Raw genomic sequence first — 54,819 nt, 5'->3', positions numbered from 1 at the left:
CGGCGGCCTGCTGCCGCGCGCCGCGCTCGACATCCCGCGGCACGGCTGGGTCAACCTGCACTTCTCGCTGCTGCCGGCCTGGCGCGGCGCGGCCCCCGTCCAGCACGCCATCCTGCACGGCGACGAGATCACCGGCGCGGCCACCTTCGAGATCGAGGAGGGCCTCGACACCGGCCCGGTGTACGGCCTGCTCACCGAGCCGATCCGGCCCACCGACACCACCGGCGACCTCCTCGGGCGGCTCTCGCACGCGGGCGCCAAGCTGCTCGTCGACACGATGGACGGCATCGCCGACGGCGTGCTGCGCCCCCGCCCGCAGTCCGCCGAGGGCGTGTCGCACGCTCCCAAGCTGACCCCCGAGATCGCCCAGGTCGACTGGACCGCCCCGGCGCTGCGCGTCGACCGGCTGATCCGGGCCTGCACCCCCGCGCCCGGCTCCTGGACGACGTTCCGCGGCGAGCGGCTCAAGCTCGGCCCGGTCCGGCTCGCCAACGGCGCGGAGCCGCTGGCGCCCGGCGAACTGCGCACCGGCAAACGCGAGGTCCACGTGGGCACCGGCACCCATCCCGTCGCCCTCGGCGAGGTCCAGCCCCAGGGCAAGAAGGCCATGTCCGCGCTGGACTGGGCCCGCGGCATCCGCCTCACCACCGAGGACAGGCTCCTCTGATGGCGGCAGCCCGCTCCCGAACCCGCTCCGGCTCCGGCGACAACCGCAGGCCCGGTGGCCCGCGGCAGACCGGCCGGCCCCAGGACCTCGTCCGCCGCACCGCCTTCGACGTGCTGCGCGCCGTGGACACCCGCGACGCCTACGCCAACCTGCTGCTGCCCAACCGGCTGCGCGAGCGCGGCCTCACCGGCCGGGACGCCGCCCTCGCCACCGAGCTGACCTACGGCACACTGCGCGGCCGCGGCACCTACGACGCGATCCTGGCGATGTGCAGCGACCGGCCGCCGCACCGCATCGACGCGCCGCTGCTGGACGTGCTGCGGCTCGGCACCCACCAGCTGCTGAACACCCGGATCCCGCCGCACGCGGCGGTGGCCACCGCGGTCGACCTGGCCCGCTCGGTGTCGGGCCCGGGGCAGGCCAAGTTCGCCAACGCCGTGCTGCGCAAGGTGGCCGGCCGAGACCTGGCGGCCTGGATCGCCATCGTCGCGCCGGCCGACGAGCTCGGCCGGCTCTCGGTGACCTACAGCCATCCGCGCTGGATCGTCTCCGCGCTGCGCGACGCGGTCGGCCCGGCCCAGGTCGAGGACCTGCTGGCCGCCGACAACGACCGCCCGCGGGTCACCCTGGTCGCCCGGCCGGGCCGCGCCACGGTCGACGAACTGCTGGCGGGCGGGGCCGAGCCCGCGCTGTACGGCCCGTACGCCGCGTATCTGCCCGAGGGCGACCCGGCGGCGCTGGAGGCCGTACGGGACGGGCGCGCGGCCGTGCAGGACGAGGCCAGCCAGCTGGTCGCCCAGGCCCTGACCGCCACGCCGGTCGAGGGCCGGCACGACGGGCGCTGGCTGGACCTGTGCGCGGGCCCCGGCGGCAAGGCCGGGCTGCTCTCTGCGCTGGCGGCCGGCCGGGACGCCCGGCTGCTCGCCTGCGACGTGCAGCCGCACCGCGCCCAGCTCATCGAGCGCATGGTGGACGCCCGGACCGCGATCGTCGTCGCCGACGGCACCGCCCCCGCCTGGCGGCCGGGCACCTTCGATCGGGTCCTGGTGGACGTGCCCTGCACCGGCCTGGGCGCGCTGCGCCGCCGCCCGGAGGCCCGCTGGCGGCGGACCCCGGAGACGGTGGCCGAGCTGGGGCCGCTGCAGCGCCGCCTGCTGTCCATCGCCCTGCAGTCCGTGCGCCCCGGCGGCGTGGTGGCCTACGTCACCTGCTCGCCGCACCTGGCCGAGACCCGGGTCGTGGTCGACGACGTGCTGAAGGGCCGCACGGACGTGCGGCGGCTGGACGCGCCCGCGACGCTGGCCGGCATCGCACCGGGCCTGGCGGGGCTCGGCGACGGGCCGTACGCCCAGTTCTGGCCGCACGTGCACGGCACCGACGCGATGTTCCTCGCACTGCTCCAGCGCACCTGACCGGCAGCCGCCCCACTTCCGGCGTTCACTGAGTGAATATGATGAATTACTATTAGTTGCATGCATGCCGTCGATGGATCATGAGGCGCCGCTGGAGTTCTTCCGCAACCAGCCGCAACTCGCCCCCGCACTCCTGCACGCGGTGTTCGGGATCAAAGTGCCCGACCACGACCAGGTCAGCCTGGGGTCTGAGACCTAGGGAGGAGATCATGAAACTCGACACCTATGAGTGGAAGAGCGATTTCGCCCTTGAGCACATCGCCATGGGCAAGGCCGAGGGTGAGGCCCGATCGGTGCTGCTCTTCCTGGCTGCCCGGGGCATCGAGGTCTCCGACGAAGCCCGCGACCGGATCACCTCCTGCACCGACCTCGACCAGCTCGATCGGTGGGTGCAGAGCGCGGCCACCATCGACACAGCCGAAGAGCTCTTCGCCTGACGCGACTGCCGGTGGTGCTCACCCCGTGAGCGGTGGTGGCGGGGACACCCGCCCGTCGGCCGCCGGGCCCGCGCCGAAGGCGTCCGCGCACAGCTGGGCGAAGCGGCCGAGGCCCGGGAGCAGCAGCGTCCAGCCGAGCAAGGCCCAGCCGAGGTGCAGATGCCCGGCCGCGTGCGCCCAGGCGGCGACGCCGTCGGCGCCGACCCCGTCGGCCCGCTCGTAGGTCATCCGGCGCAGGCCCGCCGGGTGCTCCTCGGCGGCGCGGACGGTCAGGGCGACCGGGGCCCTCCTGACGATCCAGCCGGCGACCGGGCTGCACCGATCGCAGCCGCCCGCGATCCAGACGACGGCCGCCGGCATCCCCGCGTACGGGCGCGCCCGGGGCAGCCAGGGCCGGACCGCCGACCGGTAGCCCGTCCACGCCGGGCCGTACAGGTCCCGTAGCTGCACGTCCTCGTGCCAGGCCGCGAGGCCCGCGCCGTAGGCCACGGCCACGACGGCACCGAGAAGGAAGCGCGGATCGAGCAGGCCCAGCAGCAGGTACGTGGCCGTCATCCCGGTCTGCATCGGGTTGCGGATGAAGGCGTACGGACCGGTCGTCACCAGGCGGACCGGCGGATCGTACGGCAGCGGGGTGCCCCGGCCGGCCCGCGCGAACTCCCCGACCGCGGCGGCGACCAGCGCCATGGGCACGATCATGAGCTGGGCCACCAGGCCGAGCGCCCAGCCGGGGCGTGCGGGCACCCGGCTCAAGGCGACCGGCAGGGCGACCATGAGGCCCACCGACAGCACGCCCTGCAGCGTCACCCGCGCCGTGAGACGGCGGCCGTTGATCGTCCACCGGGCCAGCAGCAGCCCGGGCACCAGGGCGGCGACGGCCGCGACCGCCTCCCCGGTCAGCCAGGAGTCGCCCAGCCGCAGGACCGGCTCGCCCTGCGGCATCACCGCGAGGTCGAGCCAGACGGCGAGGCCCGCGACCAGGGGCGGCGGCAGCCGGCGCAGTGCCAGCACCCCGAGGCCGCCCCACAGGACCGCCCAGCCGAGCAGCAGGTCGACCGGCACCCCCGCTACCACACCGCCCTCTGCTGCGAAGGACCACCACCCGGCGCGGAGGGCGAGAGCGTTGACCCCGGCCAGCGCCGTCACGTTCCAGCCGACGCCGAGGATCAGGGCGGCGATCTCCCGCTGCCCGGGCGGCCGGTGCCGGAGAATCGCCGCGGCGACGAGGACGGGACCGAACAGCCCGACACCGCGGACCACCGCCGGATCGATCACGGCCCGGTGCTTCCGGTGAACGTCTCGGCCAGGTAGGCCGCGGCCTCCCGCATGCCGTACCGCTGGACCGGGCCGAAGTACCAGGCGGGGTCGAAGGTCCGGCGGTACCGGAGGGTCACGGCCAGCCGCGTCCCCTGCCAGCGGAACTCGGCCTCGGTGAGCTCGAGCCAGCGCGCCAGCGTGGTGTCCCTCGTGATCGCGAAGACCAGGCGGCCGGGGGTGTGGCGGACGACCGTGAGGTCCATCGAGCGGGCCGTCGGGCGGGCCCCGAGGCCGAGTGACCTGCGCGGGGTGAAGTCGATGTGCCGGGTGGCGCCGGGGTCAAGGCCGGCGCCACCGGCCCGCACCGGCCGCGGGAACTTCAGCCGCAGCAGCCGGGACCGGACCGGCCCGAACACCGGCGGAGATGCCAGCGCCCGGTCCAGATCGGTCCCGGTCGGTGCGACCCGGGTGACCGTCACCTCGCCCCCGCGAGGAAGTGAGGTCACCGTGCCCTCGGCGCTGAACAGCAACGGGACGATCAGCAACGCCTGCATGCCCCTGCTCCGGCGGCCCCAGTCGGCGATCACGCCCACGATCGCGCCGCACAGGTAGAACAGCGGGGCCGCGACGACCAGGCAGACGACGCCCTCGTCGAGCAGTGGCCCGGCCAGCGCGAGCCCCACCGTGATGGTGGCCATGATCGTGCCGAGAGTGCTGCGCGGCCGGGCGGTCGCCACGACGGTGAGGGCGATGAGCGCGGGGATCCCGACGTAGAACAGTGCGGTCTGCTCGAGATGCCCGGCTTTGAGGATCTTGCAGGTGAGCATCGCGGCGAACAGCGCCGCGACGACGCCGAGGAGAGTGCGCCTGGCGGCCCGCTGCCGCCGGGGGTCGGGAACGACCATGGGGGGTCACCTCGTTCATCACATGCTTTAACCGATCGGTTTAATCAACCGATTAAACCGTATGATGAACCAGGGTAGGGCTGTCAACCCGGGACAGAGGATCGTGAGCAAGCAGAACAGCGCCGAGACCAAGGACCGCATCATCGAGGCGGCCGCGCACACCCTGCGCACCGAGGGATACGTGGGCACCAGCGCGCGCACCATCGCCAAGGCGGCGGGGTGCAACTCAGCGCTGATCTTCTATCACTTCGGCGGCGTCGATCCCCTGCTGCTGGCCGCGCTCGACCGCTCCGCCGAGCAGCGGATGGCCGCCCACCGGAAGGTCGTCGCCGGGGCGAGGACCCTGGAGGATCTGGTCGAGGTGGCGACCACGATCTACCGGACGGACGTCGAGGGCGGCCACATCACGCTGTTCACGGAGCTGGTGGGCGCCAGCATCGCCCGCCCCGAGCTGAGGGAGGAGATCGTGGTCCGGGCCGAGCCCTGGATCGACTTCGTCGAGCAGACCCTGGACCGCGTCATCGGAGGGTCGCCGCTGGCCAAGCTCATGCCGCCGCGCGACCTCGCGTACGCGGCGATCACCTTCTACCTGGGCGTCAACATGTTCACCCATCTGGACGCCGACCGCACCCGGACCGAGGCGCTGTTCGGCATGGCCGCCCGGGTCGCCCCGCGCGCCAAGCTCCTCACCATGCGGCTGCCCCGCCGCAGGCCCAAGGAGCCGTGAAACGCGGGTCGCCGCCACGGTGAACTCGGCACTGAGATCCGGGCCCGGCTCGGTAGGCTCGGAACATGTCGACTCAGTCGTTCGATCATCTTCCACATGAGATGACGGAGGAGCAGTATCGCCGGCTGCCCGAGGAGTCCGCCCGCGCCATCGAGGTCGTGCACGGTCATGTGATCGTCTGCGAGTCACCGGTTCCCGAGCACAACAGGGTCGCCCGCCGGCTTGCCGGGGCGCTGGAGGCGGCACCGTCCACGGAGCCGTGCATCCGGGTGGAGACGGACGTCGATGTCGTGCTCTGGCGCATCCCCAAATTCACTTTCCGGCGTCCCGATGTGGTCGTCTATCGGTGTCTCGACGAGAGGGGCGCGAAGCCCGAGGCGGCGGACGCGCTGATCGTGGTCGAGGTGTCGTCGCCCTCCACGGCCAAGGAAGACCTGCTGGACAAGAAGTCGCAGTACGCCCTGGCCGGTATCCCGCTCTACCTGGTGGTCGTCATGGACACCAAGTACGAGGTCGAGGAGGTCCGCGAGTTCCGCCTGGACGCGCATGCCGGTGAGTACCGGCTGCACCGGTTGCACCGCGACGGGTTCCTGCGCCTGGAGCACGTGGTGCTGGCCGACATCCTCGTGGAGGAGCTCACCCGGTAGGCCCCGGCGCCGGTGAAGGCGCTCAGGCAGGCCCGGCGGTGGGCTTCGGCTCGGGGCGGCCGGTCGAAGTCGAAACCCGGTCCGTCTGGTTCATGGCGCGGTGGGGGCGGGGAACTCGGCCCAGACGATCGTCCGGTCGCCGTCCTCGTGGAAGCCCCAGCGCAGCGACAGTGCCCGTACGATCCGCAGGCCGCGCCCGCTCTCGGCCCCGTCTTCGGGCCAGGTCTCGGGCCGGCCGCCGGAAGCGGTTCCGGGCCTTGCCCCGTCCTCGGGGCCGCCTCCGGGCCGGGGGAGGGGCCGGGCCCCGCCCGATCCCTCGTCGGCCACCTCCAGCCGGTACACCCCGCAGCCCCCGGCCAGGCCGACCGTCACCGTGCCGCCCGGCTGCCCCGAGGCGGTGTGCGTGATGGCGTTACAGACGGTCTCGCTGCCGACCAGGACCACGTCGTCGAGCGCCGGGTCGCCGGGTGGCAGCAGGTCCCGCAGGAAGGACCGCGCGTACGCGACCGAACGCAGCGTGCCCGGCAGCGTGACCGTGCCGAGGACGACCAGCCCATCCGGCGTCACGCGGACACCGCCGCGACGATGGCCTGCGCCATCCGGGGCAGGTGGTCGGCGTCCAGTTCCGTTCCCCGCCACAGCAGCACCCACCGGTTCAGGTACTGCGTCGCCACGACGGCATCCCTGCGGTCGGGGCCCTCGACCACCCACAGCATGGGCTCTCCGGAGGCGGGGAGAGTCAGGTGCGTGGTCGTACCGGCGGCCCGCAGTTCCCAGGCCAGCCGGGCCAGCAGCGCGTATCGGGTCTCGGTGATCGTCACCGGCGGCTCCCCCTTCTTCTCGGCGTCGGCCACCACGTTCGCCTGGCGATCCGCTCGCCGCATCCCGGCTCCGGCCCGGCCGAACGTTCACGGGGAGAACGTTCTCCCGATGACGTTTTCGATACGAGCCGGTACGGAGCGTGACAGCGTGGGGTCATGCCTTCCGGGACCAAGCCCTCCGTCCGCCTCCGCCGGATCGGGTCGGCGCTGCGCAAGGCCCGCGAGGCGACCGGCATGACCGTCGGCACCGCCGCCCGGCGGTACGGCCGGTCCAAGAGCTGGCTCAGCACCCTGGAGAACGGCCTGCACCCGGTCGATCCGCAGGAGCTGGCCGACCTGCTCGACTTCTACGGCGCCACCGATCCGACCCTCCGAGAATCCCTGCTCCACCTGGCCCATCACACCCCGGGCGGGAACTGGGGCCGGTCCTATGAGGGCCGGATCTCCGCCGCAGCCCTCGACCTGGCCAGCCTGGAAGGGGATGCGGCCCTGATCCGCACCTTCCAGCCGAGCATCGTGCCGGGCCTGCTCCAGTTGCCCGCCTATGCCCGGACTCTGTTCGAGACGGTCGGATCGGCCAGCGCGGTACGGAACACCAGGGCACTGGTCGACTTTCGGCTGGCCCGGCAACGGGTGCTGGCCCGCCCTGACCCGCCGCGCTACCAGCCGATCATCGGGGAGGCGGCGCTGAGCAACCAGGTCGGTGACCCGCCGCTGATGCGAGCCCAGCTCCGGAAGTTAGCGGAGGCGGCCCGATTGGACCATGTGGAGCTGCGCGTGCTCCCGGCCAGTGCAGGCTCCTACCTCTGCCTGGCCGGGCCATACGACCTGTTCGTTCTCCGCCCGCCGGGGCGGCTCACCGTCTCTGTGGTCGAGCAGTTCTCCAGCAGCCTGTTCGTGGAGGACGAGGACGAGGTCGCCTCCCATGAGGAGATCTTCGAGCTGCTGCTCGCCGCTTCGCTGGATCCAACCCATTCACGAGAACTGATCGAGGAGTTAGCGTCGAAGGCATGAACACCCCCGAGCTGACCGGTGCCGTATGGCGCAAGAGCACCCGCAGCGGCGCCAATGAGGGAAGCTGCGTCGAGGTCGCCGCCGTATGGCGCAAGAGCACCCGCAGTGGCGGCAACGAAGGGAACTGCGTGGAGGTCGCCGAGGCCTGGCGGAAGAGCAGCCACAGCGGCGCCGACGAAGGCAGTTGTGTCGAGGTGGCCAGGGCGGAGCGGCTGGTGGCCGTGCGCGACTCCAAGCACCCGGACAGAGCCGTACTGGCCTTCGACCGTGACGGCTGGCGCGCCCTTCTCACCGCCATCAAGACCGGAGCCCACGACCGCGCCTGATCGCGTGTGCACGGCGGGGGGCCGCGTCGCGATCGTCATTGCGCATCACCCCGCCCAGCGACGATCCGGGCCAACTCCTCCCGGGTGATCAGGGTGTGCGGGTGTTCGCTGCCCAGTACCCGTTCTTCTACGGGGAGGATTTCTCGGTAGAGCCGTTCCGCCTCGACCGAGTCACCCTGCGCGGCCACACCATCGTGAACACACGACCCGAAACCATTCGACGCGTCGATTCCCGTCCGGGTTCAACTCACCCGCACGACGACTCGACGCCCACGGCTTGAGCCGAGGCGGCCAGGTCAGCGGGCGGGGTGGGCCGGTGGGGGAGCGGGCTTGGCCTGCGGGCCGAAGGCGGTGAGGAACCGGTCGCGGAAGGCGTTCATCCGCCAGACCGGGGCGTTGGGGCCGGGCTTGAGGCCGTCCTGCCAGCCCCAGCCGGAGATCCGGTCCAGGACGGCCTGGTCGTGGGCGACGATCGTGATCGGCACGTCGCGGCCGGCGCCCGTCCCGGTGACGAGCGGGATGGGCTGGTGGTCGCCGAGGAAGACGAGCACCAGATCCTTGCCACCGTAGGTCTCCACGTAGGAGATCAGGCTGTTCAGCGAGTACTCGATGGAGCCCCGGTACGCGGCGCGTACCCGGCCGGGGTCGCGCCACACGGCCTCCGGCCGCTCGCCCGCCGCGGCGATGGGGTTGAAGGCCGTGCCGTCACCGACGTCGTTCCAGCCGATGAGCCGGGGGGTGGGCGCCCAGGGGGAGTGGCTGGAGACCAGGGGGATCTCCGCCATGACCGGGGCGTGGCCGGGCGCCGCGCGCTCGGCCCGGTGGAAGGCCGAGAGGGTGTACTGGTCGGGCGGGGTGCCCCAGTTGAAGGGCGCTCCGCGGTATCCGAGGTTGCGGGCGTCGTAGATCTTGTCCTGGCCGTAGAACTTCGCCTCGGGCCAGTCGCGGGTGTTGCCCGGCATGACGGCGACCGTCCGCCAGCTCGCGCGCTGGAAGGCGCCGTCGAGGGTCAGGCGGTCGCTCTTGATGAGTTTGCCGTAACGCTGCTGGTTGTTGATCCACAGGCCGGAGAGCAGGGTGCCGTGGGCCAGCCAGCTCCCGCCGCCCGACGTCGGCGAGGTGAGGAAGGCGCTGCGGGAGGCGAATCCCGCGGCGCGCAGCCGCCGGGTCCCGTCGTCGAGCACCGCACCGACCTGCGAGGCGAACTGCGGATCCTCGACGGCGTCGCGGCCGTAGCTCTCGACGAAGGCGAGGAGGACGTCCTTGCCGCGCAGGCCGGTCAGCAGATCCTTGCCGGGGGTGTCACGGAAGGCGTCGACGGCGGCCTCCGCGGCGAACGCCTTCTGATCGTGCAGGTCCGCGCGCACCTGATTGGCATGGTCGTAGGCGAGGGCGGCCGCACTGTCGGCGGCGACCGGCAGGCCCGGGACGATCTCCGCGCCGAGGACGGCGCAGGCGACCCAGGCGACCCCGAGCACCGCGACGGCGCGGGTCGCGGCGGTGTCGTGCCGGACCACGAGGCGGCTCAGGCGCAGGACCGAGCGCGTCATGAGGACGAGCACGGCGACGACGAGGAGCACCACCGCGACCACGGTGCCGATCGCGCCGGCCCGGCCGACCGACGTGGAGAGATACTCCTCGCCGGCCGCGAAGAAGGTCCAGTCGAGCATCGGGTCGAACGGCCGGGCGAGCGTCGCGAAGAACCCCATGTCGATGATCTTCACGATGGTGAGCAGGCCGAGGGCCACTCCGGCGACCACCGCCACCACCCGCCTCGGCCTGGCCGGCAGGACGAGCACGAGGGCGACGCCGACGAGCCCCTCCACCGGGATGCGCACGATCGTCCCCGGCGCGAAACGGGAGATGTCGTTCGGGGCGATGAGGGCGAACAGCACGAACAGGAAGGCCAGCGTGGTCGCCGCCCGCGCCGCGACGGGGCGCTTCTTCCGGCCGCCGGCGGCGGGGCCGCCCGCCCCGGAGCCACTCTCGTCGGCCGGGGCTTCGCCGCCCGTCCCGGGGCCGCGGCCGTCCGTCGTCAGATCGTCCTCCACGGCCGTCCGTCCCTGATCCGGTAGCCGCCGAGAGCGCGTGAAGAACGACACTGCGAAGGACCTTCCCCTGCGAAGCCTGGTGATGTTGTCAATGCCGCGAATGCCGGCCGATGTCAGGCAGGCAGATCGGCGGCGTCGACCCCGTACCCGAATGTACGGTCGGCCGACTGCGGCGGTTCAGGCGTGATGGACCGGCCCGGCCGTCCGTGGCCGTCGCGGTCTGTCCCCGCCCGCAGCTGAAGATCAGAAATCCTCCGGGCGGCAACGATAGCAATCCTGACCGTGAGCCGCGGCTTTCATTGCGATTCGACCACTGTGCCCTTCTCTGTGGCCGGGAATTGTTGCCCGGCGCGTTCAGCCCCGCTGGTAGACACGGAATCCAGTGGTGTCCAGAGCCAGATCGCATGAACTGTTCATCAGGTTGCTCGTGGCCGGTCTGCTCCGGCGCGCCATAGGTGGGTCACAGGCCGGCGGAGCGGCCGATGATCTCCTTCATGATTTCGTTGGAGCCCGCCCAGATACGGGTGACCCGGGCGTCCATCCAGGCCCGGGCGACACGGTACTCGCGCATGTAGCCGTAGCCGCCGAACAGCTGGACACAGCCGTCGATCACGCGGTTCTGGACGTCGGCGCTCCACCACTTGGCCTTGGCCGCGTCGACCGCGTCGAGTTCGCGGTCGAGGTGGGCGGCGAGGCAGGCGTCGACGTGGGCCTGCGCCACGTCCAGCTCGGTGATCAGCTCGGCGACCAGGAACTTGTTGTGCTGGAAGGCGCCGATAGGCTGCCCGAACGCCTTGCGCTCCTTGACGTAGGCGATCGTCTCCTCCAGCACGGCCCGGGCGTGCGCCAGGTTGCAGATCGCCACGCTGAGCCGCTCCTGGGGGAGCCGTTCCATCATGTGCACGAAGCCCCGGCCGAGCTCGCCGATGACGTTCTCGGCGGGGACCCGGACGCCGGTGAAGAACAGCTCGGAGGTGTCGGCCTCGGGCTGGCCGACCTTGTCCAGCTTGGTGCCCCGGGCGAAGCCCGGCATGCCGGCCTCGACGCCGAACAGGGTGATGCCCTTCGCGCCCTTCTCCGGGTCGGTCTTGGCGGCGACGATGACCAGGTCCGCGGAGCCCCCGTTGGTGATGAAGGTCTTGGAACCGTCGAGCACCCAGGCGTCGCCGTCCCGTACGGCGGTGGTCTTGAGCGCCGCCAGGTCGGAGCCGCCCGACGGCTCGGTCATCGCGATGGCGGTGAGGATCTCGCCGGTGCAGAAGCCGGGCAGCCAGCGCTTCTTCGCCTCCTCGGTGGCCAGCTCCAGCAGGTACGGCGCGCACACGTCGATGTGGATGGCGAACATCGAGTTGTAGGCCGCGGCGACCGCGGCGAGCTCCTCACCGATCACGGCGTTGAAGCGGAAGTCGCCGGCGTCCTGGCCGCCGTACTCCTCGGGAACCTGCATGCCCAGGAGACCCTGGCGGCCGGCCTCCAGCCAGACCTCCCGGCTGAGCGATCGCTCATCACGGGTCCGCTCGTCGACGGGCAGGAGGGTCCGCTCCACGAACTGCCGGACGGACTCGCGGAACAGGTGATGGTCGCTGTCGAAGACTCTCCGGCGCATGCTCTTGTCTCCCAAATCGAGGTTCCTGGCGCGCAGTTTACTGAGCGGCCGCTTAGGATGCCGACGTGGACCGTACCGAACCGGCCGCCGGGATGTGGGACACCGTGCCCGCCGGGGCGCCGCGGCGGCTGCTGATCGCCGCCGTCGACTCCTTCGCGGAGCTGGGCTACCACGGCACCTCGACCCGGCACATCGCGGCGGGCGCGGGCATGAGCCCCGCGGCCCTGTACGTCCACTACAGGACCAAGGCGGAGCTGCTCTTCCAGATCACCATGATCGTCCACGAGTCGGTCCTGGCGGCCCTCCTGGACGCCGTCGACGGCGTACGGGCGCGTCCGCGGCGGATGCGGGCGCTGGCGTACGCCTTCGCCCGCTGGCACGCCCGGCACCACAAGGCGGCCCGGGTCATCCAGCACGAGCTCGCCGAGCTGCCGCCGGAGCACTTCGAGCAGGCGGCGGCGCTCCGGCGCCGCACGGCCCGCCTGTTCCTGGACGAGGTGCGCGACGGCGTGGCGGCCGGCGAGTTCGACGTCGCCGACGTGCCGGGGACCGCCCGCGCGGTGATGTCGCTGGGCATCGACGTCGCCCGGTGGTACCGCCCCGAGGGGCCGCGCACCCCCGAGGAGATCGGTGCCCTCTGCGCCCACCTGACCCTCCGCATGCTCGGCGCCGCCGCGGAGTGAGCCGCGCGGCCCGCCCCGGCCCCGGCCCGCCGGCCGGGGCCGGCCCGCTCAGTCCGGCAGCCGCGAGGCCTGGATCAGCCCGGCTCCGGCGGGCAGATCGGTGACGAGGTCGGCGCGCAGCCCGGCACGGTCCAGCAGCGCCAGGTACTCCGAGCGGGTCCGTTCCCGGCCGCCGCCGAACAGCGCGAGCATCCGCATGTCCAGGAACTTGCCGAAGTGCGGCCGGTCGTCGTCGGGCAGCAGGTAGTCCAGGAACAGGGCCCGGCTCCGGCCGGTCATGGCGGCCCGGACGGCGCGCAGGATCCGCAGGGCGTCCTCGTCGTCCCAGTTGTGGACCACGTTGGCCAGCAGGTAGGCGTCGGCGCCCGCGGGCACCGCGGTGAAGAAGTCACCGGCGACCAGGTCGCAGCGCTCCACCACCCCCCGCGCGGTCAGGTACTCCTTCGCGCCGGGCAGCACGTGGTCCAGCTCGAACAGGAGCCCGGTCGTCTCCGGATGGGCCTCCAGCACGGCCGCCAGGACGGTGCCGTTGCCCCCGCCGATGTCGGCGACGGTGCGGACCCCGGTGAAGTCGTGCACGGCGGCCAGGCCGTCGGCGAACGCCCGCGACCTGGTGGTCATCCACTCCTCGAAGGCGCGCAGGAGCGCGGGGCGGTGCCGGTAGTACTCGTACAGGGAGCCGTGCGCGGCGGCGATCGGTGACCGGCCGGTCCGGACGGTGCCGGCCAGCGCGCCCATCGCCTCCCACGAGACCGGCTCGCCCATCACGACGACGCCCGGGCGCATGGAGTCCACGCCGTTCGCGCGGAGCAGCGTCCCGGCCTCGGCGAGGGCGTACGTCGCGGGCGCTACCGTCGTCACCAGCCGGAGGGCGGCGGCGGTGCGCATCAGCCGGGCGAGCGCGCCCGGGTCGGCCTGGCAGCGGACGGCCAGCTCCCCGACGGTCAGCGGCCCGTCCTCCAGATGATCGGCGCACCTCAGGTCGACGAAGGCGTGCAGGGCGCTGAACTTCCACGCGCCGCTGAGCAGGTCCCCGATGTGCGCGCGCGGGTCGTCGCCGGCGGCGGTCTCGGGCGGTCGGGAGCCGGTCTGGTCCTGGTCGGGCATCGGCAGGGTCCTCCTCGGTGGGCCCCCGGCGGGGGCTCGGACGGATGTGGGGCGGGTGGTCCCCGATCGGTAATCTCGGAGACCGGGGTACATGATCGCTCGGGGGAGAGAACCACATCGTGACGGGGTTCTGGCACGCCATGTCGTTCATCGGCAGCGCGGCCTTCTACGTGCCGCTGCTGGTGGCCGTGTACTGGTGCGCCGATCCGCGGCTCGGGGCCCGCGCGATGATCCTGCTCACCCTCAGCGGGGTCATCAACGGCCTGCTCAAGGTGGTCTTCCACGATCCCCGGCCGTACTGGACCTCCGGGCTCACCGAGCACGAGAACCAGGCCTCGTTCGGGATGCCCTCGGGGCACGCGCAGAACGCCGTCGTGGCCTGGGGCTTCGTCGGGGTGTGGCTGTACGGCCGGACCCGGGCGGCGATCGGGCGCCGGGCGATCTCGGTGGTCGTCGTGACGGCCGTCGCGCTGATCGGGCTGTCGCGCGTCCCGCTGCACGTGCACTCCCTGGGGCAGGTCGCGGCGGGCTGGGCGGTCGGCGCCGTGCTGCTGATGGCCGCGCTGCGGATCGAGCCGGTCGTGGTGCCCTGGTGGGAGCGCCGCCCGCTGTGGCTGCAGGCCGCGGTGGCGCTGCTGGTCGCGCTGCTCTTCCTGGCCGCGACGGAGCTGGCCGTCGGGGAGCTGCGCGGCTGGCGGATCCCGGACGCCTGGACCCGGGCGATCGGCGCCACCGGCGGGGCGGTCAAGCTCCTGTCCCTGCGGGAGGGGGCGGCCGCGGCGGGCGTGCTGTTCGGCGGGCTGTCGGGCGTCTCCTGGCTGGCGCACCGCGGATGGTTCGACGCCGGGGGAGCGCTCCGGCTCCGGCTGGCCCGGCTGCCGGTCGGCCTGGCGGGGGCCGCGGTGCTCTGGTGGGCCGGGCTGCTCGCGGGCCGGGCCGTGCCGGTGATCTTCGTGGCGAACGCGGTGCTCGGCCTGTGGGTGGCGGCGGGCGCGCCGGAGCTGTTCGTGCGGACGGGACTGGCCGGGCGGAGGGCCGCCGATCACCCCCGGCCGATCACCCGGTCGGGTGAGACGCGGGGCCCGTACCCCTCCTAAACTCGGAGCACCATGGCCCTTCAGATCTCACCCAGCATCCTGTCCGCCGACTTCGCCCGGCTCGCCGACGACGTCGCGCTCATCTCCGGCACCGCCGACTGGGTGCACGTCGACGTGATGGACAACCACTTCGTGCCCAACCTGACCATCGGGCTGCCGGTGGTGGAGGCGCTGCTCAAGCACAGCGCGCTGCCGCTCGACTGCCATCTGATGATCGAGGACCCGGACCGCTGGGCCCCGCAGTACGCGGAGGCCGGGGCGGGCAGCGTCACCATCCACGCCGAGGCCGCCAAGGCCCCGATCCGTACGCTGCGCGCGATCCGGGCGGCCGGTGCGCGCGCCGGGCTCGGCGTCAACCCGGCCACCGAGGTGGAGCACGTCGACGACCTGCTCGGCGAGATCGACATGCTGCTGCTGATGACGGTCGAGCCGGGCTTCGGCGGGCAGCGGTTCCTGGACGTCGTGCTGCCCAAGATCCGGCGGGCCCGGCGGCTGATCGACGGCCGGGACCTGGCGGTCTGGCTGCAGGTCGACGGCGGGGTCGGCACCGAGACCATCGAGCGGTGCGTCGAGGCGGGGGCGGACGTCTTCGTGGCCGGCAACGCCGTGTTCGGCGCGGACGACCCGGCCGAGGCCGTCCGCAACCTGCGCGCCCAGGCCGAACGGGCCGCCGCGCCCCGGTGATCGCGCCACCGGCCTCCGGAGCGGCCGGGACAGAGTAAACCGAGCGAGCGCTTGGTTGGCCAAATGTGGTCGTGGGCATCCTCACATGTGGAGAGGAATGCCGGACATGGCACACTGGTTACTCAATGAGTCAACGCGTGCTCCGGGGTCGGTGAAAATCCGAACCGGCGGTGATAGTCCGCGACCCGGCCGAAGCCATCGGCCGGTTGACCCGGTGGAACTCCGGGACCGACGGTCAAAGTCCGGATGGGAGGCAGCGCGCGGTACGCCCCTGCGCAGGGGGCGTGGTTTGCCGCACCCCGGAGCCTTCATGTCATAGGAGGCCCGGGTGTTCACCGGCATCATCGAAGAACTCGGCGAGATCGTGGCGATCGAGCCCGCCACGGACTCGGCCAGGCTGACCATCCGCGGCCCGCTGGTCACCCAGGACGCCGCCCACGGCGCGTCCATCGCGGTCAACGGCGTCTGCCTGACCGTCATGGATCTGAAGGCCGACGCCTTCACCGCCGACGTCATGCGCGAGACCCTCGAGCGCTCCAGCCTCGGCGCCCTGGAGCCCGGCTCGCCGGTGAACCTCGAACGTCCCGTACGACTGAGCGACCGTCTCGGCGGCCATCTCGTCCAGGGCCATGTCGACGGCGTCGGCACGATCATCGCCCGCGAGCCCGGCGAGAACTGGGAGATCGTGCGGATCTCGCTGCCCGGGGGACTGGGCCGCTACCTCGTCGAGAAGGGCTCGATCACCGTCGACGGGATCAGCCTGACCGTCGTGGACGCCGGCGACGACAGCTTCTCGGTCAGCCTGATCCCCACCACGCTGGAGCTCACCACGCTGGGCCGCAAGGCCGTCGGGGAGCCGGTCAACCTCGAGGCCGACGTCATCGCCAAGTACGTCGAGCGCATGATCGGCGCCACGTCATGAGCGGAGCGGCGGCATGAGCTGGACCCAGGCCGGCGTAGAGGTCTTCGGCGAGAAGCTGCTGTGGACCGATCTCGCGGGCAACGCGTGCGCGCTGAGCACGGTCTGGCTCGCGATCCGCAAGACGATCTGGACCTGGCCGGTCCAGCTGGCCGGCTCGGTGCTGCTGTTCACCGCCTCGGTCAGCGCGCACTTCACCGGCAACGCGCTCAAGCAGGTGATGTTCGGGGTGCTCGCGGTGTACGGCTGGGCGAAGTGGTCGCAGGGCCTGCGCGACGGCCACGACCTGCCGATCCGGCCGGCGACCGGGGCGGAGCGCGCCGTGCTCGTCGCGGTCCTGGCGGCGGGCACCGGGGCCGTCGCGCTGCTCTTCGCCCGCCTGCCGTTCCTGCACGCCGGCTGGATGCCGCTGGCCAACGCGTACATCTTCGTGGGCAGCGCGGTCGCGACCTACGCGCAGAGCCGCGCGCTGATGGACTTCTGGTGGATCTGGGTCGCCGTCGACCTGGTCGGAGTGCCGCTGGCCGTCCACTCCGAGCTGTGGGTGACCGGCGGCGTGTACGTCTTCTTCTTCGTATTGGTGATGATCGGGTTCCGCGACTGGCTCCGGGAGTACCGGGCACAGATCGTGCGCAACCCACCTTCTGAGGCGGTGGCCACATGAACAAAGATGAGACCAATGGCGGGTTCGACAGCGTCGAGGACGCGATCGCCGACATCGCGGCCGGCCGGCCGGTGATCGTCGTAGACGACGAGAACCGGGAGAACGAGGGAGATCTCATCTTCGCCGCCGCCAAGGCGACCCCGGAGCTGGTGGCCTTCACCGTGCGGCACACCAGCGGCGTCATCTGCGTCGCCGTGCCCGGCGCCCACCTCGACCGGCTGCAGATCCCCCTCATGACCTCGCAGAACAGCGAGCACATGCGGACGGCGTTCACGGTCACCGTGGACGCCCGGCACGGCGTCACCACCGGCATCTCCGCGGCCGACCGGGCCAAGACGATCCGTACGCTGGCCGACTCGGCGACGGAACCGTACGAGCTGGTGCGCCCCGGCCACATCTTCCCGCTGCGCTACCACCCGGGCGGGGTGCTGCGCCGGCGCGGGCACACCGAGGCGGCGGTGGACTTGGCGCGGCTGGCCGGCCTGTCCGAGGCGGGGGCGCTGTGCGAGATCGCCAACGACGACGGCACCATGGCGCGGCTGCCCGAGCTGCAGGTGTTCGCCAAGGAGCACGGGATCAGGCTGATCTCCATCGAGCAGCTCGTCGAGTACCGCAAGCGCTCGGAGAAGCTGGTGGAACGGGTCACCGAGACCCGGCTGCCCAACCGGTTCGGCATGTGGCGGGCGGTCGGCTACTCCAGCTCCATCGACGGCGGCGAGCACCTCGCCCTGGTCTACGGCGACCTGGGCGACGGGGACGACGTGCTCGTGCGGGCGCACTCGGAGTGCCTGACCGGGGACGTGCTGCACTCCGAGCGCTGCGACTGCGGCACCCAGCTGGACGGGGCCATGGCGGCGATCGCGCAGCGCGGCCGCGGGGTGGTGCTCTACCTGCGCGGACACGAGGGCCGGGGCATCGGGCTGCTGGCCAAGCTGCGCGCCTACGCGCTGCAGGACAACGGCTCCGACACCGTGGACGCCAACCTGGAGCTGGGCCTCCCGGCCGACGCCCGCGAGTACACCAACGCCGCCCAGATGCTGGCCGATCTGGGCGTGCGCTCCATCCGGGTGCTGACCAACAACCCCGACAAGCTCAAGGGGCTGCGCGGGTTCGGCCTGGAGGTGCTTGGCCGGGTGGCGCTGCCGGTCGTCGTCACCGAGCACAACCGGCGTTACCTGACGGTCAAGCGGGACCGTCTCGGACATGAGATCGAGGGACTGTGAACGGCACGGGCGGGGCGAGGGGAGAACGGGCATGAGCGGCACGGGCCGGCCAGAGGACACCACCGTCGACGCGAGCGGGCTGACGATCGGCATCGTCGCCACCCGCTGGCACGGCGAGATCACCGACCGCCTGCTGGAGCGGGCCGTGCTGGCCGCCAAGGCCTGCGGGATCCCCGCGCCCGTGGTGGCCCGGGTGGCGGGCGCGCTGGAACTGTCCGTCGTCGCCCAGCAGCTCGCCCGGGAGAACGACGCCGTCGTCTGCCTGGGAGCCGTCATCCGGGGAGAGACCGCCCATTTCGACTACGTCTGCGATTCGGTCACCGCAGGCTTGACCAGAGTCTCACTCGATGAGAGCACGCCCGTGGGCAACGGAGTACTGACGTGTGACACCATTGAGCAGGCATTGGATCGCAGCGGGCTGCCGGACAGCCGCGAAGACAAGGGATGGGAGGCGACTGTGGCCGCTCTAGACACGGCACTGACCTTGCGAGGACTGCGGCATCACGGTCACGCCGGTCACGTGACGGAGCATCTGAGCTCCTGAGCCACCCGGTTTCCCGCCGTCCCCATCACGAAAGGTTTTCATTGTGCTGTCCCTTGTCCTGCCCAAGGGCTCTCTCGAGCGCGCCACCGTCGAGCTGTTCGACGCCGCCGACCTGACCGTCCGCCGTGCCTCCGACCGCGACTACCGCGCGTCCATCGAGGATCCGCGGATCGACCGGGTCCGGGTGCTGCGCCCGCAGGAGATCCCGACCTACCTCGAACAGGGCCTGTTCGACCTGGGCATCACCGGCCGCGACTGGATCACCGAGACCGACGCCGACGTGGTCAGCCTCGGTGAGCTGAAGTACTCCAAGGCGACCTCCAACCCGGTCCGGGTCATCATGGCCGTGCCCAACGACGCGCCCTGGCAGTCGGTGACCGACCTCCCCGAGGGGGTGCGGATCTCCACCGAGTTCCCGGCGATGACCGAGCGGTACCTCGCCAAGCACGGGGTCAAGGCCCGGGTCGTCCCGTCCTACGGCGCGACCGAGGCCAAGGTCCCCGACATCGTCGACGTCATCGTCGACCTGACCGAGACCGGCTCCTCGCTGCGCAAGAACGGGCTGCGCATCCTCGACACGCTGCTCACCAGCTACACCGAGCTCGTCGCCAACCGCGAGGCGTACGAGGACCCGCAGAAGCGGGCGGCCATGGAGGACATCGCGCTGCTGCTGCAGGGCGCCATCCGGGCCCGCGGCAAGGTGCTGCTCAAGCTGAACGTCTCCAACTCGATGCTGCAGGCGGTGCTCGACATCATGCCGTCGATGTCCTCGCCGACCATCACCTCGCTGGCCGGCGGGGACATGCACGCGGTGGAGAGCGTCGTGGCCAAGCACGGCGTCAACACGCTGATCCCCGCGCTCAAGGCGGCCGGGGGCCGTGACATCCTCGAGATCCCGATCACCAAGATCGTTGACTGACACTCCTGATACCGGGGCGCCCGCCGGTGGCGCCGCGGTGACGCTGCCGGTGGTGTGGCGTCCGCGCACCACCCGGATCCTGGCGTACTCGCTGGCGGGCACGATCATGCTCGGCATGATCGTGCTCGCCTTCGTGGTGCCCGCCAACTGGGGCGCCGTCGACCGGATCGGCCTGGTGGTGTTCGGGCTGCTGGTCGCCTGGATCCTGCACGTGCTGGCCCGCTGCCGGATCCGGGCCGACCGGCACGGCCTGACCATCGTCAACCCGCTCTACACCAGGCGGTACGAGTGGGCCGAGGTGATCCGGGTGAACATGTCGGTCGGAGATCCCTGGCCCACGCTCGACCTGGCCAGCGGGGACTCGATCAGCGCCATGGGCATCAACGGCGCCGAGCACCGGCTCGCCGCGCGCCAGATGACCGAGCTGCGCGCCCTGCTCAAGGCCTACGGCGAGGCCCCCGACCCGCAGGGCTAGGCCCGTGGCCCGCCCGGCGGGCCTGATGCGCGCCCGGCGGCCTGATGCGCGCCCGGCGGGCTGATGGGCGCCGGCGAGGCTGATGCGCGCCCGGTGGGCCGGGTGCGCGCCCGGTCAGGTGTGCCCGAGGGCCTTGGTCACCAGCCGGGTGACCTGCTCGACCCTGGCGATCCCGCCGGCCATCGTCACGTTGTGGTCCGACAGCACCGCGATCAGGAAGTCGCGCCCGCCGCCCCGGATCCGCCCGATGCTGTTGATCACCCAGGTGCCGCCGTCGGGGACCCGGGGCAGCCAGCCGTTCTTGAGCGCCACGGCGTCGCCGCCGGCGGCTCCCGCGCTGATCCCCCAGCGCTGGGCGGGCGTCACCGAGCCCATCAGCTCGAGCGCATAGCGCCGGCTGCGGGCGTTGAGCGGGCTCCCGCGCGAGACCAGCGCCCACAGCAGCCGCACCTGGTCGGCCGTGCCGGTCATGGTCACGCCCCAGTAGCCGCCGGGCCCCGCGGTCGTGGCGCGCAGGCCGAGCCTGCGGTTGACGGCGGTCAGGCCGGCGGTCCCCCCGATCTGGTCCCACAGGGCGTTGGCCGCGAGGTTGTCGCTGTACTGGATCATCCGGGCCGCGGTGGCCCGCTCGTCCGCCGTGAGCGGCCGCCCGGCCCGCTGTGCCTTCAGCAGCAGGGCGGCGAGGATGTCGACCTTGACGATGCTCGCCGTCGGGAACGCCTGCGCCGTCCCGTAGCGGAAGACGGCGCCGGTGGGCAGGTCCCGGACCGCGATGGCCAGCCGTCCCCCGGTGCCGCCGAGATAGCCGGCCAGCGTCCTGGTCAGCCGCTTGCGGGCGGACGTGGACAACGCCTTCGGGCGGCGTGCGCGCGGGGTGGCCCGCGCGGACCGGCGCGGGGGGTCGGGGGCCGCCGTGGCGGTCGCCGTCGCCGCCGGCGTGGCCGGAGTGGGTGCGGCGGGCGCGGCGGCCGGCTGCGGTGCCGGGTGCACCGACCGGGCGGCCACCACGCCCGCCACGACCGCGGCGGAGACCAGTACGATCACCAAGCGGCAGAACGCGGCGAACCCGCCTCGCCGCCGGGGCCGGCCTGCCGGTGCAGCCGTCATCCGCCGCCCCCCGTGGTGTCTCGGGACCTTTGGGGCAGGACCCTAGGACGCCTGACTGAACCGCGGCTCGGAGAAAGCTGAGAAAACGGTGACCGGCGGGTCCTTTGGCCGGGATCGGTCCTTGCGGTGACATTTCACGGCTTCCCTGCGCTGTGTACAGGAAGGGACGGCCCGGGATCGAGGGAATTGCGTGGCTCCGCCTCTGGTCAAAGCACCTTCGCAAGTGCTTTTTCATAACATCGCCACGACGAATCCCTTCAGCCTCGTATTATCTCCCCGAAAAGGGGGCCAACTTCTCAGTCATGCAGCATCCGAGAGGCGAGACGATGGCGAGGCGAGATGATGACTCCAGGACGTCGATGCTCCGCCTGGTGAACCGGATCTCCGGGCTGGGCCGCGCGACCGCGGTGCTCGTCCTCCTCGCGCTCGGCGCGATCATCGGGCAGACGATCATGCCGGTGGCCACGAAGTCCGCCCCGGCCGCCGCCGGTCTCCCCGAGCCGAAGGCCACCTCCCGGAAGCCGAGCCGCCCCCCGGCGCCGCGCCCGCCCGGCCGGACGACTCCGCTGGAGTCACAGGTCCAGACGCTCGTGCTCGCCCTGCGCGGCACGACGGCCCGCCGCACGTACGGAGTGCCGAGCCTGGCGCGCCCGCTCGTCCGGCTCAGCAGGGTCGACGAACAGCGGGGCTGGGCCCTCGGCACCTCCGCCATACCGCTGCCCGCCGGGGTCGCGGCCATGCCCGAGGCGTCGGTGTTCGTCGCCCGCCGCACCGGTGCCAAGTGGTCGATCCAGCTGGCGGGCACGAAGGGGTTCCTGCGGCTGGTCAAGCAGGCTCCCGTCTCGCTGATCCCCCAGGACGAGCGGCCGGTGCTGACCGGCTACGGCGGCGGCGCCAAGACCGCGGCGCCACAGTCGGGGGACACCGGGCTGACGCTGCCCTGGGCGGCCGGCCAGTCCTGGTCGATCCAGGCGCCGGTCGAGGGCCAGCAGGACCTCGGATTCAACGGCGGTGACGGCCGGGTGCGGGCCCCGGGGGACGGCCGCATCTTCCGGCTCTGCTCGACGGCGCCCGGCCGCGGCCTCCTCCTGCTGATCCACGCCAACGGGCTGGCCACCGAGTACTACCAGCTCACCGGCGTGCCGAACCTCAAGGACGGCAGCCTGGTCAAACGCGGCGACCTCCTGGGACGGGTCGGGACCGACCAGCCCTGCGGAGCGGGGTCGTCCAGGCCCCGGACCATGGTGCGGTTCGGGCTCCGGGGCGCCGATCGCCCGCTGACCCTGGACGGCAGGTCGTTCGGCGGCTGGACGCTCCGTACGGCCGCCGGGCCGGTCTCGGCCGAGCGCGAGGGAATACGGGTCGTCGCGGGCAATCCGCTGCTCAACTTCGGGCCGGGGGCCGGCGGCCCGGCCGTCTCCCCGTCGCCCTCGCCCGCCGTCAGCTCCTCACCCGGCGCCAAGCCCAAGCCAACCCCTGCGGCCAAGCCAACGTGATCTCTTGGACGGTCGATGAAACAACACGGTGAACTGGCCGGTGAGATCGGGAGACTGGCGCCCCGGCGGCGCCGGATCCTGTCGGCCCCCGTGGTCGGGATACTCCTCGTGGCGGTGCTGGCGGGAGGCCGTACCTCCCGCGGCGTCGTCGTGGTGGCGCAGGTCCGTGAGTTCCTCGAGTACTACGCGGGTGTCTTCGTGCTCGTGTCGCTGACGGCCACCGTCGTGGCCGGTCTGCTCGCCTCGGGACAGGTCGCCCCGGTCCGGCTGCGCATCCTGGCCCAGTCCGCTCATCGCGCGACCGCGGTCATGGCGGTGAGCTTCCTGGCGGCGCACGTGCTGCTTCAGGTGCTCGCGCGGCACGCCACCGCCCTCGACATCGTCGTGCCGTTCTCCCAGGGCCGGGAGGGGCACGCCCTCTACCTGGGCCTGGGCACCATCGCGTGCGATCTGATGATCCTGATCCTGGTCACCGGAGTGGCGCGAGGGCGGTTCATCGGCAGTGCCCGGCCGTGGACGTGGCGGCTCCTGCACAGCGTCGCCTACCTCTGCTGGCCCGTCGCGATCGCGCACGGGCTGAAGGCCGGCCGCGAACCCAAGCCGTGGGTGACCTCGAGTTACGCCATCTGTCTCGGCGTGGTGGCGGTGGGCGGGATCATCCGGCTGCTGGCGGGCGCGGTCCGCCGGCGGCGGATCGCCAGACGGGGCGGCCCGCCCGCAGGCCGCCGCCCGGTGGCCCCGCTGGACCGGCCGACCGTGCACGCCATCCCGGACGAGGAGTTCTGGGCCGGGCTGAAGGCGGAGACCACCCAGTGGATCGGAGGCCGGCGATGAGCGGTGTCCCCGAGGTCCGCACCATCGGCCCGGGCCGGCTGTTCCACGGCTTCGACCGTCTGCAGCGGCTCGACCTCATCGGCCACCAGCAGTACCACCGGGTGCTGCGCCAGCATTCGCTGCTCGAACTGCTGACGCTGGCCGAGGACGTCGATCTGCGTGGCCGCGGCGGTGCGGCGTTCCCCTTCGCCCGCAAGGTCAAGGCCGTCGCCTCCGCCGCCCGCAGCCGGGGCGCGGAGACCGTGGTGCTGGTCAACGCCACCGAGGGCGAGCCCGCCAGCGCCAAGGACAAGGTCCTCCTCGCCCGCGCCCCCCACCTGGTCCTCACCGGCGCCATGCTCGCGGCCGCGGCCCTCGACGCCCGCGAGATCGTCATCGGAGCGACCGACGGCGGCCAGCCCGAGCGGTCGATCCGCACGGCCATCAAGGAGGCGGACGTCGCCGGCTTCGTGCGGGTGGTGCATCTGCCGGAGCGGTTCATCACCGGCGAGGGCGGGGCGCTGGTGCGGGGGGTCAACGGCCTGGAGCCCATCCCGCCGGGCCGTAAGGTCCGCGCGGCCGAGAGCGGGGTCGACGGCCTGCCGACGCTGCTGTCCAACGCCGAGACCTACGCCCAGCTCGCGATGCTCGCCGAGCTGGGCGCCAAGGGCTACCGGTCCGTCGGGACGGAGAAGGAGCCGGGCACCGTCCTGCTCACGGTCTCCGGCCCGGGCCGCAAACGGACGGTGGTGGAGGCGCCGTCCGGCGTCCCGCTGACCCAGGTGCTCCGCCTGTGCGGGGTCGGGGCCGGCCAGGGCGTGATGATCGGCGGTTACCACGGCGCGTGGCTCACCCCCGCGCGCGCGGGCACCGCCCGGGTGTCCAGGGCGGGGATGACCGAGGCCGGCGCCGCGCTGGGCGCCGGCATCATCGTCCCGCTGGACGAGAGGACCTGCCCGCTGGGCGAGGTCGCCCGGGTGGCGGACTACCTCGGCGGCGAGTCCGCCGGGCAGTGCGGGCCGTGCCGGCTGGGGCTGCCCGCGCTCGCCCGGTCGTTCTCCGCGCTCGCCGCGGGCACCTCCGGTGCCGAGGCGCTCTCGGCCCTGCGCAAGGGCAGCTCGGTCGTGAAGGGCCGTGGCGCCTGCCATCACCCGGACGGCACGACGAGGTTCCTGCTCTCGGCGATCGAGGTCTTCGCCGACGACATCGCCGTCCATCTCGACCAGGGGACCTGCGGGCGGCCCGTGCTGGGGCAGCTCCCGCTGCACGGCGAGCAGGGCGAGGAGGAGCCCTCGCAGACGAGCGGCTCCGGCCTGCAGCTGACGGTGGACTGGTCGCGCTGCTCGGGTCACGGGCTGTGCGGGCATCTCGTCCCCGAGCTCATCGAGCTGGACCCCTTCGGTTTCCCGGTGCTGACCGACGCGCCGGTGCCCCTCCGGTCGCTGCACGACGCCCGGCAGGCGGCCGAGATGTGCCCCGCGCTGGCGCTCGGCCTCAGCCGCGCGTCCGCCGGCGGCCTGACCGCCGCCGGCCCCGCGTAGCCGGCCGGCCAACGGCGGGCCGGGGGCGGGCTCAGACGGTCAGCAGGGTGGCGGTGCCGGCGCCGATCAGCGCGACGGCCCAGAGCCGGTCGAGGTTGAACCAGGCCCGGCGCAGGATCGCCAGGCCGACGACCTCGTACACCAGGATCGCGATCACGCCCGCCACCACGAACATGGCCAGGGTGTGCACCGCGGTCACGAACAGCCCGGTGCTCAGCGCGCCGCCCGCCCCGTGGCCCAGCCCGTGGGCGTGGCCGGCCGGCGCCGGTGTCCCGGAGGTCAGCACGGGCAGCAGCATCAGCCCGGCGCCGTGCACCGACGACATCAGGAAGGACCAGCCGGCCAGCTGCCAGAGCGACAGCTTCATCCCGACCCACCGGAAGTGGCGCTCCGACAGCAGCCGCCACAGCCCGAAGCCGACCAGCAGCACGCCGCCGGCGATGGCGACCACCTGGGTGGCCACCACCGAGCGGGTGAGCGAGACGAGGATCGCGACCACGCCGACCGAGGCGGCGTGCCCGGCCGCGATCGCGGGCAGCGACTGCAGCACCACCGCCCGGGACCGCTCCTGCAGGCCCCGGGCCACCGCGAACAGCCAGCCCATCCCCGGGTTGAGGCCGTGGAAGGCGCCGAGGACGACCAGCGCCGCCAGCGATCCGTTCGTCATGATCGTTCGAGCGTCACGGGTAGCAGTACGAGTCGGAGGAGGCGTCGCCGCCCTGCAGCCGGGTCTGGTGCGGGCGCAGCCCCCGGAAGTCGTCGCCGTGCGGGAAGAACCGCTCGTCGAAGGTGAAGCCCGTGCGATCGGAGTCCAGCTTGGCGGCCCAGGCGCCGACCCCGTCGGGATAGAACTGGTCGTCCCACGCGCCGTACAGCGAGTTGGTCACGTAGACGCGCTTGCCGTCGCGGCTGACCTCCACCATCTGCGGGCCGCCCGCCAGCGGCAGGTCCGGCGCGGCGGGATGCGGGGTCCGGCGGGTGATGCCGCCGATCCGCACGGATCCGGCCTCCACCGGGTGGAAGGGGTCGCTGACGTCGTAGCGCTTGAGCTCGCCGGTTCCCCAGCACGAGACGTACAGCCACTGGTCGTCGACCGACAGGTCGATGTCGGTGACCAGCGGCGGTACGGCTCCGAACGGCGCGATCACCGGCGGCAGGTCCGCGGCGGCGGCGGGCTCGGCCGGGATCGAGATGACCTTCGTGGCGGCCCACCGGTCGCCGTCGCGGTGCCAGAGCCAGACCGAGGCCGACAGGTCCTCGACGCTGACCACCACCCCGACGAACCCGTACTGCTGGGTGGGGTCGTGGGCGGGGCGCAGCTCCAGCACCATCTGGTGCTCGTCGCCGAGGTCGACGGTCTGTACGTGCTTGCGCCTGCGCAGGTCCCAGAAGTGCAGCGCGTGGCCGTACTTGCGGCCGAGCAGCAGTTCGCCGACCACGCCGTCCTCGATCATCGAGGGGGTGCCCCACTCCGAGGTGATCATCACGTCGTGCGCGATGTGCCACCAGGCGTCGTAGGCGAGGTACTGCGGGCCGCGGTCGACCTCCCAGCGGCCGAGGACCTCCAGCGAGGTGTGGTCCAGCAGCGCGATCCCGCCCGGCCCGTCCTCGCCGTCCGCGCCGCCGAGCGCGGTGAGGTAGAGGCCCTCCGGCCCGCAGTGCACGGTGTGCGGCCGGGAGTAGCCGGCCCGTTTGGCCAGTTCGTCGGGCTCCAGGACCTTGACGATCTCCGGGGCGGTCGGATCGTCCTTGGTGTCGATCACGTAGATGCGGGACGACCGCAGGCCCGGCACGATCAGGTAGCGCCGTTCGACGTGCGGGTGGGGGGAGCCGGGGCACAGCGCGCTGCTGCAGGCGTTCCACCCGAAGTGGTGCAGCTCGTCGCCGGTGTGCGGCAGGTCGGTCCAGCCGACCACCTGGCCGTAGGAGGCCGACGCCTCGTCGACGTCGAGGACCACGATGGCGTCGGGCCTCTCCGCGGCCCGGTCGAAGGCCGCGACGTAGGCGAGTCGCTCCGGCGGTGCGGCGGCCGCGTCCCGGGGTGAGGCGTAGAAGGTGGGGTCGGGCTTCCACAACGCCATGAGGACTCCTTCGATCTCGGGTGCATCGTCACACTGCGATCGAGGCCGGGCAACATCGGCTCAGGCCACCGTGACCGGGTGGCGGACGACGGCTCCGAAGAGGTAGCCGAGCGTGTTGTAGGGCGCCTGGTCCGGCTGGGTGACCCCGGTCTCGTCGGTCGCCCGCGCCAGCAGCTCGTACGCTCCCGGGCGCTCGGGCCGCCAGGCCAACTCCCACTGTAGCCAGGCACGTGATCCGCGCTGGCCGCGCGGCCGGGCCCGGCGCCAGGTGGCCCCGCCGTCGACGCTGACGTCCACATGGCGGATCCGGCCGTTGCCGGACCAGGACCGGCCCCGCAGCACCTCGGTGCGGCCGGCGGCCAGCCGGGCGTCCCACGGCAGCTCGAAGGCGCTCTTGACGACCTGGCGGGTCAGCGGCGGGCCGCCCTCGGCCGGGTACCCGGGCCCGAACATCCGGTAGTACTGGGTGTTCCACGGCGAGAACAGCGGCCGGTCGGCCACCTGGATGTCGCCGAGCCACTTGATGGAGGCGATGCCGACCCAGGACGGGACCACCAGCCGGAGCGGGAACCCGTGGTCGGGCGGCAGCGGCGCCCCGTTCATCTCGTACGCCAGCAGCGCGTCCTTGAGCGCCTTGGCCACCGGGAGGGGGCGGCGCACCCGGCCCAGGTTGACGCCCTTGTCGACGAACTCGTCGTCCAGCCCGCGCGGCAGCAGGTCGACCGCCCGTCGGCTCAGGCCGGCGCGTTCCAGCACGGTCGCCAGGCGTACGCCGCGCCAGCGGGCCACGCCCACCCCGCCGAGCCGCCACGGGGTCCCGGACACGGTCTGGCCCTGCTGGGTGGTGAAGAAGGAGCGGCCGTTGCCGGTGCACTCGATGAACGCGGTCAGCTCCTCGGCGGGGAGCCGCAGCAGGTCGTCGTGGGTGAACTCGATCGGCCGCTCCTCCGGAGGGGAGCCGTGCAGGCCGGTGCCCCAGAGCCGGAGCCGCCAGGTCCGCGCGTCGATCAGCGGGGTGCGGGTGTGGTTGCGCACGAAGAACCGGTCGGCGGGGGTGAGCCGGCCCTGCCCGCGCATGGCCTCCCACCTGGTCTCGGCGTTCGTGCCGTACACGGTGAACAGCTCGGGCGGCAGCGGCTTGACGATGACGGGGCCGTCCGCCGCCGCGCCGCCGGGGGAGGAGCCGAGGAGCGCGGCGCCGATGCCGGCGCCCGCTGAGGCCCGCAGAAGGTTTCGCCTGGACAGGTGCCGGTGCCACTGAGCCGTGCGCACCTGCTGGTACGCGGCCTCATCGGTGAGGTCGTCCATGACACTGATCGTGGGGGCTTATACCCAGCAAGTCAACCAGAAACATAGGAATTCACGAACGGAAGTAGCCTGAGCGGGTGACGTCGAATCCGGCAAACAGCCCGTCCTCTCCCGCGTCCGCCACCTCGCCGGACGGCGCGTCCGGCATCGACTCGCCCGCCGCGCTGGCGGAGCTGCTCGACCGGCACTCCTACCTGGCCGATCCCGGGCTGGCGACCGCCGCCTTCCTGGCGCTGCGGATGGGGCGGCCGCTGTTCCTGGAGGGCGAGGCGGGGGTGGGCAAGACGGCCCTGGCCAAGACCCTCGCCGAGGTGCTCGGCGCCCCGCTGATCCGGCTGCAGTGCTACGAGGGGCTGGACGCCTCGCAGGCGCTCTACGACTGGGACTTCCCGCGCCAGCTGCTGCACCTGCGGGCGGCCGAGGCGGCGGGCGTCACCGACGTCGGCAGGCTGGAGTCCGAGCTCTACGACCGCCGTTTCCTGGTGGCCCGGCCGCTGCTGCAGGCCCTGGAGACCTCGCCGAGCGTGCTGCTGGTCGACGAGGTGGACCGGGCCGACGACGAGTTCGAGGCCTTCCTGCTGGAGGTGCTCAGCGACTTCACGATCTCCATCCCGGAGCTCGGCACCATCCACGCCGCCCGGCCGCCGGTGGTCGTGGTGACCTCCAACCGGACCCGGGAGGTGCACGACGCGCTCAAGCGCCGGTGCCTCTACCACTGGCTGGAGCACCCGACCTTCGACCGCGAGGTGGCCATCATCCGGCGCAGGCTGCCCGGCGCCGCCGAACGGCTGGCCCGGCAGGTCGCGGCGGCCGCCCAGCGGCTGCGCACCGAGGACCTGCTCAAGCCGCCGGGGGTGGCGGAGAGCCTGGACTGGACCGAGGCGCTGGTCGCCCTCGGCGCCCGCGACCTGGACCCCGACACGGCCGCCCGCACCCTCGGCGCGGTGCTGAAGTACCGCGAGGACCACGAGCGGGTGGTCAAGGGCGGGCTCGAGCGCCTGCTGAACGGCGGCCGGCCGTGAGCACGCCGCCCGCGGGCCTGCCGGGCACACTTCCGGCGACGCTGCCGGGCACGCTGGTGGGCTTCGCGCGGACCCTGCGCGCCGCCGGGGTGGCCGCCGGGCCCGAGCGGGTGCAGGCGATGATCGGCGCGCTGGGCCATCTGTCGGCCGGGGACCCGTCGGACGTCTACTGGGCCGGCCGGCTCACCCTGTGCGCGGGCCCGGACGATCTGCCGCGCTACGACCGCTGCTTCGCCGCCTACTTCTCCGGAGAGGTGCCCCGCCCGTCCCCCCGCCCCGCCCCGCCGCTGATCGTGCGGTTCGCGCCGGAGCCCGCCCCGGGGTCGCCCGAGGACGGCGACGGCGACCCCGCGGACGTACGGCTCGCCACGGCGAGCGCGGCCGAGGTGCTGCGCCGGCGCGACGTCGCCCGGTTGACCGCGGCCGAGCGGGCCGAGGTGCACCGGCTGATCGACCTGCTCGGCGCCTCGGCCGCGCACCGGCCCTCGCGCCGGTTCGGGCCGGCCTCGTCCGGGCGCGTCGATCCGCACCGCACCGTCGCCGGTATCCTGCGGCGCGGCGGGGAGATCTCCCGGCTGCACCACCGCACGCACCGCGAGCGGCCCCGGCGGGTCGTCCTGCTGGTCGACGTCAGCGGCTCCATGAGCCCCTACGCGGACGCGCTGCTGCGGTTCGCGCACTCCGCGGCGCGGGCGGGACCGCGGACCACCGAGGTCTTCAGCGTGGGGACCCGGCTCACCCGGCTCACCCGGGAGCTGCGGCACCGCGATCCGGACACGGCGATGGCGGCGGTGGCGGCCGCCATCCCGGACTGGAGCGGAGGCACCCGGCTGGGGGAGGAGCTCAAGGAGTTCCTCGACCGGTTCGGGCAGCGCGGCGCGGCGCGCGGCGCCATCGTCGTGATCGCCTCCGACGGCTGGGAGCGCGGTGACGCGGGCCTGCTCGGTGACCAGATGGCGCGGCTGCGCCGGCTGGCCCACCGGGTGGTCTGGGCCAACCCGCACAAGGCCCGGCCGGGGTACGAGCCGCTCACCGCGGGAATGATGGCCGCACTGCCCCATGTTGACGCCTTCGTCGCCGGACACAGCCTCGGCGCCCTGGAGGAGCTGGCGGCACTGATCGGATCCGAGCGGAAGAAGGTGGCCGCCCGTGCGTGACGTACTGGACGACATCGCCAAGTGGTACGCGTCCGGTGAGACCTTCGGGCTCGCCACGGTGGTGAACACCTTCCGCAGCGCGCCCCGGCCTCCGGGCGCCGCCATGGCCGTCTCCCCGGGCGGGGAGGTCGTCGGCAGCGTCTCCGGAGGATGCGTCGAAGGGGCCGTCTACGACCTGGCGCAGGAGGTGATGTCCTCCGGCGTCCCGGTGATCCAGCGGTACGGCGTCAGCGACGACGACGCGTTCTCGGTGGGGCTCACCTGCGGCGGCATCCTCGACGTCCTCGTCGAGCCGGTAGGGCCCCGGACGTTCCCGCAGTTCGCCGAGGTGGTCGCCTCGATCACGCGGCGCGAGCCGGTGGCGGTGGCGACCGTCGTCGCCGGCCCGGGCGCCGTCGGGGCACGCCGGGTGATCTGGCCCTCCCGGGCGGCGGGCTCGCTCGCGCCGGGCGAGCCGCACGCCGCGCGGCTCGACGCGGCCGTCGACGACGACGTACGGGGCATGCTCGCCCAGGGACTGACCGGGCAGCGGCACTACGGCAGGCGCGGCGAGCGCCGGCTGGACGAGCTCGCCGTGTTCGTGCACGCCTTCGCACCGACCCCGCGGATGCTGGTGTTCGGGGCGATCGACTTCGCCGCGGCGATGGCCCGGGCCGGCAAGTTCCTCGGCTACCACGTGACGGTCTGCGACGCCCGGCCGGTGTTCGCCACCGTCAAGCGCTTCCCCGAGGCCGACGAGGTCGTGGTGAAGTGGCCGCACAAGTTCCTCGACGAGGTGGCCGGCCAGATCGACGAGCGGACCGTCGTCTGCGTGCTCACCCACGATCCCAAGTTCGACGTGCCGCTGCTGGAGGCGGCGCTGCGCACGCCCGCCGGCTACATCGGCGCGATGGGCTCGCGGCGCACCCACGACGACCGGCTGGCCCGGCTGCGGGAGGCCGGGATGACCGAGGCGGAGCTGTCCCGGCTCCGCTCGCCGATCGGGCTGGACCTGGGCGCCCGCACCCCGGAGGAGACCGCCGTGTCCATCGCGGCCGAGCTCATTCAGCTCCGCTGGGGCGGCTCGGGCCGCCCCCTCACCGACACCGAAGGCCGCATCCACCGCGACCCCCCCGGCCCCGCCCCCTCCTGACCGCGGCCCCGCCCTGACCGTTGCGCGCGGCCAGGACCGCTGTCCTGCGGCAGGCCATCTCACCGTTCGGGGAGGCTCGGGGGTGGGTCCGGGATCGCGGCCGGGGAGTGAGGGGATCGCGGCCGGGGCCTACCGGGGATCGGGGGCGTGGCGGGTTAGGGTGTGCCATGCACGAGCACGTCGCGGGCCTGCTGCTGGCAGCGGGAGAGGGCCGCCGGTTCGGCCGGCCCAAGGCACTGGTGGAGATCGCCGGTGAGCGCCTGGTCGACCGGGGCATCCGGGTGCTGCGGGGCGCCGGATGCTCGCCGGTCCTGGTGGTCACCGGAGCGGTGACGGTCGAGGTCATCGGCGCGGTGGTGGTGCCCAACCCGGACTGGCGGTCGGGAATGGGCTCGTCGCTGCGCGCCGGGCTGGCCGCGTTGCCGCCCGGCTTCCCCGCGGTGGTGGTGGCCCTGGTGGACCAGCCGCGCGTCACCTCCGAGGCCGTACGCCGGCTGGTGGAGGCGTACGCGTCGGGCGCGCGGATCGCGGTCGCCACCTACGGTGGCCGGCCGCGCAACCCGGTGCTCCTCTCCGCCGGGTACTTCGCGGAGGTCGCGGAGCGGGCGGTCGGCGACGTCGGCGCGCGCCCCTTCCTGCGCGCGCATCCCGAGCTGGTGACCCACGTGCCCTGCGACGACGTCGCCGCTCCCGACGACATCGACACGCCGGCCGACCTGGAGTCGCTGGAAGCGGACCTGGATCCCGGCGAGGTGTCCTGACCTTTACTTGACGCTTCAATTTTCTTTCCGTACTCTCTGAGAGCGAGCGAACGGTACGGGGAGGACGGAATGGCCGAGCCGGAGTGGCTGAACGACACCGAGCAGCAGGCCTGGCGGAGCCTTCTCGTGCTCACCTACATCGGGTTGCCCGACCTGGAACGCACCTTCCGCGCGCACGGGCTCGTCCAGGTGGAGTACGGGACGCTCGTCCAGCTGAGCGAGCACCCCGAGGGCCTGCGGCTGTGCGACCTGGCCGAGAGCATGAACGTCTCGCAGAGCCGGCTCAGCCACCGCATGAACAAGCTGCTGGACCGCGGTGCCGTCGAGGTCCGGCCGAGCCCGGAGGACGGCCGCGTCTCGATCGCGTACATCACCCGCAGGGGCGTCGAGCTCGTCGAGCAGATCGCCCCCGACCACGTCGCCGACGTACGCCGTCTGATCTTCGATCGGCTGGAACCCGCCCAGGTGGCGGCGCTGGCCGACGCGCTCGGCACGGTGGCGCGGGGGCTGCGGCCCAGCGGGGGCTGCTGAGCCGTACCCCCGGTCAGACCGGCAGGGCGCTCTCGTCGAGGGCGCCGCAGTCGACGGCGCGCCGCAGCCGGTCGCTGAGCGCCCTGATGGTGGCGGGCTCGTCGAGCATGCCGCTGTCCTTGCCGGCGCCGGCGGCCTGCTCGTGCCAGGCCCGGACCCGCCCGATGACCTCGTCCACCCCGTCGAGGTGGTAGGCGTAGACCATCGCGTAGCGGCTCGGCAGGTGGGCCGGGTGGAGGTCCCAGCCCTGGTAGAAGCCGTGCCGCAGGGAGTGCGCGACGTGCGCGGAGTGCACCGCCCAGGCGCGGTTGACCTCGTCGGCGCCGTCGTCGCGGGGCACCACGTTGGTCGAGCCGTCCGACAGGCGCACGCCGGTGCCGGCCAGGCTCACCTGCATGATGTTGCGGGCGAAGTCGCAGGCCGGGTGGTCCAGCCGCTGCTGGTCCGGCGGCAGCCCGCAGGCCGCCGTGTAGTCGAACACGCCGAAGTGCGCCGAGGTGAGCCGCCCGGCCGCCGCGTCGACGATGGCGCGCAGCCCGATCTCCCCCCGGTGGTTGATGATCGACTCGGTGGTCTCGATCTGGACCTCGAAGCGCAGGATGCCGCCCGGCAGCCCCAGCGCCGACTCCAGCCGGGACAGGTAGTCGGCGAAGACCGCGACGTGGTCGGGCATCACCACCTTGGGGAAGGTGATGACGAAGCCGCCGGGCAGCCGCCCGAGCCGGTCCCGCAGCGAGGTGAGGAAGCCGTCCACGGTGCGCATGGCACGCTCGTGGCCGCCCTCGGCGAAGGACTTGATCCGGATGCCCCAGAAGTGCGGAAGCTCCTTGACCTGGTAGGCCGCGGCCACCGCCTCGACCACCTGGGTGACGTCCCCGTCCTCCTCGGCGTCGGAGCGGGAGCCGTAGCCGTCCTCGAAGTCGATCCGCAGATCCTCGATCGGGTCACCGGCCAGCTTGGCGGCCACGCGCTGCCGGACCATGCCCGCGATGTCGGCGTCGATCCCGAAGGCGCTGCCGAACGAGCCCGCCCCCGGCGTGTGGTTGTTGAACAGCCGCAGCGCCTCGGCGCCGAAGTCGGCCGGGGTGGTGCGGGAGAAACGGTCCGCAGGCACGTAGACGGTGTGCACCGGCTGGCGCCCGGTGGCCGGGCCCGGGAAGTGCCCGGCATGCTCCGCCGAGGCGCTGAGAACCCGCTCGGACAGGTCGTCGGTCGAGGAGACGCTCAAGTTCACCCCGCCATGATCCCCCAAGAACCGGTCGTCGTGTCACCCGGCTTCAGATCAATCACGTCTATTCCGCTCACGAAGGCGTTCGGCGGGCAGGTCATCGGCTCCACGCCGAGCCCCAGCCGCCGCCGGTCCTCGGGCACCTCGTCGGCGGTGTAGATCTCCAGCCACGGATGCGTGTCGTCCATCCAGAACGAGGCCGAGCGGTCGCCGGCCCCGTTGGTGAGCCGTACCCGGATCCGGCCGTCGTCGTCCCGCAGCAGCCCGGTGTAGGCGTTGTCGATCTTCCGGTCCCCGAGCACACCCGGTTCGCGCAGGTCGAACCCGGTGCCGTTCACCTCCACCGGCGGCCCGATCGGCAGTTTCCGGTCGTTGGTCGGGAGGTAGGAGCCGGCGGGGACCTGCACGGTGCACGAGTCGATCGGCTCCCCGACGGTGAGGTACGGGTGCGCGCCGTGCCCGTACGGGGCCGTCCGGGAGCCGGTGTTGCGCGCGCTCAGCCGGACCGTCAGGCCGGCGGCGGCGTCCAGGGTGTACTCCACCTCGAGGTCCAGCCGGTAGGGATACCCGCCCTGACCCAGCAGGCAGTGGGTGAGCCGGACCCGGGCGGCCTCGTGCTCGGCCGGCCGCCAGGTCGCCCACCGGACCAGGCCGTGGATCGCGCAGTCCAGCGGCGGCTCGGAGATGTCGAGCTGGTGGGTCCCGCCGCCGTGGGAGTACAGGCCGTGGTCGACCCGGTTGGGCCACGGCACCAGCAGCTGCCCGAACGCCGCCGGCGCGGGCTCGTCGGCGTCGTGGGTGAGGATGAGGTCGTGCCCGTCGTGCGTCAGCCGGCGAAGTCCCGCGCCTCCTTCGGTGATGACGGCGGTGTAGGGGCCTGCGGTGATCTCGAACTGGTTACCGGTGAGCGTCATGACGCCCTTTGTACCCTGTGGCAGGACGGTGATCCACGGGCGCGCCCGGTTACCGGCCGGGATGTCCGGCCGCGGTCGTCCGGCCGCGCGCCGACGCGCCCTGCCGGAGGCCGCCGGTGCGGCGTCCTGAGGGCATGAGCGGCACGGGCGTACGGGGGCGGACGGACGGCGGACGGATAGGGTGTCCGGCGTCCGGCCGAAGAGGGAGTGATCGTGGAGCTGTTCGACCTGTCCGGCAAGGTGGCGGTCGTCACCGGCGGCACCCGGGGCATCGGGCTGATGATGGCGCGCGGCCTGCTGCAGGCGGGGGCGCGGGTCTACATCAGCTCGCGCAAGCCGGAGGCCTGCGTCGCCGCCGCGGAGGAGCTCGGCCGGTACGGGACCGTCACGGCGATCCCGGCGGACCTGTCCACCCCCGAGGAGTGCACGCGGCTGGCCGGCGAGGTCGGCGGGCGAGAGGGGTCCCTGCACGTGCTGGTCAACAACGCCGGCGCCACCTGGGGAGCCCCGCTGGCGGAGTTCCCGGCGTCGGCCTGGGACAAGGTCATGGACCTCAACCTCAAGGCGCCGTTCTTCCTCACCCAGGCCTTCCTGCCGATGCTGGAGGCGGCCGGCACGCACGACGACCCGGCGCGCGTGATCAACGTGGGCAGCATCGACGGGCTGCACGTGCCCTCGCTGCCGACGTACTCCTACTCCGCGAGCAAGGCCGGGCTGCACCACCTCACCCGGGTGCTCGCCCGTGAGCTGGGGCCCCGCCAGATCACCGTCAACGCGGTCGCGCCCGGGCCGTTCGAGTCGAAGATGATGGCGGCCACCCTCGAGATGTTCGGCGACGCGATCGCCGAGGCGGCGCCGATGCGCCGGATCGGCCGCCCCGACGACATGGCGGGCGTCGCGGTCTACCTGGCGAGCCGGGCGGGCTCCTACGTCACCGGCGCGGTGATCCCCGTCGACGGGGGACTCGGCACCACCGTCTGACCGGGCGGCCGCACGGCGCCGTCACGCCGCCGGTGACCCGGCCGGCAGCAGGCCGGTGCGCCGCCAGATCGCCCGGGCGGGGCCGTCGAGCAGCCCGATCTCGCCGAAGAAGCCCAGCGTGCGCCGGAACGCCCAGGCCATGGTGGCCTTGCGGTGCGGGCTCCGCAGCGCCACCCGGCGGGCGAGGGCGGGGTCGAGCCCGACCGCCCGGTAGCAGGACGGGTGGATCAGGGAGCGGGGCAGCTCCGCGGCCGCCGGGGTGAGGCTCAGCGCGTACGCCCGGCGGCGGGCGGGGGACAGGTCCGCGACCAGGTGCTTGAGCTCCTCCCGGGCGTAGGTGATGTGCCGGGCCTCCTCGATGACGTGGATGCGGGTCACCTCCCGGACCACCGGCTGGAGGGACTCGTCGGGGAACATCGCCCGCTGCATGGTGTCCAGGGTCTCCTCGACCACCAGCGTCATCGCGAACTTCTGCACCGGGACGTACAGCCCGCCGGCCAGCTTGCCCATCTGGTACATCGGCGCGGGCAGCCGGACGGCCCGCAGGCCGAGTTTGCCGATCAGGCGCCCGAACATCATCGAGTGCCGGCACTCGTCGGCGATCTCGGTGAGCGCGTACGCGGCGTGCCGGCTGTCGACGCGCCTGCGGTAGGCGTGCATGGCCAGGCCCTGCATGAGCAGCAGCTCGACGTAGATGCCGTACGACAGGATGCTGGCCATCTCGTGCTTGGACAGCTCGACGCGCTCGCGGTGGTCGAGCCGCTCCCACAGCGGCGTCTCGTAGAGGGAGACCAGTGCGGGCGGCATGCAGAACGCGTCGGGGTCGAGCGGCCGGTCCCAGTCGACGTCCGTCCCGGGGTCGAAGGAGTGCCTGCGGGAGGCCTCCAGGAGCCGCTCGGCGACGGCCTCGCGGTCCTTGAGCTCCAGCGTGTGGTCTCCGTCCAGGCACCGGATCACCGTGGTCCGGGGTGCGGCAACGACCATGATCCCTCACTTGTCGGACGGCACTTACGTACGACGTACGTTTACACGAAGGGGGGTCCGTGTCAACCACTCTGCGGCGATGGAGATTTTTCCGGATACGCCAGGACCGGCTGGGATCGGCTGGGAGACTTGGCGCCGAGGCCGGGCAGGCGAACCGGCCCCGGCGCGGCTCACGGGGCGGCGGCTGTTCGGGCGGTCGCCCGCGGGTAGGGATGGAGCACGTCGGCCGATATCTCACCGGGAGGTTCTCGCATGACCGTCATGGCTGTCGGCGCCGCCGTCCGCGACCTGTACACGCGGCTGCTGCGCGCCTGGAACGACCGGAACGCCGAGGACTACGCCGCCCTGTTCGCCGCCGACGGCGTAATGATCGGCTTCGACGGCAGCCAGGCGAGCGGTGCGCAGATCACCGATCATCTGGCTCCGATCTTCACCGACCACCCCACGGCCGCCTTCGTCGCCAAGGTGCGCGACATCCGCTTCCTCGGCCCGGGCAGTGTCATGCTGCGCGCCATCGCCGGCATGGTCCCGCCCGGCCAGGACCGGCTGAACCCGGCGGTCAACGTCCTGCAGACGATCGTCGCCGAGCACCAGGAGGACGGCTGGCGGATCGTGCTGTTCCAGAACACGCCCGCGCAGTACCACGGGCGGCCGGAGCTGACCGAGCAGCACACCGCGGAGCTCGAGCCGCTGCTGGCCGGCGACACGATCGTGGCCTGAGGCCGGGCCGCGGCACACCCGTCCTGGACGGGCTCGTCCTGCACGGGGCCGGGGCGTGGCCCCCGTCCCGCGCGGCACGGCGCCCCTGATCGGCCCGATGACCACCCGGGCGGCCTCTGACCTGCGTAGGTTGCTGGTCATGTCTGGGGTGGAGTACGAGGACTGGTACGGCCACATCATCGTGTGCGGGCTGCACGGGCTCGGCATGCGCATCGTGGAACAGCTGCGCCACGCCGGTGAGCGGGTCGTCGTGGTCGACGACGAGGCCGACGTCCGGCTGGCCCGGGTCGTGATCGGGTGGGGCGTCCCGCACCTGACCGGCAACGCGGCCCTGCCGGAGACCCTGGCGGAGGCGGGCCTGGCCGGGGCCGCCGCCGTGATCTGCGTCGAGCGCACGGACCTGCAGAACCTGGAGATCTCCCTCCAGGCGCAGCAGCTGCGTCCCGGGCTGAGAGTGATCACCCATATCCGCAACCGGGCGGTCGGGCGTGCGCTGTCCGCGGACAGCGGCCCGGGCGCGGTGCTCGACGTGGCGGCCCTGTCGGCGCCGTCGGTGGTCGAGGCCTGCCTGCGGGAGGCCGTGCACCGGCTCGACCTGGGCGGCACGGAGTTCCTGGTGGGCTACGGGGAGGCCGGGCGGACCGGCACTCTGCGCGAGCTGTTCGGCACGCTCATCCCGCTGGCGGTCACGCCGTCGGAGGGCGGCGAGGTGGAGATCTGCCCCGGCCGTGACCACCGGGTGCGGAGCGGCGACCGGGTGACCCTGGTCGGCACCGAGCCGGAACTGCTCGAGCACGGCATCGTGATCGGCCACCGCCCCACCGCGCACCGGCGGCCGGGCACGCCGCGGTGGGCGGCCCCGCTGCACTGGCTGCGGGCCGCGGGCGCCGCCGACGACAGCCGGGGGCTGCGCCGGGCGCTGAGCGGCCTGGCCCTGCTGGTCGTCGTGTCCACGATGGTGCTCTGGCGCGGTTACCGTGAGCCCGGCATGAGCCCGCTGGACGGGCTCTACTTCAGTGTCGAGACGATCGCCACCGTCGGTTTCGGTGACTTCTCGTTCGCTGAGCAGCCGACCTGGCTGCGCGTCTATGCGATCGCGCTGATGGTCCTCGGCGTGACCGGTACCGCCGTCGTCCTGGCGTACCTCACCGACCTGCTGGTCAGCCGGCGGATCGAGCGCTCCTACGGACGCCGGCTGGCCGCCGGGATGTCCGGCCACATCGTGGTCGCCGGGCTGGGCACGGTCGGCGCCGAGGTGATGACCGCGCTGAGGGCGCGCGGCCACGACGTGGTGGTGATCGAGTTCTCCGACGACAACCGCTTCCTCGCCCAGGCGCACGCCCTGGGGGTGCCCGTGGTCTACGGCGACGCCACGCTGCCGGCCACCCTGGAGGCGGCCAACCTCGCCCACGCCTCGGCGGTCGCGGTGCTCACCAGCGACGACATGATCAACATCGAGGCGGGCCTGACCCTGCGCGACGTCCTGGGCGAGCGCTGGAGCACCACTCCCGTGGTGCTGCGGATCTTCGAGCGCACGCTCGCCCACACCCTCGCGGACCGCTTCGGCTTCCACCACGTGCGGTCCACCGCCGAACTGGCCGCGCCGTGGTTCGTGGGCGCCGCCCTGGGGCTGGAGATCCTGGGCACGTTCACCGCCCAGGAACGGCCCTTCCTGGCCGGCCGGTTCACCATCGAACCGGGCGGCGGCCTGGACGGGCTGACCATGCAGGAGCTGTCGGGGCGGACCAAGGTCGTCGCCATCAGGCGCAGCGACGGCGCCCTGGAGCATCCGCCGCGCCGCCACACCCGGTTCCGCTCGGGCGACCAGGCCTTCGTCATCGGCCCCTACGAAGAGCTGCTCACGGTCCTGCGGCGCGGGCACCGGCGCGTCCCCGGGTGACCGCGGCGCCGCACCGGCCGTGACGGACCAGCACAATGGAGCCGGGCGTACCCGCCGGCCGGCGGGCGTCACGGGTCCGGCGGGCGCTGATCAGGAGGACGGATGGGCGAGCACGAGGCCTTCTGGGTCGACCACGAGGACGACCGGGAGCACGCCGCCGGGGGACCGAGCCGCTACGACGAGCACGTGCGGCGCAACGTCACCGACTTCGACGGCTCGTGGGGCGACATCGCCCCGGTCACCTTCGCCTGCGCCGCCTGGCGGCTCGCCACCGTGCCGGCGCCCGGCTACGTGCGGTGGCACCGCCGGATCCTGGACGCCTCCTGCGTCCGCAACGGCTGGGACGGCGGGCTCACCGCGCACGTCAGGATCGTCTCCCCGCTGCCCGCCGAGCTCACCCGGTCGCGCGAGTGGTGGCGCGACCGCGGCTGGCGCGAGTGGCCGCAGACCTTCGGGCAGTACCTCATGCCCACCGAGCACGACCTGACCCGCAGCCCCTTCCTGCGGACCGCCCTGCTCGTCGACGCGCCGATCCCGCTGGACGCCCTTCCGCCCGCTCCCGACGGCCCCTCGACCGCCCTTCCCGATACCGCCCGGCTGGCGGTGTCCGGGCTCGTCCGGGAGCTCAACGACCTGCTCACGCCGATCATCCGCCGCCTGGAGACCGCCCAGGCCCCCGGCTGAGCGCACGGCCGTCCCCCTCCTCCTCCCGGCCCCTCAAGCCCCCCACCTCCGTGATCATGCAATCGATCGACGATCGATTGCATGATCACGGAGGTGAAAAAGGGGGTGACGCGGTCTTCCGGGACGGGTGTCAGGGCAGCAGGGTGTAGTCGGGGAAGTTGCCGGGCAGGCGCTCCCCGGCCGGCCCCTGGGTCACGGCGTGCACGAGGAGCCGGCCGCCGACGAAGGCGCCGCGCCAGGACGCGCCGAGGCCGCCGAAGAGCTCCTCGCGGTCACCGCGCGACCGGGGCCGGTTGACGCCGACCTTGAAGGCCCGGACCTCCCTGGCCAGCCGCCGGGCCGTCTCCTCGTCGTCGCAGGAGAGGGTGGCGACCAGCGCCCCGTTGGAGGCGTTCATCGCGGCCAGCAGCTCGGCCTCGGTGTCCACCAGCACGATCGTGTCGACCGGGCCGAAGGGCTCCGCGTGGAACAGCGGCGACCACGGCGGCGGGCCCAGGATGCTGACCGGCGGGAAGTACGCGGAGGCGTCCTGCCCGTCGATCAGATGCCCGTCGTCCAGCGAGCCGCGCAGCAGCGGTACGCCGCCGCGCGCGATGGCCTCGTCGACCTGGCCGGAGAGCTCCTTGGCCTTGCCCGCGTTGATGAGCGGCCCGAAGTCCAGCTCCGGCAGCGGGTCGTCCGGTTCGGCCACCGCGAGCGGGTGGCCGAACCGGACCGACCGGATGGCCGGCAGGTAGGCGGACAGGAAGCGGTCGAACAGCTCGCGCTGGACCACGAACCTCGGGTAGGCGGTGCAGCGCTGCTTGGCGTAGTCGAAGGTCTTGCGGATCTGCGCGGACAGCGTGTCGAAGTCGCCGTACTCCCAGACGCCCCAGCAGTTCAGCCCCTCCTGCTCCAGCACGTGCCGCTTGCCCAGATCGGCGAGCGCCGTGGCGACCGCGGCGCCGGTGTCCCGGCCGCCCACGAACGACACACAGCCGATCTCCGGTGCGCGGACCAGGGCGGGCGACAGCGCGGAGCCGCTGCCGCTGAGCAGGGTGACAGGCAGGCCCGCACGCCGCAGCAGGGCGGCGGCCAGGGTGAGGCAGCACAGCCCGCCGTCGGTGGGCGTCTTGGCGATCACGGCGTTCCCGGCCAGCGCCTGCACCAGCATGGCGTGCGCGAGCACGCTCATCGGGTAGTTCCAGGACGCGATGTTGCTGACCGGCCCGTCCAGCGGCACCCGTCCCTCGATCATCGGGCCGATCTCCGCCACGTACCAGCGGACGCCGTCGATACAGCGGTCCACGTCGGCGCGGGCCGTGCGCCAGGGCTTGCCGATCTCCCAGACCAGCAGCAGGGCCAGCAGGTCCCGGTGCTCGGTGAGCGCGTCCAGGGCCGCGGCGACCCGGGCGGCCCGTTCCGGCAACGGCGTTTCCCGCCAGGCCCGGTGCTCGGTCATGGCCGCCCGCACCGCCTCCTCGGCGGTGCCGGCCGGCAGCATCGGCGGCCCGGCGATCGCCGTGCCGTCGATCGGCGAGGTCGACGGCAACGGCACCCCGTCCCGGTGCCACCGCCCACCCCACAGGTTGCGCACGCGGTCCTCGTCGAAGGCCTCGGGGGCCACCTTCAGACAGCGCGCGTACGTCTCGGACCATGATGTTCCAGGCTTCAGCATGAGTTCCATAGAGACACCTCCGTTCCGCACGGTACGCAGCATGATCCGCGGATCAGGGCGCTGAAGGCGCAGAATTCTGGCGGAAATTACCCGCGAAGCACTGGAGAAGCTGATTTACGGGGAAAAGTATTCATATCTTCGCGTCATGGTCGGCCGGTGTTGGACGGCCGGCGGGGCGGCGGATCGCCGTCCCGGCCGGGCGCCGAGCGGCACGCGGCCTGCCCGGACGGGGCGGGTACCGTGGATCGAGGGGCGCAGGGGAGGCCGACAGGGGGTGGCCGCGTCGTCCCGCGAGGGGGACCCATGCACATGCACGTCCGGCTCAACTACATCGCCGGAGACCCGCTCCGGATCGGCGACGTCGTCAAGTACCTCGAGAACGAGGTGCGCCGGCTCGTCGAGGAGCAGCCGGGCAGCCAGGGCATGTCGCTCGCGGTGAACGCCGCGCTCGGGGTGGCGGTGCTGGAGTCGCTCTGGGTGTCGGGCGACGCCATGCGGGAGAGCGAGCGGGTCGTCGCGCCGCTGCGGCACGAGATGTCCCTGCGCGGGACGGCGACCGTGGCGGTGGAGCGTCCCGGCCTCGCGAGCATGCTCCGGCTGATCCGCCCGCCCGCCGGGGCGGGAGTGCAGCTGACCCGTCTGGACACGCCCGTCCAGGACGTCGACGACATGATCGCGGCCTATGAGGACACCACCGTGCCGTGGCTGACCGAGACCAGCGGCTTCTGCGCCCAGCGGCTGTACGTCGACCGCGGCACGGGGCGTTCGGTCAGCGAGACCCTGTGGCGGGACGCGCACGCGCTGGCCGTGAGCAGGAGCGCCGCGGCCGCCGTCCGGGTGGACATGGTGGCCGCGACCGGCAGCACGGTCCGCGCGCTGGAGGAGTACAGCCTGGTGTTCAGCTCGGTCCGCTCCGGCTGAGCCGGCCCGGGACCGGCCCGCGGCCGACCTGGGACCGGCCGGCGGGCGGGGACTCAGCCGGCCTCGCGGGCAAGGGCGTCCAGGGCGTCGGTGAAGATGCCGGCCGGGGGCGAGACCAGGCCCGCGCCGACCTGCCCGGTGCCCGCGACCCTGCCCGCGATGCCGGTGTTGATGACCGGCAGGACGCCGGTGCGCACCACCTTGGTGACGTCCACCCCGGTGGGCGTGCCGCGGAAGGACAGGATCGGCACCTGGAACGCCGGGTTCTCGGCCAGCGTGATCTCGTACATCAGCTGGGTGGCCGCCAGTGCGTCGGAGACCTCCCCGCCGACGAACCGGACGATCGCCGGTGAGGCGGCCATGGCGAAGCCGCCCACCCCGGTGGTCTCGGTGATCGCCGAGTCGCCGATGTCGGGGTTGGCGTCGTCCAGGCCGTACGACCCGAGGTAGAGCCCGTCGGGGATGCCGGCCGGCCCGGTGAACCAGCGGTCGCCGGTGCCCGACACCTGGATGCCGAAGTCGGTGCCGTTGCGGGCCATGGCCACCACCAGGCTCGAGCCGGGCACGTCCCGGGCGGCGTCGGCGCTCAGCTTGGCCGCGGCCATCCCGACGTTGAGGAAGAAGTGGTCGTTGCCGTTGACGAACCGCAGCACCTCGGCGATGTCCGACAGGGGCGCGTCCGCCTCCACGATGTCGGCCGCCAGCTCCCGGAAGAACAGCGAGGTGGCCGCCCGGTTGCGGTTGTGCAGCTCGTCGCCCATCTGCAGGGCCTGCGCCATGATCGCTTTGACGTCCATCGGCCCGTGCCGCCGTACCGCGGAGCCGAGCACCGGGCCGAGCACCGCCGACATCCAGTGCAGCCGCTCGATCACCTCCGGTCCGTACGCCCCGTACCGCAGGACCTTGCCCAGTCCCTCGTTCAGCGAGCAGTAGGCCCGGGCGCCGGTGTCGGCGTCCTCGATCACCAGCATCCACATGGACGGGCCGACCACGCCCGCCATCGGGCCGACCGCGCGGTGGTGGTGACAGGAGTCCAGCGCGACCTCGCCCGAGGCCAGCAGGCGGGCGGCCTCCTCGGCCGTCGCGGCGAGTCCCTCGGCCAGCATCGCGCCGGTCAGCGCGCCGCGCATCGGGCCGGAGGCGCGTTCCCACGTCACCGGAGGGCCCGCGTGCAGGAAGGTGCCCGGCTCGATCCCGACGACCTCGCTCGCGGGCCGCACGTCGACCAGCTGCGGCCGGGCCGCGAGCATCCGCCGCACCGCGGTGGCGTTGGCGGCGGCGTGCCGCGGGTCGCCCAGCACGGTGGCCAGGGCCTGCGCCGAACCGTCGGCGGGCGGCCGCCAGTCCACGCTCAGCACCGGCACCGCCTGCTGGGCCAGCGCCTCGGCCAGCACCGGCGTCCCGGCCGCGACGACCCGCAGCTCCCGGCTCAGCAGCCCGTCCAGCCGCGGGCCGGGGTCGCTCATGCGGGCACTCCCTGGATCAGGGCGACGGCGTGCCGGGCGGCGGCCGCGTTGGAGGCGAACACGGCCGCGCCCGCCGCGTGCAGGGCGGTGGCCTGCCGGTCGAGGTCCTGGGGGTCCGCCGCGGTCCCGCACAGCGACACCACGACGGGCAGCTCGCGATCGGCCCGTGCCGCCTCGATGGCCGGGGCCAGCAGCGCGGCCGGGTCGGGCTCGGCGCCGTAGCCGAGGACGACGTCCAGCAGCAGCACGCCGGTGGACGGATCGGCGGCGTCGGCGGCCAGCCGCTCCAGCCGGAGGGTCGGGTCGATCATCGGATGGGCGCGGCCCCGGGTCATCTCGTCGTCACCGAAGTCGATCATTGTGTGGCCGGGCGGCCCGAGCGTCCAGTCGGGCCGCAGCGGGATGTTGGAGCGGATCGGGCCGAGCGCGGACGCCGCGATCAGCATGGCCTCGTCGCACAGCGTGCCGCCGGCGAACAGGCCGCGCAGCAGCCCCCGCACCGGGTCCTGCGGCACCGGCCGGCACGGCCACCGCGGGACCGGGACGCCGAGCGCGCCCAGCGCCTTCTCCACGGCCGAGGTCAGGTCGTCCCGCTCCGCGCCGAGCAGGGCGAACAGGGTCGGGGTGGCCATCCGCCGCGCCGCCTCGCGGATCAGGTCGGCGACCTGCGGGGCGGGGGGCTTGGACACCACCAGGATCAGCTCGGTGGCCGGATCCGCGTCGAGCGCCGCCAGGGCCTGCAGCGTGGACCGGCCGCTGACCTCCGCGGACAGATCCCGGCCGCCGACCCCCAGCGCGTGGCTGATGCCCACGCCCGCGGCGTCGAGCAGGCACATGACCTGCTGCGACCCGGTGCCGGAGGCGGCGACCAGGCCGACCGGCCCGGGCCGTACCGCGTTGGCGAAGCCCAGCCCGGCACCGCCGATCACGGCCGTGCCGCAGTCGGGTCCCATCACGATGAGACCGCGCCGGGCCGCCTCGTCCTTCAGCCTGATCTCCTGGGCCACGGTGACGTTGTCGCTGAAGACCATGACGTTCAGCCCGGCGGTCAGCGCGTCCATCGCCTCCGCGAAGGCGTACTGCCCGGGCACCGACACCAGCGCCAGGGACGCCTCACCGCGGGTGGCGGCCGAGCCGGTCGTCCGGGGCGGCGCCGCCGTCCCCAGGCCGCCCTCCGCCGCGCCCGCGCCGGGCCCGGAGGCCGCCGACAACAGCGCGGTCAGGGCCTCCAGCGCGCTGTCGACCGCCGCCTGGTCCACCGCGCGCACGGCCACCACGAGGTCGTTGGGGCCGGCCTGGGCGGGCACCGGGAAACCCAGCTGCCCGAGCAGGTCGAGGTTGAGCTCGGTGGCCATCGCGGTCAGCGCGTCGAGCACACCGTCACGGTCGGCCAGCGTCCGGCCGACCCGCATCAGGGTCACCGAGTCGTGGTAGGCCCCGGGCCGGACGTCGACGATCTCCGTGCTCATGTGCTCGGCCCCCCGGCACGGCCGCCGTCCGCGCGGTCGCGGCTCACGCGCTCGCCCTGCCCGCCGCTGCCGTGGCGGCGCTCAGCGCGAGAGTGGTGCGGCAGCCGGCGAGCAGCCCCCAGATCAGGTCCGCCCCGGAGGTGTGGCCCGCGCCCAGGAGGCGACGGGTGGCGGGGGCCAGCGGTTCCTGCCCGGCCAGTGCCCGGAGCACGGCGGCGACCTCGGCCGCCACCTGCCCGCGGGCGGCACAGTGCAGCAGGGTCGCGGCGAGCGCGGTCGTCCGGGTGCGGGCGTCCGCGGTGACGGCCGCGCCGATCCAGTCGGCCAGCCAGATGGCGGTCTCCCCGCCGTGCACGGCGCCGCCCATCAGCCGCAGCGACACCAGCAGCCCGGCCAGCACGTCGTCCCCGCTGGGGGTCAGGCCGGGGCCGAGCCCGACGATCCGCTCGGCGGCGTCGACCGCGTGGGCGAGGTCGCCCGCGGCGCAGCGGGCGGCGAGCTGGAGCGGGCCGGGATGCCCGGCCAGCCCGAAGACGCCCTCGCTCGACGCGGTGTCCAGGGCCATCACGCCGTGCGCGAGCCGGGAGTGCGACACCGGGCCGAGCACGGGGCAGGGGTCCCACCAGCGGCGGATCCGGACCCTGATGCGCGAGACCGCGTCCAGCCGGGGCTGGCAGGCGGACGCGGCGGCACCCGGGACGGGCACGGTGATCTCGACGGTGCCGTCGCCGATCCAGGCGTCGTCGCTCTCCCGGACCGTGCCGAACGGGCGGTCCCGGCTGCCGGCCCCGACCACGACCGCGTTCGGCAGCCGTACCGCGTCGGAGCTGACCAGCGCGAGCACGCCGGGCTCGGCCGGCGCGCCGGAGGCGGCGCGGACCTCCAGGTAGACCGCCGAGGGGAAGACGGCGACGATGCGGGCGGGCCGGCGCGGCCGCTCCAGCAGGGGACGCAGGGCGAGGCTGGCCGCGCCCGCCACCGGGGTCCGGGGGCCGTCCAGGCGCGTCGGGAGGTCTCTGGGGGCCGACTGCAGGCCGACCGGCTCACGGAGCACGGGAGACGTCACGGATGGCCCCTCCTGGAGTGAACGCCGCGTCCCGGGCGGGACGTCGTTGCCGCTGAACGTAAACCGAGTGAGCCTGCGGCCGTATGGGGAAAACTGCCAAGGATGGTTGTCTTTCTTCGTGTTTCTTGTCATGGTTGAGCGCGCGCGAGTGGCCGTTGCTATCGATTGGGCGATATGTACGTTGACGTAATCACTGTAGAAGGCCTGGTGACGCGCGCATGACGTACGCCGATCCCGGCCCGCCCGCCCTGCGGCTCGCCAGCACCGGGACGCTGACCTACGGCCTGTCGGTGGGGGAGGTGCTGGGGGTCTCCACCCTCGCCGGGGCCCGCCTCATCGGCGGCGTGACCGGTCTCGGCCGCATCGTCCAGCGCCTCAACGTCATGGAGGTGCCGGACATCCTGGCCTGGGTGAAGCCGCACGAGCTGCTGCTCACGACGGGTTACCCGCTGCGCAACACCCCGCAGTCGCTGGGCCGGCTGGTGGCCGACCTGGACGAGCGCGGGCTGGCCGCGCTGGGCGTCAAGCTGGGCCGCTACCTGGACGACCTGCCCGCCGAGATGATCGAGCAGGCCGACCGGCTCGGCTTCCCGCTGATCCTGCTGCCGGACGACGTCGGGTTCGACGACATCCTCAACCAGGTGCTCACCGACATCCTCAACCGGCAGGCGGCGGTGCTGGCCCGGACCGAGGAGGTGCACCGGGCGCTGGTGCACATCGTGCTCGGCGGCGGCGGCCTGCAGGAGGTCACCGACGAGCTCGCCGGCCTGCTGGACGTGGCCGTCATCGCGGTGGACGGGGACCGGCGGGTGCTGGCCGGTTCCGGCCCGCAGGAGCAGCTCGAGACGGTGCGGGCGGCGCTGCTGGAGGGGACCGGCCGCGAGGCGCCGGGCCTGCCCGGCTACGGGGTGCAGGGCGATCACGCGGTGGTGCCCGTCGTGGCCGGCGGCTTCGACCACGGGCGGCTCATCGCCTACAGCGCCGGGGGAGCGCTCCGCGAGACCGACGTCGGCATCCTGGAGCGGGCGGCGACCGTCGCCGCGCTGGTCATCACCAAGCAGCAGGCCGTCGCCGCCGTGGAGAGCAAGTACCGCGCGGACTTCCTGCGGGACGTCCTCGCCGGGCGGGCCGGCGACGACGACCGGGTGATCTCGCACTGCACCGGCTTCGGCTGGGACCTCGGCCGGCCGATGGCCGTGCTCGTCGCCGAGCTCGACCCGGAGGACCCCGGGCGGGCCGCGCAGCGCCCGGGGGAGAGCCGCGGCGGCCGCCCGGCCCGTACCGGCTCCGGCTCCGCGGCGGGCGACGGCGAGGACCGGCAGGCCCACGACCGGCTGGCGGCGGCACTCACGACGGCGGTACGGCGCCGGGACCGCGGGGCGGCGGTGGCCAGCTTCGCGCGGGAGGTCGTCGCCGTGGTCGGGATCCCGGCGGACGGCGACCTGTCCGGCCTGTCCGCCGTGGTCAAGGACGCCGGTGCCGTCTTCGGCGAGCACCAGGGGCAGCGGTGGACCTTCTCGGCCGGGTTCAGCCGCTCGGTGGAGACCCCGGTCGCGCTGCCCGACGCCTACGAGCAGGCGGTCAAGGCCGTCCGGGTGGGGCGCCAGCTGCACGGCGCGGGCGCCGTCGCGCACTTCGACCAGCTGGGGGTCTACCGGCTGCTCAGCCTGGTCTCGGACGCGGCGGAGCTGCACGCGTTCGTCCGCGAGACCCTCGGCGAGCTGGCCGGCGACGACGACCCGGAGGTGCTCGACCTGCGCCGGACCCTGCAGGTGCTGCTGGAGACCAATCTCAACGTGGCCGAGACGGCCCGGCGCCTGCACTTCCACTACAACACGCTGCGCTACCGCATCGGCAAGCTGGAGCGGATGCTCGGCCCGTTCACCGAGGACGCGCATCTGCGGCTCAACCTCACCCTCGCCCTGCACGTCCTGCGCATGCGCGGCATCTGAGGTGCGCTCTCCTGGTTTAGACCAATCTCCCAACTCACCGCCCGGAGTTTGGGCAACTGTCGCTGACGACGCCCCACCGGGGTAGATCTACGGTGCCCGCATGGATGGCCCCGCCCGGTGAGGGCCATCGCGGCGGGTCACGGCCCGGGGGAGACGGTCCCACCGCCGAGCCTGAAGGAGAGCGCATGGCTTTCGGCTGGAGCGTGCACGGTGACGGGCGAACCCCGCCGCCCGGTGAGGTCGTCCGCCCGGACGAGCGGCTGTCGTGGGCCCGGACCGCGGGGATCGGAGCCCAGCACGTCGTCGCCATGTTCGGCGCGACGTTCGTGTTCCCGATCGTCATGGGCCTGGACCCCAACCTGGCGATCATGATGTCCGGTGTCGCCACCATCCTGTTCCTGATCATCGTCGGCGGCCGGGTGCCGAGCTACCTCGGCACCAGCGCCTCGTTCGTGGGCGCCGTCGTGTCCATCCGCGCGGCGGGCGGCAGCACCGCGCAGGTGACCGGCGCGATCCTGGTCGCCGGCCTGGTCCTGGCCGCGGTCGGCCTGCTCATCCACTTCCTCGGCGCGGCGGTCATCCACGCGGTGTTCCCGCCGGTGGTGACGGGCGCCGTCGTCATGCTGATCGGCTTCAACCTCGCGCCGGTGGTGGCCGACGTCTACTGGCCGCAGGACCAGTGGGTGGCGCTGGCCACCCTCGCGTTCGTCGTGCTGTGCGCGGTGCTGCTGCGCGGCTTCTGGTCGCGCATCGCCATCCTGCTCGGCCTGATCTTCGGGTTCGCGCTGTCCTGGGTCCTCGACCACACCGCCGGGAAGATCACTTCGGTGCAGCCCGGCCAGCACCTGGTCAACGGCGTGGCGACGCCCTTCTCCCATTTCCGGGTCGGCTTCGACGGGGTCAAGACGGCCGACTGGTTCGGCTTCCCCGACCTGCACGGTCCCGATTTCAAGACCTCGGCCATCCTGGTCGCGCTGCCCGCCGTGATCGCGCTGATCGCGGAGAACACCGGGCACGTCAAGGCGGTCGCCGCGATGACCGGTGACGATCTCGACCCGGTGCTCGGCCGCGCCCTGGCCGCCGACGGCGTCGGCACGGTGCTGGCCAGCGCGGTCGGCGGCTCGCCCACCACCACCTACGCCGAGAACATCGGCGTCATGGCCGCCACCCGCATCTACTCGACCGCCGCCTACTACGTGGCGGCGATCGTGGCGATCCTGTTCGGGCTGTGCCCCAAGTTCGGCGCGCTGGTCGCGGCCACGCCCGGCGGGGTGCTCGGCGGCATCACCGTGGTGCTCTACGGCATGATCGGCCTGCTCGGCGCCAAGATCTGGATCGAGAACCGGGTGGACTTCGGCGACCCCGTCAACCTGGTGCCGGTGGCGGCCGGCATCATCCTGGCGATCGGCGACGTCACCCTGCAGATCACCGACAAGTTCCCGCTGTCGGGCATCGCGCTCGGCACCATCGTGCTCCTCATCGGCTACCACGCCCTCAACGCCCTCGCCCGCTCCCGGCCCGGCCCGGCCGACACCGGAGGCGGCATCATCGCGCCCGAGGAGAAGGAGATCGGCGGGCCCGTGCGCCCGGCCACCACGGACTGATCGGCGGCACCGCGCCGGATCCCGTACCGCCGGACTCGCATCGGCGGGTGCGGGACCCGGCGCCGGGCGGCCCTGCCGGGCCGGTGTCTCCTGGAAGGCCCTTCCAGGAGACACCGGGCCGGCGCGCCTCACCGTGCGGTCACGGCCCGCGGGTGTCGAGCAGGTCGTACTTGTTGGGCAGGCCCGCCGTGTAGCGGAGACCGTCCTCGGCCTTGTCCAGGGCGAAGATCGGCGACACGTAGAGGTCGTGCAGCGAGCACCGGGCGGCGTTCGACCCGGCGGCGTCGAGCAGGGCGTTCACCGCCAGGCGGGCGCCCTGGTTGGCCCCTCCATCGTCGTGACGTTGATCGGGGTCTTGACCCAGTCTCCCGCCAGGAACAGGTTGGGGATCTTCGTCTTGGAGGTCGGCCGCAGCTTCCAGGAACCGGGCTGCTGGATGAACAGCGGCGTCTCGTTGGTCACCCCGGTGCCGGAGCGGACGATCGCGGGGTCCAGGAACCACGAGTGCAGCATGTCGTCGGTGAGCACGTCGGTCCCGGTGTCGTTGAGGTGGGCCTTCATCTCCTTCCAGGTCTCCGCCGCGATCTCGGCCGGAGTGCAGTCCCTGGCCTTCTTGTTGTTGAAGTTCCCCTCCTTGGTCCAGTCGGAGATGATCGTGGACAGGCAGTCCTTGACGGTCCCGTCCCCGTAGGTGGAGAAGTCGCGGCTCCAGAACTGCTCCTGGCTGATGGAGGTCACCGCCCAGTTCGAGTCGACGTAGTTGACGTGGCCGGGCGCGAGCGGCAGCTGCTTCTTGAGGAAGAGCTGCAGGCCGGTCATCCAGTCCGTGCGCAGGCTCTTGATGCCGCTCAGGCTCGGGTCGGCGGCCAGCACGTCGGCGCTGAGCAGCTTGACCGCGCGCTCGCAGGGCATCGAGACGATGTACCAGTCCGCGGTCACCGTCGAGGCGGCTCCGCCGGGGCCGGTGACCCTGGCGCCGGTGATCTTCCCGCCGGAGACCTGGAGCGCGTCGACGTTGTGGCCGACGTTGAACTTCACCCCCAGGTTGCGGAGATGGGCCACCCACGGGTCGAGCCACTTCTCCGCCGTCGAGCCGTTGAGGACCCGGTCGACCGACGACCCGGGCTCGTTGCCGATGCCCAGGATGCTCCAGACGGTCGCCTCGGCCACGAAGGCCACCGAGTGGGTGCTGGCGTCCTTGGACTTGGTGGCGGCCAGGTTGCGGATGGTCCCGTCGGCCGCGAACTTGTTGTACTCGTCGGAGAACCAGTCGGCCCGCACGTAGTCGGCCCAGGTGATGTTCTCCCACTGGCCCAGCCGCCGTTCGTCACAGCTGCTGAAGTAGACCGCCACCTTCTCGGCGAAGAAGGCCGCCTCGGTCAGCGGCAGCCGGAACAGCGTCTGCAGCCCGGAGACGATCGTCGCCTTCAGCGTCGCCAGCGAGTAGATGCTGGGCTGGGGAGGCAGCGGGAAGGGGAACGGGGCGGTGAGGTCGGCGCGGCCACCGGAGCGCGACATGAGGTAGGCCGTCGCTCTGGTCAGGTTGTCCCAGCACCCGTTGGCGTTGCCGGGGAACGGCGTGCGCCGCATGTTGTCGGTCAGGTTGAAGTAGAAGCCGGGGAAGAACCGGAACCCGTGCTCGCCCGGCAGGTCCAGCCGGCCGCCGGTGCCGGTGCCGGGCGGGAAGATGCTGCGGGCCTTGCCGCCGAGCGTGTCGCGTTCGTACACGGTGACCTCGAAGCCCCGGTCGACCAGCTCGTGCGCCGCCGAGAGTCCGGCGACCCCGCCCCCGAGGACCGCCACCTGCCTGCCCGTGGCCGCCCGGCCGGGAGCGGCGCCCAGGGCGAGCACCCCCGTGACCGCGGCCCCGGTGAGCCCGGCGTCCCGCAGGAAGCGTCTGCGGTTCGGTTCCGTACTGCTCATGGCCGGCTCCTCACTGTTCCAGCGGCCTGGAACGACAGGGGCACTCGACCCTTCGACCCGATCGGATGCCCGATAAGTCAGTGGTTACTTTTAACACGCTGTTGGCAATCCGCCAATAGCTATTGGCGTTATGTCAACAGATGGTCCGAGCGGGAGGCCGCGCGCCGAGGGAGGGGTGGCCGGGGCCGGGCCGGCCGGGCGGCGACGGGCGTCCCCGTCCGGCCGTACGCTGAGGGGCATGATCTCCCAACCGGCACGCCGACTTTGGGCAGGTGTCGCTGACGACGGGTCGGTTGGGTAGGCCTAATGTGCCCGCATGGCTGGATCCGCCGGTGAGATCCAAGGCGGCGGCTCAGCAGGGAGGGGATGGCTGCCGATGCCCAGACAGGGCGACATGCTCCCGGCCGGACTCGGCGCGGGGACGGGCGTCGCCCGCCGCCCGGTGAGACCGCCCGCCCCGAACCGGAGGACCGAGCGCCCGTGAAACCGCCGTCCTTCGACTACCGGGCCCCCTCCGAGCTGGACGAGGCGCTCGCCGACCTGGCCGAGGCCGGCCCGGACGGCAAGGTGCTGGCCGGCGGGCAGAGCCTCATCCCGCTGCTCAACATGCGGCTCGCCGCCCCCGGCCGGCTGATCGACATCAACCGGGTCGCCGGACTGGACACGATCGAGGTCGTGCCCGCGTCCCCGGCCGGCCCGGCGGGCGTACGGGTCGGCGCGCTCGCCCGTCACACCAGGGTCGAGCGCTCCGCCGAGGCGGCCCGTGCCCAGCCGCTGCTCCGGCAGGCACTCGGGCACGTCGCCCACCCGGTCGTGCGCAACCGCGGCACCGTGGTGGGCAGCCTGGCGCACGCCGACCCGGCCGCCGAGCTGCCGGCCGTCCTGGCGGTGCTCGGCGGCACCGTCGAGGCCGCCTCCACGGCGGGCCGCCGGACCATCGCGGCCGAGGAGTTCTTCGCCGGGCCGCTGGAGTCGGCGCTGCTGCCCGGGGAGCTCGCGGTGTCGGCCTTCTTCCCGGCGCTGCCGCCGAACGCCGGGACCGCCTTCGCCGAGGTCGCCCGCCGGCACGGCGACTACGCCATGGCCGGGGTGGCCGCGGTCGTCGTCCTGGACGACGACCTGCGGGTGACCTCGGCACGGGCCGGTTATCTCAGCGTGGCCGCCACCCCGCTGGTGCTGGACCTGACCGGGGCCGTCGGCCACCGGCCGCCGGGGTCGTGCGACTGGGCGGCGGCGGCCGCGTACGCCCAGGCCCACGTCGAGCCGGAGGCCGACATCCACGCGGGCACCGCCTACCGCCGTCACCTGGTCGGGGTCCTCACCGAACGCGTCCTGCGGACGGCCGCCGACACCGCCCAGAGAGGAGCCTCATGACCACCACAACCGTGATCATGCAATCGTCCGACGAACGATTGCATGATCACGCGGGGAGTGCGTCGTGTGTTCGCGGGGGGAGGGACGGCCGGTGAGCGAGGAGACGTACGAGATCGCGGTCACCGTGAACGGCGTGCATCGCAGCGCCCGCGCACCGGCCCGGCGGCTGCTGTCGGACTTCCTGCGCCACGACCTCCGCCTCACCGGCACCCACGTCGGCTGCGAGCACGGGGTCTGCGGCTGCTGCACGGTGCTGTTCGACGGCGATCCGGTGCGGTCCTGCCTGATGCTCGCCGTCACCGCGGCCGGGCACGAGCTCACCACCGTGGAGGGCCTGGGCGGCGCGGACGGATCGCTCTCGCCCGTGCAGCAGGCCTTCCAGGACTGCCACGGCCTGCAGTGCGGGTTCTGTACCCCCGGCTTCCTCTGCACGGTCACCGCGCTGCTGCGCGACAACCCGGAGCCCACCGAGGACGAGGTGCTCGAGGGGATCTCCGGCAACCTCTGCCGATGCACCGGCTACCAGAACATCGTCAAGTCGGTCCACCGCGCGGCCGAACTCATCGCCTCGGAGGAGGAGCATCGATGAGTGCCGAGGAGTGGTCGCCTTCCCCAACGCATTGCCCTGACCACACCTGCGCGGCCGGCCGCGCAGGTGTGGTCACGGCAATGCGGCGTGCGTTCCCGGTCACCCTGGCGGGCCGCGTACGCGTGGTCAGGGCAATGCGGCGTGCGTTCCCGGTCACCCTGGCGGGCCGCGTACGCGTGGTCAGGGCAATGCGGCGTGCGTTCCCGGTCACCCTGGCGGGCCGCGTACGCGTGGTCAGGGCAATGCGGCGTGC

Annotated in this window: 55 protein-coding genes and 1 riboswitch (1 of these 56 running past the window's edge); of the genes, 35 read left to right on the top strand and 20 right to left on the bottom strand. The window is 73.0% G+C overall.

All coding sequences use genetic code 11. From position 1 onward, the window contains the following. From fmt to ACRYCC_RS28870, 4 genes are all read left to right on the top strand, one after another. Positions 1-667, top strand: partial view of a methionyl-tRNA formyltransferase gene (fmt, locus tag ACRYCC_RS28885; RefSeq protein WP_433816869.1) — the 3' portion only. 260 nt of this gene lie to the left of the window's left edge; only the last 667 of its 927 coding nucleotides appear in the window; its start codon lies beyond the left edge, outside the window; its stop codon occupies positions 665-667. Continuing rightward, on the top strand, positions 667-2,079 hold the full coding sequence (locus tag ACRYCC_RS28880; RefSeq protein WP_433816868.1) for an RsmB/NOP family class I SAM-dependent RNA methyltransferase: 1,413 nt from the start codon (positions 667-669) through the stop codon (positions 2,077-2,079). The genes fmt and ACRYCC_RS28880 overlap by 1 nt, the downstream gene beginning before the upstream one ends. A gap of 64 nt (positions 2,080-2,143) precedes the next feature. Next, complete coding sequence (locus tag ACRYCC_RS28875) at positions 2,144-2,278, top strand: hypothetical protein (RefSeq protein ID WP_433816867.1); 135 nt, start codon at positions 2,144-2,146, stop codon at positions 2,276-2,278. 10 nt (positions 2,279-2,288) lie between these two features. Next, entirely contained in the window at positions 2,289-2,516 is a 228-nt protein-coding gene (locus ACRYCC_RS28870; protein WP_433816866.1) for a hypothetical protein, read from the top strand. An 18-nt stretch (positions 2,517-2,534) separates the two neighbouring features. Here the strand turns inward: ACRYCC_RS28870 and ACRYCC_RS28865 are convergent, their stop codons facing one another. Further along, the gene (locus ACRYCC_RS28865) at positions 2,535-3,791 is read right to left on the bottom strand and encodes a methyltransferase family protein (protein WP_433816865.1); all 1,257 of its coding nucleotides are present in this window, start codon (positions 3,789-3,791) and stop codon (positions 2,535-2,537) included. Continuing rightward, complete coding sequence (locus tag ACRYCC_RS28860) at positions 3,788-4,678, bottom strand: hypothetical protein (RefSeq protein WP_433816864.1); 891 nt, start codon at positions 4,676-4,678, stop codon at positions 3,788-3,790. Before ACRYCC_RS28860 ends, ACRYCC_RS28865 begins: the two co-directional genes overlap by 4 nt. A gap of 103 nt (positions 4,679-4,781) precedes the next feature. On the opposite strand from ACRYCC_RS28860, the gene ACRYCC_RS28855 reads away from it, so the two are divergent. Next, a complete protein-coding gene (locus ACRYCC_RS28855; protein ID WP_433816863.1) occupies positions 4,782-5,405 on the top strand; it encodes a TetR/AcrR family transcriptional regulator in 624 nt (207 codons plus the stop codon). Between the two features lie 65 nt (positions 5,406-5,470). Then, positions 5,471-6,052, top strand: coding sequence for a Uma2 family endonuclease (locus ACRYCC_RS28850; protein ID WP_433816862.1), 582 nt, complete (start codon positions 5,471-5,473; stop codon positions 6,050-6,052). A gap of 90 nt (positions 6,053-6,142) precedes the next feature. Here ACRYCC_RS28850 and ACRYCC_RS28845 read toward each other — a convergent pair whose 3' ends face one another. Further along, on the bottom strand, positions 6,143-6,619 hold the full coding sequence (locus ACRYCC_RS28845; RefSeq protein WP_433816861.1) for an ATP-binding protein: 477 nt from the start codon (positions 6,617-6,619) through the stop codon (positions 6,143-6,145). Next, complete coding sequence (locus ACRYCC_RS28840) at positions 6,616-6,936, bottom strand: hypothetical protein (protein WP_433816860.1); 321 nt, start codon at positions 6,934-6,936, stop codon at positions 6,616-6,618. Before ACRYCC_RS28840 ends, ACRYCC_RS28845 begins: the two co-directional genes overlap by 4 nt. A 93-nt stretch (positions 6,937-7,029) precedes the next feature. On the opposite strand from ACRYCC_RS28840, the gene ACRYCC_RS28835 reads away from it, so the two are divergent. Next, positions 7,030-7,887 (top strand): helix-turn-helix domain-containing protein, encoded by an 858-nt coding sequence (locus ACRYCC_RS28835; protein ID WP_433816859.1) that lies wholly within the window; start codon positions 7,030-7,032, stop codon positions 7,885-7,887. Then, positions 7,884-8,213, top strand: a complete 330-nt coding sequence (locus ACRYCC_RS28830) for a DUF397 domain-containing protein (RefSeq protein ID WP_433816858.1) — start codon at positions 7,884-7,886, stop codon at positions 8,211-8,213. Before ACRYCC_RS28835 ends, ACRYCC_RS28830 begins: the two co-directional genes overlap by 4 nt. 296 nt (positions 8,214-8,509) lie before the next feature. Here ACRYCC_RS28830 and ACRYCC_RS28825 read toward each other — a convergent pair whose 3' ends face one another. After that, the gene (locus tag ACRYCC_RS28825) at positions 8,510-10,264 is read right to left on the bottom strand and encodes an alkaline phosphatase family protein (protein WP_433816857.1); all 1,755 of its coding nucleotides are present in this window, start codon (positions 10,262-10,264) and stop codon (positions 8,510-8,512) included. Between the two features lie 460 nt (positions 10,265-10,724). After that, positions 10,725-11,870, bottom strand: coding sequence for an acyl-CoA dehydrogenase family protein (locus tag ACRYCC_RS28820; RefSeq protein WP_433816856.1), 1,146 nt, complete (start codon positions 11,868-11,870; stop codon positions 10,725-10,727). Between the two features lie 65 nt (positions 11,871-11,935). Here ACRYCC_RS28820 and ACRYCC_RS28815 point away from each other — a divergent pair, with 65 nt between their 5' ends. Further along, positions 11,936-12,553 (top strand): TetR/AcrR family transcriptional regulator, encoded by a 618-nt coding sequence (locus ACRYCC_RS28815; protein ID WP_433816855.1) that lies wholly within the window; start codon positions 11,936-11,938, stop codon positions 12,551-12,553. Positions 12,554-12,601: 48 nt separating this feature from the next. Here the strand turns inward: ACRYCC_RS28815 and ACRYCC_RS28810 are convergent, their stop codons facing one another. After that, a complete protein-coding gene (locus ACRYCC_RS28810; protein WP_433816854.1) occupies positions 12,602-13,660 on the bottom strand; it encodes a methyltransferase in 1,059 nt (352 codons plus the stop codon). Positions 13,661-13,779: 119 nt separating this feature from the next. Here ACRYCC_RS28810 and ACRYCC_RS28805 point away from each other — a divergent pair, with 119 nt between their 5' ends. The 8 genes from ACRYCC_RS28805 (at position 13,780) to ACRYCC_RS28770 (ending at position 20,185) form a co-directional block, all read left to right on the top strand. Continuing rightward, positions 13,780-14,757, top strand: coding sequence for a phosphatase PAP2 family protein (locus tag ACRYCC_RS28805; protein WP_433816853.1), 978 nt, complete (start codon positions 13,780-13,782; stop codon positions 14,755-14,757). Positions 14,758-14,769: 12 nt separating this feature from the next. Continuing rightward, positions 14,770-15,441: a ribulose-phosphate 3-epimerase gene (gene rpe, locus ACRYCC_RS28800; RefSeq protein ID WP_433816852.1), complete on the top strand. Its 672-nt coding sequence runs from the start codon at positions 14,770-14,772 to the stop codon at positions 15,439-15,441. A 133-nt stretch (positions 15,442-15,574) separates the two neighbouring features. Continuing rightward, positions 15,575-15,705, top strand: a riboswitch (FMN riboswitch). A gap of 64 nt (positions 15,706-15,769) precedes the next feature. After that, positions 15,770-16,363, top strand: coding sequence for a riboflavin synthase (locus ACRYCC_RS28795; protein WP_433816851.1), 594 nt, complete (start codon positions 15,770-15,772; stop codon positions 16,361-16,363). Positions 16,364-16,376: 13 nt separating this feature from the next. Continuing rightward, complete coding sequence (locus tag ACRYCC_RS28790; RefSeq protein WP_433816850.1) at positions 16,377-17,024, top strand: nicotinamide mononucleotide transporter family protein; 648 nt, start codon at positions 16,377-16,379, stop codon at positions 17,022-17,024. Continuing rightward, the gene (locus ACRYCC_RS28785; protein ID WP_433816849.1) at positions 17,021-18,247 is read left to right on the top strand and encodes a bifunctional 3,4-dihydroxy-2-butanone-4-phosphate synthase/GTP cyclohydrolase II; all 1,227 of its coding nucleotides are present in this window, start codon (positions 17,021-17,023) and stop codon (positions 18,245-18,247) included. The genes ACRYCC_RS28790 and ACRYCC_RS28785 overlap by 4 nt, the downstream gene beginning before the upstream one ends. 31 nt (positions 18,248-18,278) lie before the next feature. Further along, positions 18,279-18,791: a 6,7-dimethyl-8-ribityllumazine synthase gene (ribH, locus tag ACRYCC_RS28780; RefSeq protein ID WP_433816848.1), complete on the top strand. Its 513-nt coding sequence runs from the start codon at positions 18,279-18,281 to the stop codon at positions 18,789-18,791. A gap of 43 nt (positions 18,792-18,834) precedes the next feature. Then, complete coding sequence (hisG, locus tag ACRYCC_RS28775; RefSeq protein ID WP_433816847.1) at positions 18,835-19,710, top strand: ATP phosphoribosyltransferase; 876 nt, start codon at positions 18,835-18,837, stop codon at positions 19,708-19,710. Continuing rightward, positions 19,703-20,185 (top strand): PH domain-containing protein, encoded by a 483-nt coding sequence (locus ACRYCC_RS28770; protein WP_433816846.1) that lies wholly within the window; start codon positions 19,703-19,705, stop codon positions 20,183-20,185. The genes hisG and ACRYCC_RS28770 overlap by 8 nt, the downstream gene beginning before the upstream one ends. Positions 20,186-20,299: 114 nt before the next feature. On the opposite strand, the gene ACRYCC_RS28765 is transcribed toward ACRYCC_RS28770, so the two are convergent. Then, positions 20,300-21,292, bottom strand: a complete 993-nt coding sequence (locus ACRYCC_RS28765) for a serine hydrolase (RefSeq protein WP_433816845.1) — start codon at positions 21,290-21,292, stop codon at positions 20,300-20,302. A 359-nt stretch (positions 21,293-21,651) separates the two neighbouring features. On the opposite strand from ACRYCC_RS28765, the gene ACRYCC_RS28760 reads away from it, so the two are divergent. From ACRYCC_RS28760 to ACRYCC_RS28750, 3 genes are read left to right on the top strand one after another with little or no spacing between them, the layout of a single operon-like run. Then, complete coding sequence (locus tag ACRYCC_RS28760; RefSeq protein WP_433816844.1) at positions 21,652-22,788, top strand: M23 family metallopeptidase; 1,137 nt, start codon at positions 21,652-21,654, stop codon at positions 22,786-22,788. A gap of 15 nt (positions 22,789-22,803) precedes the next feature. Next, positions 22,804-23,622 carry a hypothetical protein gene (locus ACRYCC_RS28755; protein WP_433816843.1) on the top strand — a complete coding sequence of 273 codons (819 nt, stop codon included), beginning with the start codon at positions 22,804-22,806 and terminating at the stop codon, positions 23,620-23,622. Further along, positions 23,619-25,142: an NADH-ubiquinone oxidoreductase-F iron-sulfur binding region domain-containing protein gene (locus tag ACRYCC_RS28750; protein WP_433816842.1), complete on the top strand. Its 1,524-nt coding sequence runs from the start codon at positions 23,619-23,621 to the stop codon at positions 25,140-25,142. Before ACRYCC_RS28755 ends, ACRYCC_RS28750 begins: the two co-directional genes overlap by 4 nt. A gap of 31 nt (positions 25,143-25,173) precedes the next feature. Here ACRYCC_RS28750 and ACRYCC_RS28745 read toward each other — a convergent pair whose 3' ends face one another. The 3 genes from ACRYCC_RS28745 to ACRYCC_RS28735 are packed head-to-tail and all read right to left on the bottom strand — an operon-like array spanning position 25,174 to position 28,531. Continuing rightward, positions 25,174-25,809, bottom strand: a complete 636-nt coding sequence (locus ACRYCC_RS28745) for a hypothetical protein (protein WP_433816841.1) — start codon at positions 25,807-25,809, stop codon at positions 25,174-25,176. Between the two features lie 13 nt (positions 25,810-25,822). Further along, on the bottom strand, positions 25,823-27,223 hold the full coding sequence (locus ACRYCC_RS28740) for a selenium-binding protein SBP56-related protein (RefSeq protein WP_433816840.1): 1,401 nt from the start codon (positions 27,221-27,223) through the stop codon (positions 25,823-25,825). 60 nt (positions 27,224-27,283) lie between these two features. Next, positions 27,284-28,531 carry a sulfite oxidase gene (locus tag ACRYCC_RS28735; protein ID WP_433816839.1) on the bottom strand — a complete coding sequence of 416 codons (1,248 nt, stop codon included), beginning with the start codon at positions 28,529-28,531 and terminating at the stop codon, positions 27,284-27,286. Positions 28,532-28,677: 146 nt separating this feature from the next. On the opposite strand from ACRYCC_RS28735, the gene ACRYCC_RS28730 reads away from it, so the two are divergent. The 5 genes from ACRYCC_RS28730 to ACRYCC_RS28710 all read left to right on the top strand — a co-directional run bounded on the left by ACRYCC_RS28730 (position 28,678) and on the right by ACRYCC_RS28710 (position 33,134). Then, entirely contained in the window at positions 28,678-29,553 is an 876-nt protein-coding gene (locus tag ACRYCC_RS28730; protein ID WP_433817209.1) for an AAA family ATPase, read from the top strand. Continuing rightward, on the top strand, positions 29,550-30,710 hold the full coding sequence (locus tag ACRYCC_RS28725) for a vWA domain-containing protein (RefSeq protein WP_433816838.1): 1,161 nt from the start codon (positions 29,550-29,552) through the stop codon (positions 30,708-30,710). The genes ACRYCC_RS28730 and ACRYCC_RS28725 overlap by 4 nt, the downstream gene beginning before the upstream one ends. Continuing rightward, positions 30,703-31,842, top strand: a complete 1,140-nt coding sequence (locus ACRYCC_RS28720; protein ID WP_433816837.1) for an XdhC family protein — start codon at positions 30,703-30,705, stop codon at positions 31,840-31,842. The genes ACRYCC_RS28725 and ACRYCC_RS28720 overlap by 8 nt, the downstream gene beginning before the upstream one ends. Before the next feature lie 167 nt (positions 31,843-32,009). Beyond that, positions 32,010-32,603 carry a nucleotidyltransferase family protein gene (locus ACRYCC_RS28715; protein WP_433816836.1) on the top strand — a complete coding sequence of 198 codons (594 nt, stop codon included), beginning with the start codon at positions 32,010-32,012 and terminating at the stop codon, positions 32,601-32,603. Positions 32,604-32,672: 69 nt separating this feature from the next. Then, positions 32,673-33,134: a MarR family winged helix-turn-helix transcriptional regulator gene (locus ACRYCC_RS28710; RefSeq protein WP_433816835.1), complete on the top strand. Its 462-nt coding sequence runs from the start codon at positions 32,673-32,675 to the stop codon at positions 33,132-33,134. Between the two features lie 13 nt (positions 33,135-33,147). Here ACRYCC_RS28710 and ACRYCC_RS28705 read toward each other — a convergent pair whose 3' ends face one another. Both ACRYCC_RS28705 and ACRYCC_RS28700 read right to left on the bottom strand, forming a co-directional pair. Continuing rightward, positions 33,148-34,368 (bottom strand): DUF6986 family protein, encoded by a 1,221-nt coding sequence (locus ACRYCC_RS28705; RefSeq protein WP_433816834.1) that lies wholly within the window; start codon positions 34,366-34,368, stop codon positions 33,148-33,150. Next, positions 34,365-35,276 (bottom strand): aldose 1-epimerase family protein, encoded by a 912-nt coding sequence (locus tag ACRYCC_RS28700; RefSeq protein ID WP_433816833.1) that lies wholly within the window; start codon positions 35,274-35,276, stop codon positions 34,365-34,367. The genes ACRYCC_RS28705 and ACRYCC_RS28700 overlap by 4 nt, the downstream gene beginning before the upstream one ends. 213 nt (positions 35,277-35,489) lie before the next feature. Here ACRYCC_RS28700 and ACRYCC_RS28695 point away from each other — a divergent pair, with 213 nt between their 5' ends. Beyond that, positions 35,490-36,257: an SDR family oxidoreductase gene (locus tag ACRYCC_RS28695; RefSeq protein ID WP_433816832.1), complete on the top strand. Its 768-nt coding sequence runs from the start codon at positions 35,490-35,492 to the stop codon at positions 36,255-36,257. A 21-nt stretch (positions 36,258-36,278) separates the two neighbouring features. On the opposite strand, the gene ACRYCC_RS28690 is transcribed toward ACRYCC_RS28695, so the two are convergent. Then, entirely contained in the window at positions 36,279-37,241 is a 963-nt protein-coding gene (locus ACRYCC_RS28690; protein WP_433816831.1) for an AurF N-oxygenase family protein, read from the bottom strand. A 252-nt stretch (positions 37,242-37,493) separates the two neighbouring features. Here ACRYCC_RS28690 and ACRYCC_RS28685 point away from each other — a divergent pair, with 252 nt between their 5' ends. The 3 genes from ACRYCC_RS28685 to ACRYCC_RS28675 all read left to right on the top strand — a co-directional run bounded on the left by ACRYCC_RS28685 (position 37,494) and on the right by ACRYCC_RS28675 (position 40,545). Further along, entirely contained in the window at positions 37,494-37,961 is a 468-nt protein-coding gene (locus ACRYCC_RS28685; protein ID WP_433816830.1) for an SgcJ/EcaC family oxidoreductase, read from the top strand. Between the two features lie 139 nt (positions 37,962-38,100). Continuing rightward, complete coding sequence (locus ACRYCC_RS28680) at positions 38,101-39,861, top strand: potassium channel family protein (RefSeq protein ID WP_433816829.1); 1,761 nt, start codon at positions 38,101-38,103, stop codon at positions 39,859-39,861. 102 nt (positions 39,862-39,963) lie between these two features. Continuing rightward, complete coding sequence (locus ACRYCC_RS28675; RefSeq protein ID WP_433816828.1) at positions 39,964-40,545, top strand: hypothetical protein; 582 nt, start codon at positions 39,964-39,966, stop codon at positions 40,543-40,545. A 130-nt stretch (positions 40,546-40,675) separates the two neighbouring features. On the opposite strand, the gene ACRYCC_RS28670 is transcribed toward ACRYCC_RS28675, so the two are convergent. Beyond that, positions 40,676-42,211 (bottom strand): aldehyde dehydrogenase family protein, encoded by a 1,536-nt coding sequence (locus ACRYCC_RS28670; RefSeq protein ID WP_433816827.1) that lies wholly within the window; start codon positions 42,209-42,211, stop codon positions 40,676-40,678. 294 nt (positions 42,212-42,505) lie between these two features. Here ACRYCC_RS28670 and ACRYCC_RS28665 point away from each other — a divergent pair, with 294 nt between their 5' ends. Further along, positions 42,506-43,123, top strand: coding sequence for a hypothetical protein (locus ACRYCC_RS28665; RefSeq protein WP_433816826.1), 618 nt, complete (start codon positions 42,506-42,508; stop codon positions 43,121-43,123). Positions 43,124-43,176: 53 nt separating this feature from the next. Here the strand turns inward: ACRYCC_RS28665 and ACRYCC_RS28660 are convergent, their stop codons facing one another. Genes ACRYCC_RS28660 through ACRYCC_RS28650 form a run of 3 tightly spaced genes read right to left on the bottom strand, consistent with a single transcriptional unit; the run spans position 43,177 to position 47,124 of the window. Continuing rightward, positions 43,177-44,589 carry a YlbE family protein gene (locus tag ACRYCC_RS28660; RefSeq protein ID WP_433816825.1) on the bottom strand — a complete coding sequence of 471 codons (1,413 nt, stop codon included), beginning with the start codon at positions 44,587-44,589 and terminating at the stop codon, positions 43,177-43,179. Beyond that, a complete protein-coding gene (locus ACRYCC_RS28655; RefSeq protein ID WP_433816824.1) occupies positions 44,586-46,058 on the bottom strand; it encodes an AllF/FdrA family protein in 1,473 nt (490 codons plus the stop codon). The genes ACRYCC_RS28660 and ACRYCC_RS28655 overlap by 4 nt, the downstream gene beginning before the upstream one ends. Before the next feature lie 43 nt (positions 46,059-46,101). Then, entirely contained in the window at positions 46,102-47,124 is a 1,023-nt protein-coding gene (locus ACRYCC_RS28650) for an oxamate carbamoyltransferase subunit AllH family protein (RefSeq protein WP_433816823.1), read from the bottom strand. Positions 47,125-47,342: 218 nt separating this feature from the next. Here ACRYCC_RS28650 and ACRYCC_RS28645 point away from each other — a divergent pair, with 218 nt between their 5' ends. Beyond that, positions 47,343-49,076 carry a PucR family transcriptional regulator gene (locus tag ACRYCC_RS28645; RefSeq protein WP_433816822.1) on the top strand — a complete coding sequence of 578 codons (1,734 nt, stop codon included), beginning with the start codon at positions 47,343-47,345 and terminating at the stop codon, positions 49,074-49,076. A gap of 185 nt (positions 49,077-49,261) precedes the next feature. Beyond that, positions 49,262-50,680, top strand: coding sequence for a uracil-xanthine permease family protein (locus tag ACRYCC_RS28640; protein ID WP_433816821.1), 1,419 nt, complete (start codon positions 49,262-49,264; stop codon positions 50,678-50,680). 139 nt (positions 50,681-50,819) lie between these two features. Here ACRYCC_RS28640 and ACRYCC_RS28635 read toward each other — a convergent pair whose 3' ends face one another. Then, positions 50,820-50,981 (bottom strand): hypothetical protein, encoded by a 162-nt coding sequence (locus ACRYCC_RS28635; protein WP_433816820.1) that lies wholly within the window; start codon positions 50,979-50,981, stop codon positions 50,820-50,822. After that, positions 50,978-52,603, bottom strand: a complete 1,626-nt coding sequence (locus ACRYCC_RS28630; protein WP_433816819.1) for a hydroxysqualene dehydroxylase — start codon at positions 52,601-52,603, stop codon at positions 50,978-50,980. The genes ACRYCC_RS28635 and ACRYCC_RS28630 overlap by 4 nt, the downstream gene beginning before the upstream one ends. A 480-nt stretch (positions 52,604-53,083) precedes the next feature. On the opposite strand from ACRYCC_RS28630, the gene ACRYCC_RS28625 reads away from it, so the two are divergent. From ACRYCC_RS28625 to ACRYCC_RS28615, 3 genes are all read left to right on the top strand, one after another. Then, entirely contained in the window at positions 53,084-53,977 is an 894-nt protein-coding gene (locus ACRYCC_RS28625; protein WP_433816818.1) for an FAD binding domain-containing protein, read from the top strand. 91 nt (positions 53,978-54,068) lie between these two features. Continuing rightward, positions 54,069-54,566: a (2Fe-2S)-binding protein gene (locus tag ACRYCC_RS28620; RefSeq protein WP_433816817.1), complete on the top strand. Its 498-nt coding sequence runs from the start codon at positions 54,069-54,071 to the stop codon at positions 54,564-54,566. After that, a partial coding sequence (locus ACRYCC_RS28615) for a hypothetical protein (RefSeq protein WP_433816816.1) occupies positions 54,563-54,819 on the top strand: 257 nt, incomplete at its 3' end. The genes ACRYCC_RS28620 and ACRYCC_RS28615, both read left to right, overlap by 4 nt.

The organism is Actinomadura scrupuli (genome assembly GCF_050971785.1).
Lineage (GTDB): Bacteria > Actinomycetota > Actinomycetes > Streptosporangiales > Streptosporangiaceae > Actinomadura_E > Actinomadura_E scrupuli.
This window is presented reverse-complemented; position numbering and strand designations above follow the sequence as displayed.

Bases quoted from the DNA above. Each gene is read 5' to 3' on its own strand.
- ACRYCC_RS28880 (WP_433816868.1), top strand. From the start codon at position 667: ATGGCGGCAGCCCGCTCCCGAACCCGCTCCGGCTCCGGCGACAACCGC.
- ACRYCC_RS28875 (WP_433816867.1), top strand. From the start codon at position 2,144: ATGCCGTCGATGGATCATGAGGCGCCGCTGGAGTTCTTCCGCAACCAG.
- ACRYCC_RS28870 (WP_433816866.1), top strand. From the start codon at position 2,289: ATGAAACTCGACACCTATGAGTGGAAGAGCGATTTCGCCCTTGAGCAC.
- ACRYCC_RS28860 (WP_433816864.1), bottom strand. From the start codon at position 4,678: ATGGTCGTTCCCGACCCCCGGCGGCAGCGGGCCGCCAGGCGCACTCTC.
- ACRYCC_RS28850 (WP_433816862.1), top strand. From the start codon at position 5,471: ATGTCGACTCAGTCGTTCGATCATCTTCCACATGAGATGACGGAGGAG.
- ACRYCC_RS28840 (WP_433816860.1), bottom strand. From the start codon at position 6,936: ATGCGGCGAGCGGATCGCCAGGCGAACGTGGTGGCCGACGCCGAGAAG.
- ACRYCC_RS28835 (WP_433816859.1), top strand. From the start codon at position 7,030: ATGCCTTCCGGGACCAAGCCCTCCGTCCGCCTCCGCCGGATCGGGTCG.
- ACRYCC_RS28830 (WP_433816858.1), top strand. From the start codon at position 7,884: ATGAACACCCCCGAGCTGACCGGTGCCGTATGGCGCAAGAGCACCCGC.
- ACRYCC_RS28820 (WP_433816856.1), bottom strand. From the start codon at position 11,870: ATGCGCCGGAGAGTCTTCGACAGCGACCATCACCTGTTCCGCGAGTCC.
- ACRYCC_RS28810 (WP_433816854.1), bottom strand. From the start codon at position 13,660: ATGCCCGACCAGGACCAGACCGGCTCCCGACCGCCCGAGACCGCCGCC.
- rpe (WP_433816852.1), top strand. From the start codon at position 14,770: ATGGCCCTTCAGATCTCACCCAGCATCCTGTCCGCCGACTTCGCCCGG.
- ACRYCC_RS28790 (WP_433816850.1), top strand. From the start codon at position 16,377: ATGAGCTGGACCCAGGCCGGCGTAGAGGTCTTCGGCGAGAAGCTGCTG.
- ACRYCC_RS28785 (WP_433816849.1), top strand. From the start codon at position 17,021: ATGAACAAAGATGAGACCAATGGCGGGTTCGACAGCGTCGAGGACGCG.
- ribH (WP_433816848.1), top strand. From the start codon at position 18,279: ATGAGCGGCACGGGCCGGCCAGAGGACACCACCGTCGACGCGAGCGGG.
- ACRYCC_RS28765 (WP_433816845.1), bottom strand. From the start codon at position 21,292: ATGACGGCTGCACCGGCAGGCCGGCCCCGGCGGCGAGGCGGGTTCGCC.
- ACRYCC_RS28760 (WP_433816844.1), top strand. From the start codon at position 21,652: ATGCTCCGCCTGGTGAACCGGATCTCCGGGCTGGGCCGCGCGACCGCG.
- ACRYCC_RS28755 (WP_433816843.1), top strand. From the start codon at position 22,804: ATGAAACAACACGGTGAACTGGCCGGTGAGATCGGGAGACTGGCGCCC.
- ACRYCC_RS28750 (WP_433816842.1), top strand. From the start codon at position 23,619: ATGAGCGGTGTCCCCGAGGTCCGCACCATCGGCCCGGGCCGGCTGTTC.
- ACRYCC_RS28745 (WP_433816841.1), bottom strand. From the start codon at position 25,809: ATGACGAACGGATCGCTGGCGGCGCTGGTCGTCCTCGGCGCCTTCCAC.
- ACRYCC_RS28740 (WP_433816840.1), bottom strand. From the start codon at position 27,223: ATGGCGTTGTGGAAGCCCGACCCCACCTTCTACGCCTCACCCCGGGAC.
- ACRYCC_RS28735 (WP_433816839.1), bottom strand. From the start codon at position 28,531: ATGGACGACCTCACCGATGAGGCCGCGTACCAGCAGGTGCGCACGGCT.
- ACRYCC_RS28715 (WP_433816836.1), top strand. From the start codon at position 32,010: ATGCACGAGCACGTCGCGGGCCTGCTGCTGGCAGCGGGAGAGGGCCGC.
- ACRYCC_RS28710 (WP_433816835.1), top strand. From the start codon at position 32,673: ATGGCCGAGCCGGAGTGGCTGAACGACACCGAGCAGCAGGCCTGGCGG.
- ACRYCC_RS28700 (WP_433816833.1), bottom strand. From the start codon at position 35,276: ATGACGCTCACCGGTAACCAGTTCGAGATCACCGCAGGCCCCTACACC.
- ACRYCC_RS28690 (WP_433816831.1), bottom strand. From the start codon at position 37,241: ATGGTCGTTGCCGCACCCCGGACCACGGTGATCCGGTGCCTGGACGGA.
- ACRYCC_RS28685 (WP_433816830.1), top strand. From the start codon at position 37,494: ATGACCGTCATGGCTGTCGGCGCCGCCGTCCGCGACCTGTACACGCGG.
- ACRYCC_RS28680 (WP_433816829.1), top strand. From the start codon at position 38,101: ATGTCTGGGGTGGAGTACGAGGACTGGTACGGCCACATCATCGTGTGC.
- ACRYCC_RS28675 (WP_433816828.1), top strand. From the start codon at position 39,964: ATGGGCGAGCACGAGGCCTTCTGGGTCGACCACGAGGACGACCGGGAG.
- ACRYCC_RS28670 (WP_433816827.1), bottom strand. From the start codon at position 42,211: ATGGAACTCATGCTGAAGCCTGGAACATCATGGTCCGAGACGTACGCG.
- ACRYCC_RS28665 (WP_433816826.1), top strand. From the start codon at position 42,506: ATGCACATGCACGTCCGGCTCAACTACATCGCCGGAGACCCGCTCCGG.
- ACRYCC_RS28660 (WP_433816825.1), bottom strand. From the start codon at position 44,589: ATGAGCGACCCCGGCCCGCGGCTGGACGGGCTGCTGAGCCGGGAGCTG.
- ACRYCC_RS28655 (WP_433816824.1), bottom strand. From the start codon at position 46,058: ATGAGCACGGAGATCGTCGACGTCCGGCCCGGGGCCTACCACGACTCG.
- ACRYCC_RS28645 (WP_433816822.1), top strand. From the start codon at position 47,343: ATGACGTACGCCGATCCCGGCCCGCCCGCCCTGCGGCTCGCCAGCACC.
- ACRYCC_RS28640 (WP_433816821.1), top strand. From the start codon at position 49,262: ATGGCTTTCGGCTGGAGCGTGCACGGTGACGGGCGAACCCCGCCGCCC.
- ACRYCC_RS28630 (WP_433816819.1), bottom strand. From the start codon at position 52,603: ATGAGCAGTACGGAACCGAACCGCAGACGCTTCCTGCGGGACGCCGGG.